This window comes from Catenibacterium sp. RTP21428st1_D7_RTP21428_210409 (assembly GCF_040227455.1).
Lineage (GTDB): Bacteria > Bacillota_I > Bacilli_A > Erysipelotrichales > Coprobacillaceae > Catenibacterium > Catenibacterium mitsuoka_A.
The window spans coordinates 1-57671 of sequence record NZ_JBEHVX010000003.1 but is presented as its reverse complement, the minus strand read 5'-3'; the positions used below and the strand labels follow the sequence as shown (position 1 = coordinate 57671).

Here is a 57671-nt window from a genome sequence, read left to right as displayed (position 1 = left end):
TATCCCAGCTTGATCCACCCCATGAAGGCTGACCATTATAATACATTTCATCGTCTGGTGCATAACCTACAGCACCCTTAGAAGCCCATCCAGTACCATACTTATCAGCGACTTCTTTATTGTACTCCCAGTTAGTCCATCCGGCTTTCACTGGAATCCATCCTGGCTCCCAATAGAAGCCACCTAAACCGTTATCCTGTTCAGTAAGAACCTTATACATATCAGTTAATTCATCTACCTGACCCTGAGGACCAATTTCATACTGATAAAGTCCATAATCAGAACCGATAGAGTTTGGTGTACCATCACCATCTTCATAACTGTTAACCCATGCAGTTTCCATAACCGCAAATAACTTTCCTCTTTCTTTTGCAAGAGTCTGTACATCCCTTAACATATCAGGTGTATTCCACCAGAATGGGTAATAAGAAGAACCTAAAACATCATAGTCTACATTTCCTTTTTCCCATGCATCCATGATCATAGAATAGATTTGACGATTAGGTGTTTCAATATGTAATGTAACTAAAGCATCTGGAAGAATTTCACGTACTGCTTTAGAACCTGCATTTAAATAACGGTCTAATACAGAATACTGAGATTCATTTTTCCAAACAGAATTATTACTGTCTTTATTATGAATACCAGCCATACCTTTGGTAATTTCATTACCAACCTGTACCATACCTACATCAACACCTGCATCTTTAAATTTCTGTAAAGTATCTTTAGTGAAGTCATGGATATTTTCACACATCTTATCTGGATCATTAGCATCCTTCTGCCATGCTTTTGGTAGAATCTGTTTTGCAGGATCTGCCCAGAAATCAGAATAATGGAAGTCAACAAGCACCTTCATACCATACTTAGTTGCTTCTTTACCAATCTTTAATCCATTATCTACAGTGCTATCTCCACCACCGTATGTTTCACCTTTTTCATTGTATGGATCATTCCAGATTCTTAAACGGATATAGTTAACACCATTATCCTTTAAGATTTTCATTAATGGCTGTTCTTTGCCATCATAATCATAATATTTAACACCTGCATTAGTAAGTGCTACATATGATCCAACATCTACACCTCTGATTGTAGATTCAGACATATTAGAAATCTTATTAATAGTGACATTCTTTTCCTTTAAGCCAGTATCATCACCATATTCATAAGGATCTCTGTATGAATCAATATCAATATTCCAACCCTGTGCAAAACCAAATACAGCAAGAGAAGTCTGTGCAAGTCCCTGTTCATTAAAGAAACCATTCCAGCTTCCTACATATTCAGCTTCATCATAAATTAAACCACCTGCATTACTATCACTAATAGAAGCACTTAATAAATTATAAATGCTGTCTGCCTGTGTTTCATTAGATGCTGTTTCATCAGCATTCTTACGTGGGAACTTGATGTTAGAAACAATTAACTGCTTATCTGCTGCCTTTTCTTTTACTGTAGTACGTAATGTTTTAACATAATCATTAATACCACTACGATCAGCATAAAGATTAACACCTAAATAGCTATAGTCTACGCCTGCATAACCTAGCTTTTCAATCACATACTGAATGCCTTCAGCATCATCAGGTGCTGCAAAACTTAAAGCTGTTTTAACACCTTTTTCATTAATAAGTTTAGAGATGGTAGCCATTGCGACAAAGCCATCCCATCCTCCGTCTTCAGTTAGACCAAGGAAATTATAATTCACTTCATTTCCAATAGTCATCATAGTAGGTAAAGCATCATTCTTACTTAAAGTATTCAGTACTTCCTTAGTATAGTCTGTTGCCTTTTCTACCGCATTATCCTGAGTCCATCCTGCAGGTAATTGCTGACTATTTGTATAAGTAACATCATCCGAATAGAATAATGTGATGTTTGTTTTTAAGCCTGCTTCTTTAGCTGCTTTAATTGTTTTGATAGCACTATCTAGTGTATAACATTTAGTTTTATCACTTGATGTGTCCGGATTTACTGCAACCTTGACAGAAATCGTATTAATTCCCTGTCCCTGTACAAACTTAAATAGGTTATCAATTTTGACGCTCTTGTAATTGTAATACGTTTTACCCCATTCCAAATCCTGCTGGTAATGAGTAAAATCTGCGCCTAATACAGTCTGATCGTTAATGCCTTCAATCTTCTTGTAATCAGCTACAGAACGACTCAATGATGTTGCAGTGACTTGATTGTTGTTATGCATAGTTGGTACTGGAGTTACTGCGCTTACACCAGACATACCCATCGAACAAACAAGCGCTGCACTTACAAAACTTGTAATCAACTTTTTGTTCATATATATCTCCCTTCCTCTTATATAGTATGAAAATATATTAACATAATTTCACACAAAGAACCATCCAATGTGACATAAAATGACATATATAAGTATAAAAAGCTATATTTAGACATTAAAAAACCTTCTCACGAAGGTTTATAATGATAAGAAGAAATCTTGCATCTTCTTAGCTTCTGTATTTATTTCTAGATTACGTTTTTCAAATGCTTCAATATTAAAATGCTTAGATTGATGAGATGCTTCTTCGATTGCTTCTACCCACTTGTCTACTGCTTCATCCGTAATAGGGAACATCTTTACATTATCATTCACAATAGAGGCTAGAGAAATAGTATCAGAGATCATGCATGGTAATCCATTGGCTTCTGCTTCTAATAATGCGACACTTAAGCCTTCAAAACGAGAAGGGAAGATGTATTGATCCATTGCCTGAATATAATCACTCACATTACTCTTAATACCTAAAAACTTTACATCTTCTTCAATACCATATTCTTTAACCTGATTTTTAAGTGTTTCTTTATCTTCACCATCTCCAATAAGTATCAACATATACTTACCAGGATATCTATGATCCAACTCATTAAATATCTTTAATAGATAGGGATGATTCTTCTGGAAATGGAATCTCCCTGTATGACCTAATACAATCTTATCACCTGCATGAAGTTCTTCTCTTATAGATTGTCTGATTTTTTCATTTGGTTTAAAGAAGTTCACATCTACCGCATTATTAATCAATTTATAGTTAGGTAATACGGCATTCTTCCCAAAGAACCATTCATTCGCATCTTCTGAACATGTCCAAAAGTCTGTCGCATATTTTCTAATCTGTGTTCTATTGAACTTATGTAAACATCCTCTTAAGAAGCTATCTCCATTAGCCGCATTATGACAATGAATAATACGTGTAGGGATACCATATTGTTTAGCCTTCTTTAAGTAATCAATATTCGCAAGCGAACATGTATTAAACCAGATAGCTTTATATTCAGAAGCATGAGTCTTAAAGAAGTTTTCTAAAGCTTCAGAGAAAGCTTTTCTATCCTTACTTCTTGCAGGAATACGATAAATAGTACCACCTAAGCTTAATATTTCTTGTTCATGTGCAACTACTTCAGTATTACATAAGAAATCAAATTGTACACGTGTACGATCTAGATGGCGATAGTAGTTCATAATAACAGCTTCCATACCACCTGGATTATCTGTAATTCCAAATACTAGTACTTTCATAATCTACTCCTTATTTACTCTTAGAAAACTGTTTCTGTCTTACTTGTCCTACAAGTAATGCGAATCTATTCATCTTATGTTTTAAGAACCATAATGGTACTTTACGTGTCATAGACATACCATTATAGTTAGAGTTCTTTATAGCACGTTTAAATAAATCATTCTTCATTAATGCCTTTAAAGAAGACATCGCTTGATCTTTATTTTGTGGATGTGCACAATAATTCACTAAAATAAGTAATACATGATAACTTACAAAGTTATAGAATAATGTTTCTATATTATTATCTTCTGCCATGACATCTTTTAAATCTTCTTCTACTGCTTTCATAGATAAGAGGAACTTATCTGCATAAGCTGTATCAAACTTACGTACTGCAGATTGATCATTGAATATATAATGAACCAAAGGATGTTCATCACCTACAATAACACTCCAGTTCTGTGAGGCACGTGCACAATATTCTGCATCTTCTGCAAGACTTAATTCTTCATTTAATAATACATTTTCAATAGTAGAAGCTTTAATGAGTTTACCCCAGCAGAATCCTACACCTGCCTGTACATTTAACAGATCCTTTAAATAATCCTTCCAGTCCTTATACATTGTATCTCTTATATAGTGAAGCATCTTTTCACTATGATCACTATAGTCTCTACTATAATTACAAATCACACAATCTGCCTCTGCTTCTACTGCATGATTTAATAGTATTTCACAGGCATTACTTTCAATCCAGTCATCTGCATCTAAGAACATGATATAGTCTCCCTTAGCTGTTTTTACACCTAAGTTTCTACCAGAACATACACCGCTCTTAGAATTCTTTACAACTGTCACATTCTCTTTTGTATTTAATTCACTTAAAGTATCCTGCAACGCATCATTACATCCATTATCAATAATAATCACTTCTACATAATCATAAGTCTGATTGAGACAGCTTTCGATTGTCTTATTGAAATAAACAGGATTTCCACGATATACAGGAATAATAATAGATATTAAACTCTTCATTATTCAAATACCTCTTTTACTTTAGCTAGTGCAGCTGCAATAACTGCATCCATATCATAATACTTATATTCTCCAAGTCTTCCACCAAAGATCACTTTAGTTTCTGCATCGCCTAGCTTCTTATATTCTGCATATAAGGCACCATTCTTTTCATCATTGACTGGATAGTATGGTTCATCTCCTAGATTCCATTCAGAGCTGTATTCTCTACTGATAACAGTCTTTGGCTGTGTTCCAAATTCAAACCATTTATGTTCAATGATTCTTGTCCAAGGTGTTTCTGCATCCGTATAGTTTACTGCCGCATTTCCCTGGAAATTTGGCTTATCTAATACTTCTGTTTCAAATCTGACTGATCTGTATTCTAGTGTTCCTAGCTTATAGTTAAAGTAGGCATCGATAGGTCCTGTATAAACAACCTTATCTGCCAAGCTATCTAGTTCTTCCTTGTTTTCTAGATAATCTGTATTCAATCTTACTTCAATACCTTTAAGCATGTTTTCTACCATCTTTGTATATCCACCCATTGGAATACCCTGATATAACGCATTGAAATAGTTATTATCAAAAGTAAGTCTTACTGGTAATCTCTTGATGATGAATGATGGAAGTTCATTACATGGTCTTCCCCATTGTTTTTCTGTATAGCCTTTAATGAGCTTTTCATAGATATCTCTACCAACTAATGAAATAGCCTGTTCTTCAAGGTTCTTTGGTTCTCCCTTGATTTCCTGTCTCTGTTCTTCAATCTTGGCAGCTGCTTCTTCTGGAGTCACTACTCCCCACATCTTGTTGAATGTATACATGTTGAATGGAAGAGAATATAGTTCTCCCTTATAGTTCGCAACAGGTGAGTTAGTGAATCTGTTGAACTCTGCAAACTGAGTAATATACTGCCATACTTCCTTATTATTTGTATGGAAGATATGTGCACCATACTTATGTACATTGATGCCTTCTACTTCTTCTGTATAGATGTTTCCGGCAATATTAGGTCTCTTATCAATGACAAGAACCTTCTTTCCTCTCTTATTGGCTTCATGCGCAAAGATTGCGCCATAAAGACCTGATCCTACTACTAGATAATCATATTTCATATTGATGTCCTTCTTTCGTCTCTTCAATAATACCATAATATCCAAAATAAAACGAGGGTCGATATCATACAACCCCCGTCACTAAATTAGTTTGTTTTCTTTTCTGCTTCTTTAGCTTCCTGTTCAGCTTTTTCTACATCAAAGATTTTCTTTTCAGTATCAATCTTCTTACCATCACACATAGCGTTGATGTATTTAGAATTTAATTCAATACTGTCTTCATCTGGGATACAATACCATAATTTAGTCTTAGGCATTGAGTAACCACCAGTCTGCATCACACCTTCACCCTTAAGGAATGATTTCTGGAAATCCCATTTAATGTTGTCATCTAACTGCTTATTAACTAAAGCTCTGATACTTGAAGATGGCATATTAGTTGTAAATGTATCTTTGATAGAATCTAAGATTTCACTATAGTTAGTTAAGATCTTTGGAGATACTGCTTTCTTGATAATAGCCTGTAATACTGCCTGCTGGTTTTCAGTTCTATGCTGGTCACCAGACTGGTATGTATAACGTTCTCTTGCGAATGCAAGGGCCATACGTCCATCCATATGTACATTTCCCTTAGGAATCTTAATACCATGGTCTGTATAAGGAATAAATGCCTTATCAGAATAAATATCAATACCACCTAATGCATCAACTAACTGGATAACTGACTGGAAATCAACTCTTGCATAGAAATCAATGTTGATGTCTAAGAAATCTTCAATAGTCTTTATACTGTTTTCTGTTCCACCATATAAAGCGGAATGAGTTAATTTATCTTTCTTGCCACAGTTTGCAAGTTTTACATAATAGTCTCTAGGAATACTTGTCATTAACATCTGACCATTGTTTGGATTAATAGTTACTAATAGGTTAACGTCTGAACGGCTGTTTTCATTTACACCTCCACGAGAGTCAACACCACTAATATAACATACGAATGGCTTCTTAGTTACATTAACATCAGAAGCAGTATTTTCTACTTCTTCTACAATCTTTTCCTGCCATAATACTTTAGTCTTTGATTCAAAGTTACTATAAGTTTCTTTGATCATTTCACGATAGCTTTCATTTAATAGGATTGCATCACAATCACCATTATATAAGTCTGATGCAAGCTTCGCATTATCATCTTCACCATTACCATGGAAACTGATCTGTTTCTGTAGTTTTTCTTTTACCTGCATCGCTTTCTTTTTATCGTTTGCGTAGTAATCGATTGTTTTTCCTTTTAATGAAGAAACATTCTTATAACCACTGCTTTTTAATACTACTAAAGAATAAGTAGTTGTTTCAGTACCTACATTAGTAAGAGATGAAAGGAATGAATCACCTTTGATAATCTTACTAGTACCAAATACCATTGCGATACTTAATAAAAGAGACACTATTTTACCAATTAAAGGTCTTGCAACTTTTTTCTTCTTTGATGGCTTTGATAATAAGAACATCAATAGCCATAATACTACTAATACTGCGAATGCTGCCATTAAATACTTTGTAGGTAAGATTCCAATCTTAACTACGAAGAATGCAAGCACTGCAGATACAACAGCCTGGATACCTAGGACCAAGGCACGTGATGTAATAAACTTCATAACTACCTCCTATAATTCGGGTTCATTCGTCATTATACTCGTAAATGAAAAAATGAAAACCTTTAAGGTGATAATTACACAAAAATTACATATCATCTTCATAAACGAGTAAAATATAACTATTTATTCAAGTCTTTTTTGATTCTTGTTGTACTGATTTCAGGAGTTCTAGGTAAGTATACTACTTCTGCACCTTCTTCTTCTAAGAAGTCAAACTGACCTTTCCAGTCATCTCCCATGACAAAAGTATCAACATGATATTCATGAACATCTTTACGTTTCTGATCCCATGCACATTCAGGAATAACTAAATCTACATATCTAACTGATTCTAGTAACTGTTTTCTCTGTTCATAAGTAAAGTAACACTTCTTCTGTTTTTCATTCCAGTTGAATTCATCTGTTGATAAACCAACGATTAAGTAATCACCTAATTCTTTAGCTCTTCTTAATAGGTTAATATGACCATAGTGTAATAAGTCAAAAGTCCCATAAGTAATAACTCTCTTCATTCCACTTTTCCTCGTCTTTCTTAATACTGACTCTTCAAATACATCATTAATAGATGGAAGAGGTGTTTCTGATTTTAAATCTCTCTGTAATAATGCATTGACTGCATCCTTTGGATTCAAGCCTTCATTAACGATTTTATTGACAGTCATTACAATAGGCATATCCACTTTATAAGTTTCTGCAAGCTGAACAGCTGCAGGTAATGCATTAATACCTTCTACAACCATTCCTACTTTCTTAACTGCCTCTGCTAGTGTCTTACCTTCACCAATCAAATGACCTGCCTGGTTGTTTCTACTGAATTCACTTGTACAAGTCACAATCAAGTCACCCATACCAGTTAAACCACTAAATGTATGTGGTGTACAGCCAATTCTACCACCAAGTCTCTCCATTTCTGCAAGACCTCTTGTAATTAAAGCTGCACGGGCATTATCACCATAACCTAAGCCACCAGAAATACCAGCAGCTAACGCAATAATATTCTTTAATGCACCACAGATTTCAATTCCTTTCACATCGTTATTTGTATACACACGCATAAAAGGACTACTAAAGAACTTCTGTACATATTTAGCCGCATCTAGATTCTTACATGCTGATACAATGGCAGTAGGTAATCCTCTTGCCACTTCTTCTGCATGAGTAGGACCAGATAATGCGACAAAATGTAATGTGTCATTATCAAGTACATCTTCAATAACTTCAGTTAAAGTCATGAATGTATCTGCTTCAATACCTTTCGCAACATCCACAATAATCTGATTGTCTTTAATGTAAGGTTTAGCCTTTTCAGCTGTGCTTCTTACAAATACAGAAGGTACCGCAAACATAATAATATTCTGATTAGTACATGCTTCTTCTATATCTGTTGTATAACGAATAGTTTCAGGAAAATCAACACCAGGAAGTTTTGGATGTGTATGTGTTGTGCTTAACTGTTCCACTTCCTGTGGAAGGGCAGACCACACTGTTACTTCCTTATCACAATTAGCCAGCATTCTTGCAAGAGCCATACCCCAAGTACCAGCTCCTAAAATACCGATTCTCTGTTTATCAGGCATATCTCTGATTTCCTCCTTCATATGAATATAATTATTTTACATCATTCATATTCATTAGTCATTACAATAAAAGTATACCCTTTATTGTTTTATAAGTCAAAAAGCGCAATTATGCGCTTTTATGTTTTAACTTACTAAAGATTTGTGTCAATATTTCAATGACAAGTTTTTCTTTCATGATAATGAGTACAAGACCATATACACCAAAGAACAAGATAGCTGAAATAACGAGTGTAATGAATACATGTAAATTTAATGCAGTCACCCAGAAAGATGCAAGTGATGCAATAATAATAGCAAGAATAATCTTTAAGTATTTAATATCACTAAAGGCTGTTTTGATTTCATTCTTTAACGCAATACACTGTACGACCATAACCGCAAATTCTGCAAGTAATGTACCAATTGCAGCACCACTTGATTGATACACTGGAATCAATAATGCATTAACCACTAAGTCAATGACTGCACCAACTATTTCAGATACAAGTACAGCTTTTTCATATCCTAATGGGACAAGAATTTGAATACCTAAGATATTTGTAATACCAATAAGGAGTAGGGTAGGCATGATAAGCTGCATAGGTACAACTGCTGGCGCAAAGGCATCACCTGATAAAAAGAAGATACCCTGTTTTGCGAAGAGAATGAAATAAATCATCATTGGGGATGCAATAATGAATACGAAATTTAATGCTTTTCTACTTAGTTTCTGAAATTCATCCATCTGCTGGTGTTCAATATAATAAGCCGCTCTAGGAAGTAATACAGTACCTAGTGAAGTAACGATAGATACTAAAATATTCTTAATCTTAACAGCTGCACCATAGTAACCAACATCTGCATTAGTAGCCATGAAACCTAACATAACTGAATCTAGATTAGTATAGATTGTAGTTGCACAGCTCATCGCAAAGAAGATAGCGACTGGCTTGAAATGTCTCTTGAAATTATAATGTCCAACTGGTTTTAAACCAATATACTTGTGGGCATTTAATAAGTTAAGAATAAATGAAGCACTTGCTGCAAATACTGTAATACCCGCATACATGACATAATCGTTCTTTGAACGAACTAGCAAGAACATCGCAATAAGTCCAATAAACTTAAAGATAATAGAACGAATAGTGATATATGTATACTGTTCTAAAGCTTTATAGAGCCATTCCATACCTATTGTAGTAAGTAGGATAGTACTACTAGTAATCACATACAACATCTTATCAGATGCAAGCTTTGGAACTGCGAATAACGCAACAATAAACGCAACATAAGAGATTACAGTCATGACAAGATTTATAATTAATAATTCTTGTGTTGTTCTTGTGAGTTTATCATGATCATCTCTTACCTGTGCACATACTTTGATACCATATGTCGGAATACCTAACTGCGCAAACATTGAGAAATAAGTAATCAATGATGTCGCAAAGTTAACCTGACCTGTTCCTGTAGGCCCTAATACTCTCGATACATATGGGAATGTAATAAGTGGGAATATGAATGAAGACATTGTAAGTAATGCATTCATAATGAAATTCAACTTAAGTGATTTCTGTTTTTTCATACAAAACCTCTCTTTCCTTGTTACAAACCGCAAATATTATAAATCAAAAATAATAAGAGTTAAAGAAGAAAAAGAGGCTTTAAGCCTCTTCAATTTCTTTGATTGCCTGAGTTAGGTAATATCCATTTTTAAGTCTATTAGAAACAACTGCGACATTTTTAACCATTTCGAAGTATTCTTCTTCACTTAGACTTGCAAATTTTGCTCCAAGTTCATCTAAAGAGTTGACTGTGATACCTAAGCCATGTTCTTCTACAAATTTAGCTTCTGCAGCTTCCTTCCAGATTACTACTGGAATACCAGATACTAGATATAAAGATAATTTATGAGGATTATTATATTTTAAGTACTCTCCTGTATTACCATCACATTTTTCAATAGAACTTCCATCCCATACTAAACCAAAACCACTATATAACTGGTTATTGATTTGATCAGGTGGGAAAGCACCATGATAAGTAATATTAGATGCAAGAATATCTTCATTTAAATGTACACCATATAAATCAAAATGAACTGCTTTAATATCCTTTAGCTTTGCAAGATAGTTACTCTTCTTTTCATCTAGGTTACCTGCAATACTTACTGAACGATCAAACTTGATTGTATTATTTGATTCACATAAATAGTCAAAGATATGAAGATTATGAATCTTTTCTCTGTTTACTCCTTGTGTGACTAAATAGTCAATCATACAATCGTTATGCGCAATAATATAGTCAGAGATGTCATACATCTTATGATCCATATATTCAAAATCATCCTGAGCATTTAAGAATAGCTTTCTTAATGAGTCTAAGTCATGAATAAGGAATGCTAGCTTGATATGCTTTTTCTGTTTTACCTTCTCTAGGATATCAATATATTTCTTATTCACATAAAGAGGATGGGGCACTACAAGTAAAGCACCTTCATCAATCTTATTTAAATGATTGAAGGCTAAAAAGTTATGTACCTTCTTGATATACTTGTTTCCTGATTTATAAAGATTAATTTCAAATGGTTCATAACCATTCTGATGAAGAATCTTATTACAATCTTGAACAGCTTTAGTACTGGCATCAAGATTAGAATCAATTGTGACCTGTAAATAATATTTTTTCATAACTGTTTTCCTTTCTTTAATCATCTAAGTAGGATTTTAATCTCTTAGCTTCTGTATCGATATCAAATCCTTTTTCTTTGATGATATCCGTATATTTATTTCTATCAATGTCTCTTGAAGTGAATTGACTATAAATCATATCTGCCCATTCTACAGGAGATTCATCTAATGAAATATATGTAAGTAAATCTGTAATCCCTACACTTTTTGGGACAACTGTCTTGGAAGTAAAGGATAACAGTCCAGAAGCCTGAGCTTCTAATAATGATATACCAAATCCTTCAAAGCGAGAAGGGAAAAGGAATATATCAGCCGCTGATAGTAATTCTGGGATATCGCTACGTAAACCTAATAGCTGTACACTATCAGTAAGATTCAATTCAGAAATCTTCTGTTCAAGTTCACCTCTTAATTCACCATCACCAACTAATACGAGTTCAAAACGATCATCCCTGTTCTTTAATTCCTCAAAGATATCAATCAGGAATAGCTGGTTCTTTTGATAAGTGAATCTTGCAGTATTCATTACGACAATCTTATCTTCAGCGTGGAGATCTTTACGATAAGCTGCTCTGACCTCTCTATCATATTTAAAACGATCTGTATCTATCGCATTATTAATGACATGATAACGAGAACTTTGTCTTACATCATCTTCAAAGAAGAATTCTCCCGCAAGTTCTGAGCAAGCCCAGTAATCAGTGGCATACTGTTTTACTTTCTTTTTATTCTTATAATGCATGAACTTATAGAAGAGTGCTTTCTTACCTTTCATCATGAAATCATTATTGTGTGCATGTACAATCACTTTTTCAGGAGAACATAACTGTGCATATTTCAATAAACCAAAATTACCTAAATCACAGGCATTAAACCAGATGATATCATAATGATGATGTTGAAAGAAATAAGTTAATTCCTGTTTAAATTCTTTAGCCTGTTTAAACTGACTTGATTTAATTGTATAAATTCTAGAATTATTATCTAGAATCTCCTGACTGTAAGCACATGTCTCAAATGTAGTAAGGAAATCTATTTTAAAGGTGTCTTTTAATTTTCTAAAGTATGTCATTAAAAAGCTTTCTATGCCACCAGGATTAGGTGTCATTCCAATAATCAATACACTCTTCATAATAAGCCTCCATTTGTATTAAGGCAAAGATCTTAAATCTTTGCCTTAATGATTAATTAAATTCCTTTTTAACTCTGTCTAATGCAGCTGCGATAACTGCATCCATATCATAATACTTATATTCTCCTAGTCTTCCACCAAAGATCACTTTAGTTTCTGCTTCTCCTAGCTTCTTATATTCTGCATATAAGGCACCATTCTTTTCATCATTGACTGGATAGTATGGTTCATCTCCTAGCTTCCATTCAGAGCTGTATTCTCTACTGATAACAGTCTTTGGCTGTGTTCCAAATTCAAACCATTTATGTTCAATGATTCTTGTCCAAGGTGTTTCTGCATCCGTATAGTTTACTGCCGCATTTCCCTGGAAATTTGGCTTATCTAATACTTCTGTTTCAAATCTGACTGATCTGTATTCTAGTGTTCCTAGCTTATAGTTAAAGTAGGCATCGATAGGTCCTGTATAAACAACCTTATCTGCTAAGCTATCTAGTTCTTCCTTGTTTTCTAGATAATCTGTATTCAATCTTACTTCAATACCTTTAAGCATGTTTTCTACCATCTTTGTATATCCACCCATTGGAATACCCTGATATAACGCATTGAAATAGTTATTATCAAAAGTAAGTCTTACTGGTAATCTCTTGATGATGAATGATGGAAGTTCATTACATGGTCTTCCCCATTGTTTTTCTGTATAGCCTTTAATGAGCTTTTCATAGATGTCTCTACCAACTAATGAGATAGCCTGTTCTTCAAGATTCTTTGGTTCTCCCTTGATTTCCTGTCTCTGTTCTTCAATCTTGGCAGCTGCTTCTTCTGGAGTCACTACTCCCCACATCTTATTGAATGTATACATGTTGAATGGAAGAGAATAAAGTTCTCCCTTATAGTTTGCAACAGGTGAGTTAGTGAATCTATTGAATTCTGCAAACTGAGTAATATACTGCCATACTTCCTTATTATTTGTATGGAAGATATGTGCACCATACTTATGTACATTGATGCCTTCTACTTCTTCTGTATAGATGTTTCCGGCAATATTAGGTCTCTTATCAATGACAAGAACCTTCTTTCCTCTCTTATTGGCTTCATGCGCAAAGATTGCGCCATAAAGACCTGATCCTACTACTAGATAATCATATTTACTCATTTAAGTGTCCTCCTTGGTTAAATAGTAAATCATTTAATACTGGTATAATCATAAAACAGAATATTGATAGTGTGATAGAAATAATTCTAGGGTTCAATAAACTGAATGTTGTAATAACGAAAGAGATAAATAGTAATCCATCTTTTTTATTCTTATAAAGATACCAGATCACTATTGCTGCGATTGTGAAGAAGGCAATAAAGAAGATCCATCCATTTTCAAATAAGATTCTCATATACTCATTATCAATAAAGTTACTTCTAATAATAGCATCTTCATTTCCTTTAGTAAGCGAATACCCAACTAAATCTATATTCGAACCAAATAAACTAAATCCATAACGTTTAAAGTCATAGAATGTCTGATAAAGTCTATTAGAGAATACATGATTTAATTTATGTGCAATCTTAAACACAATACTATTCACATTCATTGTATTAAAAATCAATCCATACAACATCACTAATACAAAGCTTCCAATTGGATAGAGAGGGAAGCATATTGCAAAAGCCTTTTTAAGGAATTCTATAATCTTCTTGAACTTTCCAAGAATATCCACAGAGTTCATAAAGATACAAATAAGAATCAATTCAGATACAAGTAATTCTGTTCTTGAGTCTGTTAAGAAATATACAAATACAATAAGCAACTGGTATAAACCTAGCTTTTCAGGACTGATCTTAAAGTTCTTCTTATATGAATAATAGAGAATCAAGAACATTACAAATTGAGATAAATAAGTAGGATAACCAAATCCTAAAGAATGTCTCATAGTACCATCAGCTCTATTATTGACATAATCATGCATAAGTCCTAATGAACTTAAAGTCACAATAAGAATTAATGAGATGAACTGAGTAGAAAATAATGTATTCACTACATCCTCGAACTCAAAACAACTTGCATAGATTAGTGTAAATAATAAGAAAACCAATGCTTTATTTTTAGTAAGAAGTAAATTCATCACAATACTAATTAATGCAACAATCACAATTGCCGCAATAAAGTACTGTTTCTTATCAAAGTTCTTAATTTTATTGATATAGTTCTTCAAGTCTAAAGTCTTGACTTTTTTGCATATTATAAACAAGAAATATACATAACAAACATATCTCAACAGCTTGCATAAAGTAGATGCCTTCGCAAAACTATAGCTTAATGTTGTCATATCCACCATCAATGTGAAATAGTAGATAGCTAAAACAACCATCCCCATCTGGGGTGTTCCTATTTTTTGAATAAATGTCTTTATTTTGTTGATCATTGAATACCCCCTCATTAACGCATGCTCATATATCTAAAACTATATGGTGCACCACAGAAATTACTAATTAGATCAGTGACACTCATATTAATAAGATATCTCTGTCCCTGATGAATCACAGGAATGAATGCATAGTCACGCATTGCGACTCTTTCCGCATTTAAAAATGCATAATAACGTTCATCCTGACTTTGTGCATTGACTGCAGCTGTAAAGAAGTTATTAAATTCATTACTACAATAATGATTAATACCTTGATTATTAACTGCAAGAGGGGCTAAATAATCATAAGCATCATTACATGTACCTTTAATACGTAATAAAGATAATTCTGCCTGTTCATAATCCACTGTATTCACTTCTTTTAAATACACCTTAAATTGTTTAGTTGATTCAAGGTCTTTTTTAATCTCACTTGCAATAAGCTTTGATTGTGGATATTCTTTTGTATAAGTTAAAGTAAAAGTAAAATTCTTTAACTTATATTCTTTAAGAAGCTTAGATAAAGATTTCTTCGCTTCTTTTTTATTATGTTTCAACTTATATTTAGAGGCATCTCTCATAAACTGCTTCTGTGAGTTGAAACAGATACCCATAGGAAGTAAGCCTTCAGCTTTCTTAGTTCCGTCATTTAATACATTTTCATCATATTTATCTCTTCTTAGTAGTAAAGACATTGCTTCACGTACTCTTAAGTCTGACAAATACTGATCTTTGAAGTTAGGTACTAAATCCCACATCACACTATCATTATCTGCAGTGCTTGAATCTTTTCCATCATATTTCTTCGCTTTCTCACCAGTCACTGATGCAAAATCAATCTTACCTTCATCAAATAACCTGATTTTCTCATCATTACTGATTCCAAAAAGCATATTCACTTGATCAATATTTGATTTACTCGCAAAGTAACATGTCTTATTCTTCTTTAAAGTAATCTTATCTTTAGAAATAGAAGACACCTTATATGTCCCACATGATAATAGTGTCTTAGGAGAAGTAGCGTACTGATCTCCCTGTGCTTCTACAAACTTCTGATTTAATGGGAAGAAGACTGGCTGAGTCACTAAATCCATAAAACGTGTTGTCTTATATTGAAGATGTACAACCAATTTCTTATTTTTTACATAAACACCTAAAGTATCCGCAGGTTTTAAACCTTTATAAATATCATCAGCACCTGCAATGGCTGCACCATAAGATGTTAATAGCTTAGATGCTTCAGAACGCATAGATAAGGCTCTCTTCCATGCATAAACAAAGTCTTCTGCAGTCACTGAATCTCCATTGGACCACTTCACGTTCTTTTTGATTTCAAAGGTATACGTTTTGCCATCCTCACTCACTTTTTTACTCTCCGCAATAGCTGGCTTAAGCTTACTCTTTACATCATAAGCATATAAACCATCACCAAATGCCTGAATCACATTTGTAGATGTTTCATCAATAGCCTTTGATGCATCTAAAGATGTCACATAACCAGAATCCGCAAAATTAAATACCTTCTGTGAATCCGCATTATTAGTCAAAGAACATCCAGTCATCAAACTCATTGCGAGAACAAGTGTTACTATTTTCTTAAATAAACTCATTAAAAACTCTCCCCATACTTCTTATGTAAGAACTTAGCCTTTAAGAATCCCATTCCCTTTTTAAACATATCGATCTTTTCCATATATACAAATGGAACTTCTTTGTAGGCATAACCGTTCTCATTCATCCAGACATCTAATAGTACTTCACTAATTCTACCTGGATAACGTGCATGGAAGCTATTATATTCAGTACCTTCAAATCTTTTAGTAAGTTCAAATAGAATATCAAATAACCATTCACAATAAGCATCAAAATATTCTTTCTTCATCACAAACATATTAAAGGCATGCATTGTTTTACCTTTCATATGCTTATCAAAAGCAGGTAAATATTCTGGACACTTCTCTTCAATAATCTTTCTTGTTTCATCTAATGGTTCAGGATAAAGTGTATGAACATAATGATCATAAATTGTTTCAATATAATAATTACGTCTCTTAGTCACTAAGATATCATTATCCTTTAATAGTTCTTCTGCTTCCTTAGAAGTAAGTACACAATCAAAAGGATCTTTTGTCTTGTTCTTTACTCTAAAATGTCTACGATAATGGGCTAAACCTACATAATCTGCATCTAGGTTCTTCCAAGCCCAATATAATCCTGTTAATTCACAATACTGTGAATTTAAATTAGAAATATTATCACCTGTATTATCACGTGTATATCCAAGATCATCCTTACCTTCTGCACCAACCTGTACAGGAATATACATCTCATCATCAGGCATACGATACTTCTTATGTGTCGCAATAATAATCTTTACTGATGGCATATTCATAACTCCTTTACATTGATCCTTCTTTTTTGAAAACAACCTGTACTGTCTTCAATAAGATCTGAATATCATGACTGAATCTCCAGTTCTTGATATATTCTTTATCTAATCTTGCGATTTCTTCAAAGTCAGTGATATTACTTCTACCACTTACCTGCCATAAACCTGTAATACCTGGCTTAAATGCAAGACGTGCTCTATGACGTAATTCATACTTATTCCATTCATCAAGAGTAGGGGGTCTAGTACCTACTAAACTCATATCACCCTTTAATACATTAAAGAACTGAGGGAATTCATCTAAAGACCAGTCTCTAATGAAATTACCAACACCCTTCTTAATAGTACCATCGGCTTTCTTTTTACAACCAATAATACGAGGGTCATATTCAAGTTTGAACATCATACCATCTTTAACTCTATTTTGAGCCATAAGCTCTTTCTTACGCTCTTCAGCATCCATATACATACTTCTAAACTTATACATATTGAACACTTTACCATTTCTACCAACTCTCTTCTGTTTAAAGAAGATTGGTCCTGGAGAAGCAATAAAGATAGCTGGGCCTAAGAAGATAGTTAAAATAAGAGTAATCACACAGCCAACTAAACCACCAAGAATATCTAGTATTCTCTTGGCAATCCAGTCATATTCATTAATAGAGTTCATACTGACAGTTAATACCTGATTTTCACCCATTCTTTCAAACTGTTTGCGATATCCCTTTAATGAGTTATATTCACTGATTTCTACATGAACAGCGAGTCCCATTTCAGCTAAATCTTTAACTAAAGAAGTAGAGAAAACATCTTCCCTAGGAAGAATCACTAAAGCTTCATCCATCCATTGTCTTAATACATAATCTATAACTGTATCCTGAGACGCCACAATAGACCAGCCGTTTGATTTCTGACCTTCCATATTCTTATCTAGAACCGCAAAACCAACACTCTGGTATTCATCCAAACCAAATATTTTCTTATTCTCTGTAATAGAATCAATAAATTCAGACTCTGTAATCACGATAAGAGATTTTTTATTATTCTTTCTTCTACGTCTTACAATTGGTTTCATCACACAATGTATAATATAAGTAAACATTGCATCAAATACACATGTAAAACCTAAAGTTAAACGTGATACATCATCTTTTTGCGCATAGAAAATATAAGCAGTAGATACAACCATTAATAATAATGATTTTTCTATTACTTTAATCATTTCTGTAATATTATTACGCTTCAAAATATTCTTTAAAATATTAAAGAATATAATAATTAACATATCTAATAGTGTCATGACTATCGCAATATTGACATACAATGATCTTGTATATATATCAAGTATTCCATGACGCATGTAGTAAGCTAGAAATAGAGCTAACTGTAGACAGATAAGGTCCGCAATTAAGAAGTCTAAATGCTTCGCCCATCCTCTTAATTTCCTTTTATACATCTTTTTTCACATCCTTATTTTTAAGTTTATACATAAATTACTATACCACAAAATAGTCTATAATTCACTTCATTGCCGTTATTATACCTTATTACAAGCGCTATCTATGTGTAATTTCTGTGAAATTATGTAATTTAAGGCAATACTTTCTTTCCTAATCTTAATTTACGAATGAGTGCTACAATAATAATAGTGATAGGAATAACGATAAAAGGCATACCTAGACGATAGATAATTGAAGCTTTATAGTTTATTAAACCAAAATATTCGTTAAATACTGAAATAACATAAAAGTGCAATAAATAAATAGAAAAAGTGTATTTCTTCACAAAATTCACAATACCACCTAGTTTAGTACTCATCACTCTAGAAGAGATCTGTTTAATAAACAAGAAGATTGCACCCGAATACATCAAGACAGGCGCTTGAGTTAATTCCTTATAAATCATACTAACACCGTTTAATGCATATGATTCATAATAAGTACCACCAAAATGCATTAATAAACCAGCTAAACCAACAAAATAAATAATACATCTTTGATTAGGTGTAAAATCTATTTTATGAATTAAATAGCCCATGATTGTGAAAATACTATAGCCACTCACAACATAGATTGAAACTGGCCAAACCAAATCCAGATGAAATGCGTTAATTACAAATGGAATTGTACCATTGAAAATAAATCCAACTATAAATAGATATTCGAATATTTTAATTCTTTTTGATTCTTCAATAGATGCAAACAAAGGAACACATGAATAAATAATAAATAGTGGCGTAAAAAACCAATAATAACCACAAAATCTATTATTAACAAAACCATTATACAGTAACTCTAATGATAAATCAGATATAGAAATAGTTTTTAAAACAACTATATCAAATACTAACGCGAATAATGTCCAAAACAAGAATGGAATCACTGCTTTCGCAAATCTTTTTCTAAAATATGTTTTAGTATCATATCTTTTTTGATAATCAATAAGCGTAACACTTGAGATCATGAAGAACAAAGGAACCGCAAAAATAAAAACACTTTCAATCACATCTGCAGTAATCCAATATCTTTCTTTACTAAAATCCCAGAAACAGCTATTAGCATGCAAAAACACAACAGCAAATGTGGCTATCACATTCGCAAGATCGATATATTCTATCTTTTTAGACTTCATATTATTTCCCCTTGAATACAAATAACTTACTAATTAAGTAGTTACCAATAAGTACAAGAATCTGTGCTGCACCCTTCACACCAATACTATTCATACTTAACAAATTAATACCCACATATAAAATAAGTTCTTCCATTAATAGAGTGGCAACACGTCCTCCAAAGAAAGATACCATTTCCTGGATAATACCTTTCATACCTTCCGCATTACTATCAAATACCCAGATACGATTTGTCACATAGGCAAATAATACTGCAAGTATCCAAGAAAAGATATTCGCAATCATTGGATCCATATGCATACTGATATCAAAGAAGGCATAAGAACCAATACTAATGAACGTAGTTAAACCTCCAAAGAATAAATATAATAATACTTCTTTATATTTCTTATAAAACGGATTAAAGATACTAAGGATCTTCCACTCCATGATTCTATCAAATATATCTTTATCTTTTTTCATAAAACTCTCCTTATTTTTTTGGTCACATACGTAACTATTATATTCTATTTAACTGTACACATCAAAAAAAATAGAGAATTTCAGAAAATAATTTGATACATATACCTTCAAATAATGTAGTATCATGACTATCACATCGAATTATATAGTAGGGTATGTTATAATTATTGTGTTTGAATTCAAGGGGGGGTTCTTATGAATAAAAAAGAAAAAAGTAAAATTATATTTCTATCCGGACTTATTACTTTACTCATTATTTTATGTATTTATGCATTAAATGGATTTGCACCATTTGGCACTAAAACATTAGCTGTAATGGATGCAAATATTCAGTATATTGATTTTTTCTCTTATCTAAAAGATGTTATTGCAGGAAAGAACTCAATTACTTATAGCTTTGGGAAAACTCTGGGTGGATCAAATGTAGCTGTATTTAGCTATTATTTATCTTCACCATTTAATCTATTATTGTTGTTTTTCTCTAATGCGAATCTCTATACATTCTTTAATATCGTAGTCGCATTAAAGCTTACATTAGCATCTATCGCCTTTGCGTACTTTGTCACAAATAGATTTGAAACATCTTATAAAGACAATAGTATTCTCTTTATTCTACTTTCCTGCGGTTATGGTTTATGTCAATATAGCTTCTTCCAGGCAAGTAATATCATGTGGTTAGATGGCATGTACATGTTACCATTCATGTTATTACAGGTTTATTATATTGTACAGGGAAAGAAGAACTGGAATCTATCTATTGCGGTAGGTTTAGCTATTATCTTTAACTGGTATATGGCTGGAATCAGCTGTGTCTTCACTGGTATCTGGTTCTTATTAGAATGTTGCTTATTTGCAGTAGAAAATAAGATGACATTTATACAGTTTATTAAGACTGGCATTAGATATGTGTTTGCCATGATTCTAGGTGTTATGGTAAGTGCTGTCTTATTCTTACCAACTATCGGTGCTTTAACGAATGGGCCTAGAGGAAGTCTTTCATTTAAAGATTTATTAGACTTCTCTTTTGTCGGTAATATGTTAAGCGTTATTCCTAAGTATAGCTATGGGGCTCATAGTGAATTAGGATTTGCAGCATTATTTTGTGGAGGACTTGCGATAGTACTTGCTTTATCAGTATTCTTCAACAAACAAATCAAAGTAAAAGTAAAGATTGTACTTGGTGTATTCTTATTTGGAATACTTCTATGTCTTTATTGGCATCCTCTTTATTTAGTATTCTCACTCTTTAAATTTGTAGGAAGCTATAACTATAGATATTCATTCCTAGTTGAATTCTTTATTCTATTCTTAGCTGCATACAATTGTGTATATGCAAAAGAGAAGAATAATATTGTGAAGACTGGTGTAGTCGCAATTGTATTCTCAATATTAAACATTGTATTAACACGTCATTATGCACACCAGGAAAAGATTTATGCTTGTTTAACTGTAGCTATGATCATTGTTTTAACTGCTTTATATATCTCTAGTCAGTTAATCACTAAACAAAAGACAAAACAGTTACTTCTTGTAGTATTACTTATTGTTGGTTCTATTGATTTAGGTATCAATTCTAGTCTTCTTGCGAATTCTTTATGTATGAATGATTTGGAATATACATCATATAGAAAGAATCAAGAAAAGATCATCCGCAATATACAGAATGATGATCAGTCTAACTATAGAATCACACAGACATCTAACAGAGTTATGTATGAAGGTAATCTAACTGCCAACTATGATGAACCATTATCATATAGATATATGTCTACAAGTGGATATACTTCTTCACCAGATGGTACACAGTTAGAGTTCTTAAATAAGTGTGGCTATCCTACTTATGCAGATTGTTTAACTGTCACAAATACATCTATGTTAGGTATTGATTCATTACTTGGTGTGAAATATGTATTAACTTCAGAAAACTACACTGGTCTAGTAAAGAAAAACAATACTAAGTTAAATGGTAAGTATACATATACAAATCCATATTATATCCCTCTCGCATTTACATGTAATAACTTTGACGCAATTAAGAATGAAGAAGGCTATTTGAACCCATTTGATTATCAGAACTTATTATTTAAACAGTTATTCAATACTTCAAAAGATATTTATAAACCGGTTAAATATTCAGTAGTGAAGAAGGATGATTCAAATACAGAGATTAAATTGAATACTTCTAACCATAAGAACATGGTTTATTATGGTTTTATCCCTTGGAATTCAGATTCTGAATCTTATGTTTATAATGGTAAAGATGTGATTACTAAGTATGCATGCTGGTTATCACCAACTGTATTCCATATTGAAACAGATAGTTCAAAAACAAAGCTCAGAGTTGAATCTGCAGATTCTAATTTCAATTATGATAATGCCTATTTCTACGCATTAGATTTAAATGTATTGGATGAATGTGCTAAAACAGCACGTGAAAATGAAGTCAATATCTCAATGAAGAATGGTTCTATTGATACAACAGTTAACGCAGAAGATGAAGATAGTTATCTCTATTTATCTGTTCCTGTAGATGATTGTTGGGATGTATTAGTGAATAACGAAAAAGCAGAAGTAAAGTCATTTGGAAACTGCTTATATGCAATTAAACTTCATTCTGGTACTAATAAAATTACTATGAGATATCATACAAAGCACCAAAAACTTGGTATTGGCTTAACAGCAGGCGCAATATTGTTTATAATCATAAGTGCAGTTTATAGAAAAAAATATTGTAAGGAGAACTAAAATGGAAGGTTTATTAAGTATTATAATACCATCTTATAATGAAGGACTATTAATTGATAATACCGCAAATGTAGTAGTAGATATCATGACAGAACACACGATTCCTTATGAAATCTTATTTGTGGATGATGGTTCTAAGGATGATACTTGGAATAGAATCCAAGCAGCATCAAAGAAACATGAACATGTAAGAGGTGTTCATTTCTCTAGAAACTTTGGTAAAGAATCTGCAATTACTGCAGGTTTAACATATGCAAAGGGTGATTGTTGTGTTGTCATGGACTGTGACTTACAGCATCCACCAATTAAAATTGTAGAAATGTATAAATTATGGCAGGAAGGATATGAAGTTGTAGAAGCTGTCAAAGAGGATAGAGGAGAAGAATCAGGTATCCATAGATTTATGGCTAATACTTTCTATAAGATTATCTCTAAGCTGACTAATATCGATATGATGAATGCATCAGACTTCAAACTTCTTGATAGAAAAGTAATGTTAGTACTACTTAATATGAAGGAAAAGAATTCTTTCTTTAGAGCTTTATCTTCATGGGTAGGATTTAAGACAACACAGATTCCATTTAGAGTTGCCGAAAGAGAAGCAGGGGAATCAAAGTGGTCTACTAAATCACTCATTAAGTATGCAATACTTAATATTACTTCTTTCTCTTCTGCACCTATGCAGATTGTCACTATTTGTGGTTTTATCATGTTACTTATCTCTGTAGTATTTGGTATTAACTCAATTGTACAGTATGTGAATGGTACAGCTTTAGGAGGTTTTACTACAGTTATTCTACTTCAGTTATTCTCTAGTAGTATTATCATGATCTGTCTTGGTATTATTGGTTACTATATTGCACAGATTTATGATGAAATCAAAGGAAGACCTAAGTTCATCGTTTCAGAAGAATGTTAGAATGGATGTGATTAATCACATCCTTTTTTGTGCATAAAAAAAGGGACATACACTGTCCCTAACAAACAATACCATTACGTATTGTGTAATTTATTCCATTGTAATTGTAAGGCCCATTATATGACCAATTCAATTGACCATTTTCTACATAGTACCAAGTACCTGATCCATTAACCTGTGATAAAGTAGTCTTATGCCAGTCAATCTGACCATGATCCACATAATACCAATTACCATTATAATAAACAAGATTAGAATAGTTCCAGTCTATACTACCATTCTTCACATAATACCAAGTTTTATTGAAATAAAACAACCCATTATATGACCAATTTAATTGACCATTTTCTACATAGTACCAAGTACCTGACCCATTAACCTGCGATAAGGTGGTCTTATGCCAGTTTATCTGACCATGATCCACATAATACCATGTACCATTAAATAAAACGAGATTAGAGTAATTCCAGTCAATCAGACCATTCTTTACATAATACCAAATACCATTATAATAAACCAATCCATTATAAGACCAGTTCAATTGACCCTTCTCAATATAATACCAAGTACCTTTATATAGTGTTAAACCTGTATAATGCCAGTTTATCTGACTATTTTCTACATAATACCATGTACCTGTTCCATTAACCTGAGAAAGAGTATTAACACCCCAATTTAGTTTTCCATTTTCTACGTAAAACCAAGTATTTCCATATTGTACAAGATTTGTATAATTCCAATCAATCTGACCATTCTTTACATAATACCAGTCACCATTATACAAAACTAAACTTGAATATGAAGATTGATAAATACCCTTCTCAATATAATACCAGTTATTATTACAATAAGCTAATCCTTGATAGTTCCAGTTGATCACACCATTTGAAACATAGTACAAAGTACCACTTCCGTTAACCTGACATAATGTATTTTTATTCCAATTTATCTGGCCATTCTCTACATAATACCAAGTACTATAATACTTCACTAGATTTGTATACTTCCAGTTGATCTTACCATGATCCACATAATACCATGTTCCATTATAGAAAATAAGACTATTATAGTTCGTATCCAGAACACCATTCACTAAATAACACCATTCTCCATTAATATAAGTAAGACCATTACTAGATGTATTTACAACACCATTCACCACATAGTAAGTCTTTCCACCGAAGTCGACTAACCCTGTATACGTATCATCAATCTTACCATTATGAATACAATGCCATTGTCCATTGTAATAAATAAGTGTATCACCTGTTAAGACAATACCATTATTCACAAAGTACCAGTCATTTCCATACTTCACTATCCCCGTCATATTTTTATTTGTATGACCATTCACAAGATAGTAGGTAGTTTTACCACAAGTCCAAGGACCATTATAAGATGTGTCTATCTTACCTGAGTCTACCTTATAATATTCCCCTTCATATTCAATAGCACCTGTAATAGATTGATCCACAATACCATCAACCATATAGTAATTATGATAAACACCTGTGACATCAATAAAATGACCATACTGAGTCGCATATGTACCTGCACCGATAGTAATAGTAGATGCATAAGTATTAACTTTTACATCCTCACATTTCATTAAATAGCCACCGATGGTTTCACCAATTGAGTAATGTCCATATTTATTAGGATGAAAACCATCTGAAGAAAAGTAATCCTTATTTCCATTTAAAGCATATTCACTATTAGTGATATATGTGCCTCCTGCCTGCTTTGTACCATCCTTATAAGCCTCTATAACCTGAGTAAAACGACTACGATTCTCTATAGAATCACCAGTCATAGCAACTAATACTTGTGCTTGAGGATAAAGGGTTTGTGCTTTTTTTACTGTATCATAAACCTTGTTTTTAATTGTGTCATAAGAATAATACATATCATTATAGCCACCTGCTATAACTACATATTTCGCATTTTTTCCTGTACCTTTCTCTAATAAATCATCAAATGTCTGACCATAAGACTTTGCAACAAATCCTACACCACCCTGAGATGCCTGTGTATAATCAACACCTGCCTTTTGACTTGCATGAACATACCATAAATCATCTCCAGTTATTGGTCCATCCTTAGAATAACCTTGGGTATATGAATCTCCAATATATTGTACAAGATCTTTATTATCTGCATAAACAGGTGAACTAACACAAATAAGCAGAAAGATAAAAATACCAATCAACCTTTTCATGCGATACCTCCGTAATTAATGAATAAGTCTACTAAAATATATTCTTGTTTAGAATTCTTGTCAACATCGTTTACTTAAACCAATAAATTTCATTAAAAAAGTTCCTCCAACTAGGAGGAACCTCAAAGTGAATTAATAAATAATTACTTTAGTATTTCTAGGAATGTTGTCATAGATCCATTTAGCATGATCGATATCTAATCTAACACATCCATGAGATACTGCCTTATCCATTGAATTATCAATGATTCTTTTTGGTGTATTCTGTCTATCGTAGATAACTGAATGGAATAAGTAGTTACCAGTAATCTGTGTATAATACCAGCATCTACCTCTTGAACCTGTATTGAAGTATTTACCTTTAGAACCTACATAGAAAGTACCACTTACTGTTGGTGTTGATGGTTTACCAACACAACACTGATAATACTGAACATCTTGCCAATTACCCTTACTTCCTCTAAAGATACCAACACGACGTGCAGCTCTATCTACAAGAATAATATACTGTGTAGGACTTGATTCATTACGTACAAGATTACGCATTTTGTCTAGTGGACTATTAATCATAACACCATTAACTACTTCATAGTATCTACCTTGACCATTAACCTGTGCAAGACCTGTATAATTCCAATCTAATGCACCATGATTAATGTAATACCATCCACCTGCATGATAAGCTAAACCTATATAATTCCAGTCTAACACACCATTTCTAATATAATACCATGTACTATAATATTGGAAAAGATCATTAAAGTTCCAATTTAATACACCGTTTTCTACATAATACCAAGTGTCATAATATTTAGTAAGATTAGTATAATGCCAATCTAACTGACCGTTCACTACCATATACCATGTACTATAATACTTAGTTAATCCTGTATAGTTCCAATCAAGTTTACCATGATCTACATAATACCATCCACCACAGTGGAAAGCTAAACCAGTATAGTTATAATCTAATACACCATTTCTGATACAATACCATGTACCATCCTTTAGAATTAAATCATTAAAATTCCAATCCAAATAACCATTTACTACATAATACCAAGTACTATAATACTTAGTTAACCCTGTATAATTCCAGTTAAGAACACCATTTTCAACATAGTACCATCTACCATCATGTATAGCTAAACCAGTATAATCATAATTAACTACACCTTTTTCAAGCAAGTACCATGTTCCGTTGATGTATGTTAACTCACTCTTACTTGTATCAAGAGATCCTTTATGCATGTAGTATAAAACACCATCTGTTTCACAACCACCTGTATAATTCCAGTTAATCTGACCATGATCTACATAGAAATAGCCACCACAGTGTTCTACAACTCCTGTATAAGTCCAGTCAATTGTACCGTTTTCTACAAAGTACCATCCACCACAGTGGAAAATAACATCTCTTGTTTCTTCATTTAAGCGACCTTGATCAATGTAATACCAAGTGCCATCAATGTAGACTACATCAGTCAATGTTGTATCAACAGTCCCATTCTGTACATAATACTTTTTACCTTCGTATTCAGCTAACCCTTTAAATTCTTTATCTACTTCTCCATTTGAATAATAGACAAACTGATTATCTTCATAGACAAGTCCTGACTTTGGTGTAACAACATCTTCTGTAGTTGTATCATCTACTGCATATACAGCATTACTCAAAGCAAGAGGTACCTGAATAACCATAAAAGATAAAATTAAGCCTAATAATAACTTACTTAGTTTCTTCATGAAATGTCGCCTCCTTTCTCCCAAAATAGTTGGATTTTTCATCCTAATCATTATTTTACTCTTAAAGATACCTTTAATCAAATATTTGTATTAGATAGTGTTTTTATTGTATTTAATGTCTATTATTGATCTTCTACTAATAATATTTTATTTAAACTTCATAAAAAAAAGAAGAGTGATAAACACTCTTCTTAAACACGCTGTCCATTAACCACTTTATATTGAGGTCCTTTATTATTCACCTGGGCATAACCATTATAACCCCAGTTGATTTTACCATTCTCTACATAGTAATATCCACCACAATGATAAACAAGACCCTTATAAGAATAATCAATGGTCGCTTTCTTTACATAGTACCATGTACCTTCATAAAGAACTAAATCTGTAAAGTTCCAATCAATCTGACCATTCTTCACATAATACCAAGTACCATTATAAAGAACTAAGTTTGAATAATCCCAATAAATCTTACCATGATTCACATAATACCATGTTTTATTATAGTAAGTGAGATTACAGTAATCCCAGTTAATACGTCCACGATCGATATAGAACCATTCTTTATTGTAGTAAATAAGACCTGAATGATTCCAGTCTACCTTTCCTTTAGAAACATAGTACCATTCACCAGCATGATAAACTAAACCTGTATACTTAAAATCAATAATACCATTAACTACATAATACCAAGTACCATTATAAATAATTAAGTCTGTAAAATTCCAATTAATATATCCATGATCAATATAGAACCAGGCATTATTATAGTAGATTGGATTACTGTAATTCCAGTTAATATAACCATGATCAATATAATACCATTGATTGTTGTAGTAGATGAGACCCGAATGATTCCAGTCTACCTTTCCTTTAGAAACGTAGAACCATCCACCAGCATGATACACTAACCCTGTATAATCGAAATCAATAATACCATTGACTACATAATACCAAGTCCCATTATAAAGAACTAAGTCTGTAAACTTCCAATTAATATACCCATGATCTACATAATACCAAGCATTGTTGTAGTAGATTGGGTTACTGTAATCCCAGTTAACTGAACCTTTTTCAAAATAATACCAAGTATTCTTATAATAAGTTAATTGTGTATAGCCTTCATCTACAACACCTTTTTTAACATAGAGAAGATCTTTTCCGCTTTCTACAACACCTGTATATTGTGGATCTACAACACCATTTGTAACATAATAATACTTATTATTGTATTCATAAAGACCCTTGTATTGATAATCAACCATACTATTTGAAACATAATAAAGTGTACCATCTTTTTCTACAAGACCCTTATAATCCCATCTCACCATACTACGGTCTACGTAATACATAGCACCATTGTATTTAACTAGATTTGTATATTTCCAGGTAATTGTTCCATTTTCAATATAATACCAAGTGTTATTGTAGTAATAGAGGTCATTATAACTTGTATCTACTTTACCATCTTTAATGTAATACCAAGTATTTCCAGTATAGAATAAATCATTAAATCCATAATCTACCTGGCTCTTATAGAAATAATACTTTGTACCTTTATATTCAGCAACATTATTATATGTCCATGAAATAGTACTGCCTTCTACATAATAAAGGTTATTATTGTAAGTTACTACACCATTAAATGTCCAATCTAATACACCATTCACAATATAGTACCAATTATTATTGTAATAATATAAATCAGTAAAGTCCTTATTAAGCTTACCATTAGTTAACATGTACCAATTAGAACCAGATTGTACAAGTCCTGACTGAGTCTTATTGACCATACCTCTTGTAACAAGATATGTATCTCCCTTATAAGTAGCTAAACCATTATATGATGTATTAATTCGATTGTTTTCGAAGTAGTATAGTTCTCCTTGAATTTCATTCAAACCATCAGAATACTCAGTAGTAGTTCCACCATTTGAATTTTCAAATGGACTATAAGAGTAATTTAAATCTACATTAGTTGAGATACCAGGTATTTTCCCAGTACAAGAGCACTGCCACATATCATATTTACCCTGGTAATTACAAACTGTATTATATTGTGCAACCCACTTAGTCCAGTTATTAAAACAACTATCAGTTAAATAATTAGTAAACCAATCTTTGTTCGCATAAATACCAACAGTATATCCCTTTGCAGATAACTTATTACAGAATGTCTTCGCAATATTCGCAATTTCAGTTTTACTTAATTTCTTACGTATTGCCTCTTCTTCTAAATCATAATAAACAGGATACTTAAACTTCTTTCCCTGTAATAAACGAATCGCATGATCTGCTTCACTAGAAGCTTTTTCTACAGTATCCGCATAAGAATATAAGTAGACACCATAAGGAATATTGTTGTCTATACATCCCTTTACATTTTCTTCCCATTTCTTATCATCCTGATTCTTATCATTTGTACCATAACCACATCTGATAATCGCATATTCTACTTCTGACTGTTTGACTTTCTTCCAGTCAATAGTGCCATTATGATAGCTTACATCAATTCCCTTACAAATTGCTTTTGGATCATCAGGCCATCCTGAATTCACAGAAGCACGTGCAACATAATTTGCACTACCTCTTTCCTTCACTTGTCCATTTGAATACCTAAAGCTATTTGCTATATCATTCTTTTCATTATAGTTAATATCTTCACCAAATGCTGGAAGAGTAGTACTACTTACAACCATCAGGAAAGATAAAACTGTAACGCATAATCTCTTAAATAGTTTTTTCATCAGTGTGTCCTCCTTCGCATTAAATCATTTTAACATTTGTATTATGAATCATCAATTTGTATCAATAATTTCACATAATTCATTCTGATGTAAAAATAATAAAATCAATAAGCACAAAATAAATGCGCTTCCATGCATTTAATAATATAACATCTAAATTACAGATTATCAAACATTATCGTATGATTTGATATTCAAATAATTATGAAGTTTACAATTATACAGTGTATGTAAGCAAAAATACCTATACACTACACATTTGTTTTTTCTTTACAGATGTTGTATATTATAAACTCAAGAAAGGGGAGAAACATTATGACTAAAAAGAAGAAATTACGTATACTACTTACTCTATTAATCATAATCTGGATGGGGGTTATATTCTGTTTTTCTAATCAAACAGGTCCTAAAAGTTCCTCTTCTTCTCAATCAGTCATCTATCTCATAGGACATATATCTAAGACATTGACTGGACACAATATAGTGGATACATTATCTACAGATGCTTTTAGCTTTATAGAATTCGTTATTCGTAAATGTGCACATATGTTTGTATATTTCGTTTTAAGTATTCTTACAATGTTGCTGATGTTTACTTATGAAACTTATCCATTACGCTTTAAATGCTTTATATCACTACTAGTGAGTTTCCTCTATGCATGTTCAGATGAACTTCATCAGTTCTTTGTAGGAGGACGTAGTGCAAGCTTTAGAGATGTACTGATAGACTCTACAGGAGCATGTATTGGGATATTACTTACACTTATTATTTATACTCTAATTAAAAAGGCACAGCGTCATTATTAGCTGTGTCTTTCATTTGGCTTGAATTCTACATAGTCATAAGAATCTTCATCTGTATAATGCCACCATTCCCCTCATATCCTATAAAGCCATACTTCTCCATTGTTTCTTCTAGTAATAGAACATGTTTAAGAGGATCACCTGATAACCATGAATAATCTCTACTTGCTTGACTCGTAAAATCATCAAACTCTGTAGGCATATCTATTTCACTTCCATCACTCTTTACAAGAGTCACATCTACAACATTTCCAAAATTATGTGTCTTAGGACCATTTGTAGGATCAGCAACAAACTCATCATCATGGATCAGTTCCCAGAAATATTGTTGTGCAGTAAATGGTCTATAAGCATCCCAGATTTTTAAACTAAAACCTATTTCTTTTAACTCTTCCTGTACCTTCTTGAGTTTAAGTGTAGTTCCTCTTCTTAAATACGCTTCATCAAAATCATATACTTTAGTATGTGTAAAATTACGTTCTGTTGCATAACGTAGTTCCACATATATATCAGGTATATAATCTTTTACTCTCACATATTCTCTCTTCATAACTTCTCCAAAAGAAAATCCAGGGAATAACCCTGGATCCTAGTAATTGTTTTTGACTTGAATACGTGTAATAGCCTTCTTTAATGCAATTTCAGCACGCTGTAAATCGACATCTGGATTCTTTGATCTTAATCTCTCTTCAGCTCTTGCCTTTGCTTCTTCAGCTCTACGTAGGTCGATTTCTTCTGGTGATTCAATATCATTCACAATAAGTGTAACAGTATTATCACCATCTACATAAACAAATCCACCACCAACAGCGAACTCATATCTGTCTTTATCAATCCTATAATTCATTTCGGCGATTTCCACACCACTCGCCAATGGCATATGGTGAGCAAGTATACCCATCTGACCATCAGTTGTTCTAATGTTCAGAATATCTACGTCTACATCCCTGTAGGTACCTTTAGGAGTGACGATATGTAAATGAAATTTACTCACTTAAAGATTCAGCTTTCTTTACTGCTTCTTCAATAGTACCTACATTATGGAAAGCCTGCTCTGGTAAATCGTCATATTTGCCTTCTAGAATTTCTTTAAATCCTTTTACTGTATCTTCTACATGTACATACTTACCATCTAAACCAGTAAACTGTTCTGCAACAGTAAATGGCTGTGATAAGAAGTTTCTAATTCTTCTTGCACGTGCAACGATTAGTTTATCTTCTTCACTCAATTCATCCATACCAAGAATTGCGATGATATCCTGTAATTCCTGATATTTCTGTAACATCTGAGTTACTCCATGAGCCACTTCATAATGTTCTTTACCAACAACGTTTGGATCAAGACCTCTAGAAGAAGAGTTTAGTGGATCTACTGCAGGGTAAATACCTAATGCTGCAATACTACGATCAAGTACAACTCTTGCATCAAGATGTGTGAATGTAGTTGCTGGAGCAGGGTCAGTCATATCATCGGCAGGTACATATACAGCCTGTACAGATGTAATAGAACCCTGTTTAGTTGAAGTAATACGTTCCTGTAACTGACCCATTTCAGTTGCAAGAGTTGGCTGATAACCTGCCTGAGATGGAACACGTCCAAGTAGGGCAGATACTTCTGAACCAGCCTGAGTGAAACGGAAGATATTATCGATGAATAGTAAGACATCCTGTCCCTGTTCATCACGGAAATATTCCGCCATAGTAAGTGCTGATAATGCAACTCTAAGTCTTGATCCAGGTGGTTCATTCATCTGACCAAACACTAGTGTTGTCTTATCTAATACACCACTTTCTTTCATTTCATAGTACAAATCATTACCTTCACGAGAACGTTCACCAACACCGGCGAATACTGATAAACCGTTGTGTTCAGTTGCGATGTTGTTGATGAATTCCTGGATAAGAACTGTCTTACCTACACCGGCACCACCGAACAATCCGATCTTACCACCCTTGATGAATGGACAGATCAAGTCTACGACTTTAATACCTGTTTCAAGAATTTCAGTTTCTGTTCTCTGATCAGCAAATGTAGGTGCTGATCTATGAATTGGCATATGTTTTTCTTCAGTCAATTCATCTTTACCATCAATAGAATGTCCTAATACGTTGAACATTCTACCAAGTGTTTTATTACCTACTGGAACACTAATAGGTGCATTAGTATCCACAGCATCCATACCTCTTGTTAGACCATCAGTAGGACCCATTGCGATACATCTTACAATATCATCACCAATATGCTGAGCAACTTCTACAGTTAACTCTTCACCATGGTTATCAATTGTGATGGCTGTATTTAGATCTGGAAGATCTTTATCAGCAGCAAACTGTACATCGACAACTGGACCCTGAGCCTTGATAATCTTACCAACATTCAAAGACATATGGCACCTCCTTCTTATTGTGCATTGGCACCAGCAACGATTTCACTTACTTCACTTGTAATCGCGCTCTGACGTGCCTGGTTGTATTTTAATAACAACTCATCTGTTAATTCATTAGCATTGTCTGTTGCGTTCTTCATAGATGTTCTTCTAGACGCATTTTCTGCAGTCACTGATTCAATCAAGTAACCATAGATAACGGCCTGTAAATACATCGGAATTAAGCTTCCAAGTACTGATTCAGGACTTGGTTCAAACAATGTATCTTTATGGAATTTCTTATCAGAGACAAGATCTTCAGCCTTAAGTGGAAGAAGAGTCACATCTCTAGGTACGAAAGTTAAATCATTCACATATTCTGTATATACAATATGAATAGACTTAATTTCTTTTTTCTTATAGCCTTCTAGGAGTGAAGCAACTAATCTCACAACACTTCTAAAATCAAGGGTCGTATTAAGGTCTACATAAGTACCATCTACTTCACCTTTAAAATGTTTCTTAAACTGATTTAAGCCTTTATTACCAATCGCAATAATCTTCTTGGCATCATTGACTGATGCTTCAACCTGCTTAAAGATATTTGAGTTATATCCACCACATAATCCTAAAGTAGAAGTGATAACGATATAAACATCTTTACCCTTATTATTTAATACTAAATAAGGAGAATCAATATCATTTCCTGCAGAAGATAAGATCTGTGCACAAGTATCTTTTACCTGTGTATAATAAGGTTTCATGTCATTCAACTGATTTCTAGTCTTAGAAAGCTTAGAGCTAGCAACAAGTTCCATAGCTCTTGTGATTTTCTTAGTAGATTCAATTGATTTGATACGACGCTTGATGGCTTGCATCTGCCCAGCCATAATTAAGCCTCAGCTTTCTGTAAGTTTTCGAACTGAGTTGTATAAGCCTTAACAGCTTCCTTCAACTTAGCAGTTAATTCATCAGATAATACTTTCTTTTCTCTGATTTCATCAAGAAGATCACTATGTGCAACAGCAAACTTCTCTACTAAACCATCCATGTATTCCTGTACCTTTTCCACTTTAACATTCTTAACGAATCCATTTTCAAGTGCAAATAGAGTAATAATCTGATCAATAACATCTCTTGGTGCATACTGTGCCTGCTTTAATACTTCACGTACACGTTCACCATGTTCAATCGCATTCTTAGTTGCTGCATCTAAGTCAGAACCAAACTGTGCGAATGACTGCATTTCTTCATACTGCGCTAATTCATACTTCAAGTTTCTAGAAACCTGCTTCATAGCCTTGATCTGTGCTGTAGAACCTACACGTGATACAGATAAACCTGTATCAATGGCAGGTCTGAAACCAGCATTGAATAATTCCTGCTGTAAGAAGATCTGACCATCAGTAATAGAAATAACGTTAGTAGGGATATATGCTGAGATATCACCTGCCTGTGTTTCAATGATAGGAAGGGCAGTAATAGAACCTCCGCCATTTTCTTCATTTAAACGACAAGATCTTTCTAATAGTCTTGAATGTAAGTAGAATACATCACCTGGATAAGCTTCACGTCCTGGTGGTCTCTTTAATAATAGAGACACTGTACGATAAGCTACGGCATGCTTACTTAAATCATCATAAACGATTAATACATCCTTACCCTGGTCAAGCCATTCTTCAGCAATAGCACAACCTGCATAAGGAGCAATATACTGAACTGGAGCAAGTTCAGAAGCTGATGCAGAAACAACAACAGTATAATCCATTGCGCCTGCCTTCTTTAATTTTTCAACAACCTGTGCAACTGTAGAGTTCTTCTGACCAATTGCTACATAGATACAGTACATATCCTGACCTTTTTGGTTGATGATTGTATCAACAGCGATAGCTGTTTTACCAGTCTGTCTGTCACCGATGATTAACTCACGCTGACCTCTACCAACTGGAATAATTGCATCAATAGTAGTGATACCAGTCTGTACTGGCTGATCTACTGATTTTCTTGTCATAACACCAGGAGCCACTCTTTCGATTGGTCTAGTCTTTGTAGTGATAATTTCACCCTGACCATCAATAGGCTGTCCTAAAGGGTTAACGACACGACCAAGCATTGCATCACCTACAGGTACTTCAATGATCTTACCTGTACGTCTTACTTCGTCGCCTTCTTTAATTTCGTCCGCATTACCTAATAAAGTAACACCAACACTATCTTCATCTAGGTTCATGACCATACCATAAACATCACCTGGGAAAAGGATCAATTCACCTAGCATTGCATTGTCTAAACCATGAACAACACTGACACCGTCACCAACAGTCATAACTGTTCCGACGTCTTTCTGTTCCATGACATCATCATAATGCTTAATCTGCTCTTTGATTAAAGCACTGATTTCATCGGGTCTTAATGCCACTTGCGTCACCTACTTTCTCAACAGCTCAGTCTTGAGCTTGCTGACTTTGTTCTTTAATGAGCCATCATAGACACGGTTCTCAATCTGAACCTTAACACCACCAATAAGTGTCTTATCTTCAACAGTTCTTAAAGTAATTGTTTTGTTTTCTTTCTGAGAAATCGCTTCTTCAATTGTCTTAACCTGTTCATCGCTTAATGCGAAAGGTGTGAAGATAACGCCTTCCTCGATACCAAGATGCTTATTACTCATCTTAATAAAGCTTTTTGTAATAGGCGCAATGTATCTTGTTCTTCTTTTCTTTACAAGCAGTTTAAGAAAATTCAATACATAATGATTTACTGAAGTGCCAAAACCTTTATCAAGTAATGCACACTTTGCTTCATCATCTACAAGCACATGAGAGAAGAATTTTTCAAATTCTGGATTACTTTCTAAAACTGTATCAACTAGTTTCATGTCTGCTAGATAATCTTCTAGCGCATGATCTTCTAACGCTAACTGATATAAGCTTTCAGCATAACGTTCTGCAACATTTGCATCCATTAGTTAACAACCTGTTTTACGAAATCATCTACTAAAGCTTTATTGGCTTCAGTATTCATATTCTGATCCATGACTTTAGTAGCCACTTCAACAGCAACATCCACAATTTCTTTCTTCATTTCATCCTGTGCTGCAAGCTTTTCAGATTCAATTTCATGGCGAGCCTGTTCAATCTTTTCTTGAGCCTGCTTGTTAGCTTCATCCATGATTTTACTCTTAGCCTTTACGGCATCTTCCTTAGCCTGATCTATGATTTCTTTATACTGTTTTGCAGCTTCTTTAGCCTGCTTTTCACTTTCTAGAAGATATTCAGATGCTTTTTCATTCTTAGCCTTCGCATCATTGATATTACCTTCTATAAAATCAGCTCTCTTCTGGAAGAATTCTAATACATAATTCCATAAATATTTCTTGAACAGAAGAAGCATGATTGCAGTGGAACATAACTGAACAATCATAGTGGTAGGGTTTGGAAATAACTTTGCGGCTATATCTGGCATAGTTTTTTCCTCCTTAAACTATTTTTTATTTGAATACGAATAATAAGATGAAAGAAATAAGTAAACCATAGAGGGCTACTGTTTCTGTTAAGGCGATACCTAAGATCATAGTAGTACGGATCTTGCTTTCAGCCTCAGGATTTCTTCCAATTGCAGATACTGCATGAGCGGCAACTAAACCTTCACCAATACCTGTACCTAAACCTGCAAGTACTGCAATACCAGCAGCGATTGCAATTAAACCTCTTGTCATAATCAATTTCCTCCTATTGACATTTTTTTCATTTATTCTTCATCTGGATTTTCATTAGAAATCAGAATTGAAGATAGTGTAACGAATACCAGTGCTTGTACACATCCAGAGAATACATCGAAATAACAATGTAATAGTGGTGCTACCACTGGTCCTAAAAAGTTGAATGGAATCAACTTGTAACTTAAGAATGATGTTGCCTGATATACTAAGGCCATAATAAATGTACCACTCAATAAGTTACAGAAAATACGCATTGATATAGAAATCAATGGTGAAATCAAACCAAATAGGTTTGTTGGGGGAATCAAAGTTCCCTTAATATAACTGCCAACACCCTGATACTTAATCGCATTAATCTGAATTAATACCCATGTAATTAATGTTAAGGATAACGTGATTGAGTAGTTAGTAGTTGGCGCATCAAAACCTGTTAATCCAAATAAGTTAGAAACCAACAGCCATGCAAATAACATAGAGAAATAAGGATAGTAGTTCTTCGCATATTTCTTAGGCATGATTGTGCCCATATAATCGTAAACCATCTTAATGGCGGTTTCAACAAGAAGAACCACACCTTTTGGTCTCTTAGTTGGATCTGCTTCTCTTATTTTTTTACCTGCATAAACAAAGAAAATAGAAAGTATCACAGTCACAATCAATGATGATATCAGTTCTGGCTGAATAGTGATTTTCATTATCTCATACGCCTCCTTTCTCCATATGCATGTATATAAATAGAAATCTTTACTACTAGATAGCCCAGAAATACAGTATACATATTTACTATTTCTGGAAAGAATCCAGCTATCGCAAAACCTACTGCAAAAATAAACAATTTAGCCATAAATAACATAACCGCAATTGTCTTACCTGCAGTCTGGATGGAAAGTATTGTATCAGTCATTTTCATATTGATCTGTAAAATTAATAAATCAATAAGATAACCTAATACAAACCCTAAGCAGTAGCTGATTGAATGAAGAATGATGGAAAGTATAACCGCAAGAATCAATCCTGCAAGAAATACTTTAACAGAAGTTCTTCTTACTTCATATTCATCAAATCCCATTAATTAGTACCAAACAAGCGGTCTCCCGCATCTCCTAAACCTGGTACAATATATCCCTTGTCATTTAGCTTTTCATCTAATGCAGCTAAAGTAAGCTTTACATCTGGATGATGTTCTTCAATGTATTTCACACCTTCAGGTGCACCTACAAGGCAGACAAGTTCAATATCCTTCGCACCACGATTTTTAATATTCTGGATAGCCATATCAGCTGAACCACCAGTAGCAAGCATAGGATCAAGAACAATAACCTTTGCGCTCTCTAATCCCTTAGGAAATTTAGCATAATATTCATGAGGAATCAATGTTTCTTCATCTCTATACATACCAATATGACCTACTTTCGCAGTTGGCATGATTCTTCTGAAGCCATCTACAAGACCCACACCAGCACGTAAGATAGGTACAAGAATAATATCTCTATCTAGTTCATAACCAGTTGTCTTACAAATAGGTGTTTCAATTTCCTTTTCTTTTAAAGGATAATCTTTTGTGACTTCATAAGCCATCAACATTGCGATTTCATCAAGGTTCTGCTTGAAAATATAGTTTGATGTCTTTTCTTCTCTCATAATAGAGAGTTTGTGTTTAATTAATGCATGATTGAGTACTTTAACCATCTTATGACCTCCTAGTATTTAATATCGTCATACATAGTCACTTTATCAGTTAACTTCTTTACTCTTGCAAGACATTCATTCTTTACTTCATCAGTTTCTTCATTCTTTAAACGATAAGCAATAATCTTTCCAACTTCTCTGAAGTCATCTTCCTTGAATCCTTTTGTTGTCATTGCTGGGGTATCAACACGGATTCCAGAAGCCTTGAAAGGTTTTTCTGTATCGAAAGGAATCGCATTCTTATTAGCTGTAATATTGATTTCATCAAGTAATCTCTGAGCTTTCTTACCTGTAATACCACAGCTGCTCTTTACATCAATAAGTAATAGGTGATTATCAGTACCACCAGTTACAAGACGGAATCCTTCTTCCTTTAAAGATTCTTCTAAAGCTTTTGCATTCTTAATGATTTGATGACTATATTCCTTGAATTCAGGCTGTAATGCTTCATAGAAGCAAGCTGCTTTAGCCGCAATAATATGCATAAGAGGTCCACCCTGCATACCAGGGAAAACAGCTCTATCAATATCTTTTGCATACTTTTCCTTACACATGATGACACCACCTCTAGGACCTCTTAAAGTCTTATGAGTTGTAGTCGTCACGATATCTGCATAAGGGAATGGAGATGGATGATCTCCTGCAGCAACTAAACCAGCAATATGTGCCATATCTACCATAAAGATAGCTCCAACACTATGTGCTACTTCAGCCATGAATTTGAAATCAATCGTTCTTGCATAAGCACTTGCCCCTGCAACAACTAACTTAGGTTTGATTTCTTCACACAATCTCTTATATTCATCATAATCGATTCTTTCTGTTTCCTTATCAACACCATAAGCATGGAATTCATAAGTCTTACCAGAGTAGTTTAATGGATGTCCATGAGTTAAATGCCCACCATCATTTAAAGACATACCTAGTACTTTATCACCTGGCTGTAATAAAGCAAAATAAACAGCTGTATTCGCTTGTGCACCAGAATGAGGCTGAACATTTGCATACTCACAGCCAAATAGCTTCTTAAGTCTTTCCTGTGCTAATGTTTCTACTTCATCCACAAACTGACATCCACCATAATATCTCTTACCTGGATATCCTTCAGCATATTTATTTGTTAGAACTGAGCCCGCAAGCTCCATAATTTCTTTAGATACAAAGTTTTCGGAAGCAATTAATTCAATATTGTTTCTTTGTCTATTCAATTCTCGCTCAACACTCGCAAATACTTCTGTATCTCTCATAATGCTTACTCCTTTTCTAAAGCCATCATTTTTTCAATTCTCTTAACATGTCTTCCACCTTCAAAATCAGTATGAAGCCATGCATTAAGAATTTCAACAGCGAGTCCTTCTCCAATAACTCTCTGTCCCATTGCAATCATGTTAGTATCATTATGAGCTCTTGTCGCTTTTGCACTAAATACATCATGACATAATGCGCAGCGGATACCATCTACCTTATTACATGTAATTGATACACCGATTCCTGTTCCACAAACAACGACACCTTTCTCACATTCTCCTGATGCAACAGCTTTAGCTGCCTTAGATGCATAATCAGGATAATCACAAGAGTCTTCAGTATAAGTACCATAGTCTACAACTTCATAACCCTGTTTCTTCATTTCATCAATAAGAACATTCTTTAAACGTAATCCACCATGATCACAAGCGACTGCAACTTTCATAATATACCTCCTCGATTTCTTCTTTGGTAATTAAACCTTCTCTTAGTATTCTCACATCACCTTGACTTAAATCCACGACTGTAGATGCAGTTGCCGAAGCAGTCTGTCCTCTGACAACCATATCAATCTGTCCATCAAGCTGTGCAAGTACTTCTTTTTCGTTTGTCGTATTCCCTTGACCAGATAAATTAGCACTTGTTACTGATAAAGGCCCTGTCTGATCAATGAGTGACAAAACGAAAGAACTGTCTGGGATTCTAATACCTATTGTATCTTTTCCACTAACATGTCTCGAATCCACACTATCCAGTCTTTTTAATACGATTGTCATTCTACCTGGCATAAACTTATCAATCACTCTCTGGGTACCCTCGTCTACTAAGCCATACTTCTTTACATCATCTTTTTTTGACAACATAAGAGTCACTGCTTTATTCGGGTTACGTTTCTTGATTTCCATAATTCTATCAAGACCCTTCAAATCATCGAATAAGCAGGCAACGCCATAAACAGTTTCCGTAGGAAATGCAACAATCTTCCCATCTCTTACTGCACTCACTAATAAATCCATCTGTTCTGGTCCTATAACCTGTGTCATTAAAATCACCTCATATCGGTATTATTCTAACACAAAAACTTTCTTAAAAACATATATTTATCGCTTTCCACCATACCCTTTTCTACTTACAAATTCATATATCTGTCAATTATTTATTCAAACTTAATTGTTTGTACATAAATTCTTCATAGAATATTTTATATAATGAATAAAAGGAGGTATTTTGTCATGAAAAAGAAGAATGTAGTTATTGGTACAATAGGCGCAGCCGCTGCGGCATCTGCCACTTATCTTGCAGCAGGGCGCATTGCGATAGAAAAAGTATGTACAAGATGCAAAAAAGAAAAAGTAGGATTAAAACATCCAATGAGTAAAGATGATAAACAATGGCTAGATCATCAGACATTTATTGATATGGAAATCACTTCTTATGATGGATTAAAGCTAGAAGGGCAGTTCCTTCCTTATCCTGATTCTAATAAATTAGTGATCTGTGTTCATGGATTCCATTCTTACCATTATCGTGAGTTTGCATATTATATTCGTTTCTACCATGAACTTGGTTATAATATCCTTCTTCCAGATAATAGAGCACATGGACAGTCAGAAGGACATTATATTGGTTTTGGATGGCTGGACCGTTTAGATATATTAGAATGGATTAAAAAAATGGAAGAATACTTCCATAATGAACCAATGAGCATTGTCTTACATGGTATATCCATGGGTGGGGCAACAGTACTCATGGTAAGTGGTGAAGAATTATCTGACAATGTGAAAGCTATTGTCGCTGATTGCAGCTATACAAGTGCTTATGATGAATTCAAATACTACTTAAAGAATAAAGGATGTCCACCATTCTTATTACTTCCTAGTGCTACATTATTATCTAAAAAGACAGTAGGGTATAACTTCAAACAAGCCAGTGCAATCAATCAAGTCAAGAAATCTAAAACACCTACATTATTTATACATGGTAACCAGGATCACTTTGTGCCTACTTACATGGCATTAGAACTCTATAATGCCTGTCAGGCAGAAAAGAAATTACTTATTGTGAATGATGCTGCACATGGTGAATCTTATCATAAAGAGAAGAAACTTGTTCAAAGCAATATTACTCATTTCTTAGAGAAATATGTAGACTAATAGACCGAGCAAGTTGCTCGGTCTATTCTTATTTCTTCGCATTTCTTATTTTTCTTTCAAAAATAAGTACAACTTCATCACTTGTACTATTGCTTCCTACACCAACACCTACAATAGCACCACCTACCATATTACTGCCTATTTCATTTGTGAAAGCTGTCTTTAGTCTCCAACCCTGTACACTATATCTTATTAATGTCTTCTTCAAACTATTTGTATCTGTCCTACCATGAGAATCATGAACAGTAACTACATCATATTCATAAAGATCATTACATTCTAAAATGGAATCTAAATTATAATCATTATTTCTTTCTTCCAATAATTCTGTGAACTTATCTTCCGTCATCGAATCATTAGAAGTATTATTTTCTATGATTTGATCTAGTTTTGAGTTGATTTCTTTTTGTTCATCCATACTTTGACGTTGTTTACAATACTTATCAAAATATGTATGAATTCCTTCTTTGACTTCTTGAGAAAAATGACCTTTATCTAACTGTTGATCAATTGCCTGAATAGCTTCATCTAGCTGTTTTGTAGAAAGATGAGTACTTTTCAGTTTAGTTGATGTAATTGTGAGATTAGGTACTTGTTGTAAGCAGGTATTACATAGACATACTTCTCCAAAACTATTTCTATCTGGAATAGTAGTAAAAACCTGTCCACAATGACTACATTTCATTTGTTTTTACACATGATTTTCCTCTTATAAATAAATTCACTTTTTCAAAGAACCTATATTAAGCTTTTCCGTTTTTATTCAAAAGATAGGATTTATGATACATCCTCTAACTTAAAATGAATATCATTATTTTCAGTTTGGACTATTAAACGCTTTTTTTCTGTATCATTATTTAAGTTAAATGTAAATTCTATTTCATTGTCTGTAATCTTTATAATTTTTGAATTTTTATTTAATGTTGTACCGATTTCAGGGGCTATCCCTATCCTATAGTATTGCTTACCAATAATAACCCCTATACCATGTCTTTCTATTAACTCTTTATCTTGATATAAATAAGCCATAGAAATCAGACCATCACTTTCTTTAATATCCATATATTCTGTAGCTGTTCCAGTTTCAAGTAATTCACTATACTTTTCTAATTCTTTAGTTTTTTTATTTAACTGCACTATGGTTGTAGCTTTATTTTTATTTTCAATAAACAAATATCCATTAAAAACAATTGAAAACCCCAATAAAAGTATAATGATTAGATTCTTTATTTTATTTTTCATATATACTTTCTCCTGTTTTATAAATCTTTATTTGCATTTATGATAATAATATTGCATGTATTACATTTGTATGCATCAATTTTGTCACCTTTGAAGTAGCTAAAATGTCCTAACTTGATATCATCCTCCCCAAAATGCCATTTATTCGTCATAAAGGGTAGTTTTTCAGGATTTGGTGACCATGCAAGAGCCTCACCCCTTGTTTTAATATAACCATGAATTAACTTACCCGAACAATAAGGACATCTATTGATTATCATTTTGTTTCCTCCAAATATATCTTGACTTTTCTAATTTCTTACCTAAATGACTATTTTTATTCATTCTTTTTATATCATTTATGATTTCGTCATCATAATAATAGTTATATCCTATTATTATAAAATAATTCTTTACATTTATAACAGGAAATCTATTGAGGTGTTCATCACTAAAATTATCAATAGAATTAACTAACTGTTTATACTTTTGGGCATTATTTTTATCGTCTACATCAATAACTTCTATATTGACTAAATCTCCAAATTCATCCTTTAGTTTTATTGGAAGCGATTTTTTTACTTGAATACATAATGGGCAACACTCTATTGAATATATTTCGACATTTAATTGTTGTTCATTGTTTTTATGATTTTCAAAGTATAAAAAGCAACATAATAAGAATACCAAACAACTTATCAAATAAATAATTGTCCTTTTTTTTAATAATTCATACATGCTGGATTACCTGTGTAATCTGGACGTTGAATGTGAAAATAACTATAAGTTACCTTTGCGGCGCCACTTTTTGTTTTTATCTGTTCATACCACTTTTTTGAAATCTCACTATATGCTCCGAAATAATATTTTTGTTCTCTAATATAAGATAAACAATCTGATGCTCCGTATTGATAAAACTTAATATGAATAGTAGGTTTAACGCTTGAACCAACTGATACAGCAACAGAATAAAGAAATACCACTTTTCCCAAAGGACCTGAAACGAACAAAGAAACGGCACTTCCAACCATACCTATTATTTCAAGAACTTTAAAAGTCATTTTTGACGTTTTATGAAATGGACCTCCTAATTTTTTCCAAGTTGTATATGTGGTTGGGGTTTCCCCATCTACATTTAACACTTCTTCACCCTCAGCAGGCATTAAAGGATCAGGATAATCTTCATCAAGAATTTCTTCATAAAACATTAATTCAGATCCATTTTCAGTGACTAATGATAAATTAGAATTGTTTTCATTTATTAAATATGTTTCTTCGTCAATAGTCATTGTTGATGTATTATTTACTAAATCTTCTTCCAATAAGATATATGTGGAATCAGTTTTATCGTATGCTATTACATCACTTACATTTTCGTCTTTATAGGTATATAAATATTCAAAGTCATAATTTCCATCAGCAATTTGAGTAAGTTTAGAAAAATCGGAAGTGTCTGATGCGTATAATTCTGAATTTTTTAATTCCATATTATCAAATATAGCTTTCCCTCTTTGATTTTTCTTCTTTAAATATGTATTTAACTTTTTCTTGCATTAATGTTTTGATTTCAAATGGATTATCACTGTAAGAATAGTTATTATCTTTAGCATAAACAGGAATTAAAACAGATGATAAAACTAAAGCAAAAGCACATAAATTAATCATTATTTTTTTTCATTTATTTTTATTCTCCTTTCTATTTGATTTTTGAATACCTACAAACCACAGGTTAGTGAAAAATAAATATCATAAGAAGCATTTAAACGGCGTTCATGAAGCTGAACCAGACACATAGATTTTCCATCTGTTCTATAATTAGTTTAGAAATCAGATAGAAGTATAATCACATGTCAAACAAAGTATTAAAGCCAAAGAAAGCTTCTCTATATGAGTTCACTCAGAACTATTCTAATAACATCAATAACTGTATTGAATTTTTCAAATCCATGAAATGGCCTGTTGGCTTCTCATGTGATTGCTGCGGATGCCATAAGTATTACTTAGTCAAGCGTGTAAGAAAGACCAAGACTTCATATGTTCTTGAAAGCAAATCATGCCATAAGCAGTATTCACTGCTTTCAGGCACTATTTTTCAGAGCTGCAAGCTTGATCTATACAAGCTCCTTTTAAGTATTTTCCTTTTCTTTAATGAAAATAAAGGAATCAGTGCAATAGATTTATGTTCAATACTAGACGTTAACTAGAAGACTGCACTTCTTCTAGAAAGCAAGTGTAGAATTCTTATGTCAATAAGCAATTCAGGCAAGCTGCCCAACGTCCTTTTCTATGAGGCAGATGTCTTCAATATTGGTGTAACCTCCAAGAATAATGCGAGTCGTTCAAGTGAGCAACAGTCTATTCTTGGTATTCTATCTACAGATAAAGAGAAAAACTATCCCCCGGTACCTCAAGTTAAGATCATTAATGATTATACAGTTTTGTCACTTAAGAAAAACATAGAACAGTGCTGTGTATTATCATATGATGCATTACTCAATACTGATGCTAAGAAATGCTTTAATACACTAAATGAAGAAATACAAGTAAACAACAAGAAAATCGACCATGAAGAAAATAATCATAGACTACTATGGTTAAACATAATAATCGGGAATATTAAGAATAATATTACTGGGATTATCATGGAATAACCAAAAGAGAGATGCCTTTATTCCTGAATGAACAGGAGTATAGATTTACCCATAGAAGTATGGGAAAGACTGTGATGGATAAGGTAAAGAAATATCTGCAAAGATCATTTCCTATCAGTCATAGACAGATAGTCTGTATTCTGAATATTTCTGTTCTACACTTCTCTTAAATCGTTGCCTTGCAGATTATGGGTATTCAAAATGAATATTCATTTCTAGCAATATGTTTTTATCATTCGTCAACAGTCTGAAACCACAAAATGTGGCCTGTTTGAGGCTAGGATTAATAAAAAGGGTTGAATAATAAATAAGATAATTATAAGTTTTTTTCTTTGGCAGACTTATTCTTTTTACTTGTTTAAAGTCACTCTTATAATCGTAGATATTAACACTGTATTTATCATGCTCATTACGAGATAGAATATAAGCATGAGAACCATTAAAATCAATCATATCAAGATGATGCTTCAAGGTATATGTTTTTTCTAATTGATGCGTATCTTGATCAAAAACACAAATCTTATTGCCTTCATTTGAAACAAGATTATAGAAAGAAACATAGATTTTTCCATCATTTACATAAATATTATCAGCATAGCTATAAGGCATATCAATGATTTTTAATTCGTCTGTATTCATGTTTAATTGACCAATATATTTATTTTGGTTATTAAATGAAAAAATATAATGTATCTTTATCTGTATAGTACTTACAAATATTATCTCCATATTGGGTAAGACTAATACTTTTAAGTCGTTTTAAATTTTGATCATAGATATCACATGCAATATCATTTTCAATATCTACAAAATTATATACTTTAGAATGACTTGGAACAACCATATAAGAGAAACGATATTTTTCTTTTATTTCATTTACTTTTTTCTCTTTAAAATTCATCTGAGTTAGATAACCATAATCATTAAGATTAGATACACCATAATAATAGTGATCATCTGCACTGACTGCATCAATGGCTGTTCCAGGTAAATGAAGCTTATTCACTTTTGTAGAATTTCCTTTTATCTGAATAATATTTTGAGGATTCTTATGTCCTTGAAGACCGATATTATTAATATAAGCATAACCATCATGATAGCTTGTGGTATTGAATGATGTGCCTACTTGAGCCTCATCCAATTTTGTAGAAGCAACTTTTTTACCATCATCATTATAATATTTAATAACAGTATATTTTCTTGCAGAAGAAGTTTCAATCACACCAAATGTATAATGGATATTGCTTTGTGATTGTGAGAATGAGCATCCTGTGAATAGTAAGACTGTGGTAATTATTAGAATTGTTTTTTTCATTGTAATCACTTCTTATAAAGAATCATTGTCTTATCACTTGAGACCAATTCAAGAGGATGCACTGCTGCGCCATATTGACTAGTGTTTAAATCTACATTGTATTTATCTTTAAATCCAGCCCATACGAGTTGAGAACAGTAAAATTTTGATCTTGTATTTACATCATAATACTTAATGTTATATGGTTTGCCTCTTTGTGAATAACACCAATCTGCGACTTTTTTTTGCTTGATTTTCTGTTCCGGCTGTCACATAAAGTCCCCAGCATGTATTTTTGCTTTTATTCCAATCATTTTTACCAGTTACAACTCCATTGGATAAAGCTTCAACAACTCTATTTTGTGAATAGACTATAGCTGCATGACCAGTTGGAATCAGATTTTTATAAGCGTCTCCTGTGACTAGTATTCTGTCTTTTGTAGTAGGGTATCCCCATGTATAAACAGCTTGGCCATCAAGAGAACATGCATTAATTGATTTTTCTTTCTTCGCTATCTGATTGTAGATAATTTTTAATTCATCAGTGTTTTCGAATGCGTTTTCATTATAATTGTACGCATTTACACTTGTGATAGTAGAGAGGCTCACTCCTATAATCATAGTCAGTGAAGACAATAATTTAATTGATAGGATTTCCTTTCTTTTGTATTTTTAATTATTAGATTCATTATGTTTGTATTATTAGTTAATGTAACCAATGGAATCTCCTCCTTTCATTAAGTAAACTTTAACTTCATAAATATGATAACAAACAATATTAAAGTACTCAATAATACTGATAATAATTATTAAAAATCTAACGTAAAAAAGGAGGTAGTTTAAGATAATATTGCTTTAGGTTATCTTATTCATCAATAACAACATAACGATACTCATAATATGCTTTCTTAAGTCTATTATAATGTATACCTACAAAATAAAAGACTAGAAGTTAAATATAAGCAACCTCTAGTCTGTATGTTTATTTAATGAAGAGAAGAACAACACATTAATAGTCATAACTATTAATCGTTATTCACGAGCTTACCTTATGAATGTCTCAAGTCATAATGAATAACTTCTCTTCAGTGATGTGATATCACTTTTTAGTTCTATAATACAAAAGGAACAAGATAAAATGGTCTAAACAATAAACTATTCTCTTTGCCTATATCTTTTTGCGAAATCAAATATGGTTTATTCACAATATTGGAATATTTCTTGCAGAATTCATTGATTGATTCATGTTTTCCAATACCTGAAGATTTCACCTCAAATACATTAATCTTACTTCCCTCAGATACTAGAAAATCAACCTCATAATAATGCGTACTTCCTTTTTTGTTCCAAGTATGATAGTACAATTCTCTTCCTGATGCAGCAATCATCTGAGCCATTAGATTTTCATACAAATAACCAAGATTAATAGGCAACTTATCAGATAATAGTTTTGCATATATTTCGTTTTCTGTTGCTGGGCAATCAATAAACATAAGTGTGACAAACAAACCAGTATCCGCAATATAGAGCTTATAACTATCAAAATCTTTTGTATCTGCCAAACTCACTTTAGGGTCAGTTGTATTAAAACATGGTAGCACTGTCTTTGAATCAATCAACTCATATAATAATTCTTCACTTCTTACATTATTCTTCTTACCTATCGCAGTTGTTATGCGATATTTTTTTGTATCTTTTGCGAGCTGAGCAGGAATTGAATGATACATAGCTGATAATCTACCAGAAGCATCAATCTTCTTAAAATCTTCTTCATACAGATTAATAATCTGTCTTTTGACCATATCTATTTCTGAAAAGTTTTTACCATTTACATAGGCTTCTACAGCCTGTGGCATTCCTCCAACAGCCATATATATTCTCAAATCTCTCATTAACTTACGATTTGTAGCCTGACCAATGGCTTTACCCATATTATATATATCTTTCAACAATCCATAATTACTACCTGTGGCAGTACAGAACTCTTCATAGTCCATTGGGTAAATCTGAATCTTCATTTCCTCAGAAGGAATAAGAATATCCTTTACATTCTTCTTAATTGATATCAAAGATCCTGTTTCTAGATAACTATATCTACCATCTGCAACAAGATGTTTAATTGCTTGTCTTGCTTTAGGAAATAACTGTACTTCATCAAAAATAATAAGAGACTCATGTTCATATAATGTTATTCCTGTTTCAGCCTGCAATCTTAGAAAAAATATATTTAGATTACCTATATCATCAAAACATTCAAGAATATTATTTGTTATCTTTGAAAAGTCTATCAAAATATATGACTTATACTCATTCTTCGCAAAATTTTCCGCAATAGTTGACTTACCAACACGTCTTGCTCCCTCTAATAGAACTGCATATCGATCTGAATAGTTATGCTTCCATTCAAGTAGCTTATCATACGCTTTTCTCTTAAAAAACATAGAATATCTCCTCACTTTTTAAATATATATAACTTTCTTCAATCTTATTATCTGCCAAAATATAACTTTCTTCAATCTTATATTTGTCAAAAATGTGACTTTCTTCAATCTTTTTTTAGCCTAAAATAGTACTTTCTTCGAAGTAACGGTAATTATATTATATTTATTTACGTATAAAAAAAGGGGATAGCATCCGCTATCTCCTCATGACTATTCTTCATCAAATAAAACTAAATCATCAAATGTCTGTCTTCTTACTACGACTCTTGATTCACCTTCATAAGTGAATACTACAGCTGGTTTAGGCAACTGGTTGTAGTTAGAAGACATAGAGTAGTTATATGCACCTGTAGAGAATACTGCAAAAATATCTCCTGGCATAATATTAGCTGTAACTGGTAGATCCTTAGTAATCATATCAGCACTTTCACAGATCTTACCTACAACTGTTACAGTCTTAGTCTTTGTTTCTCCTGCTTTATTTGCAACAATACCATCATATTTCGCATCATATAAAGGTGTACGGATATTATCAGACATACCACCATCAATAGAGACATAAGTACGTACATCAGGGATTTCTTTAATACATCCTACTGTATAAAGAGTAATACCTGCATTACCTACAACATAACGCCCTGGTTCAATCATAACAGCTGGACGTTCCCATCCATGACTATCATATTCATTATAAATAACTTTCATGATTTCTGATGTAATAGATTCAAAATCAAGTGGTTCATCCTGTTTAGTATAAGCAATACCATAACCACCACCGGCATTAATCTTACTTGTTACAACACCAAATGTATTATAGATTTCATTTACGAACTTCATGAACTGAAGCATTGCATTCACATAAGCGAATAAATCAAATACCTGAGAACCGATATGACAATGAATTCCTTCATATTCGATATTATCAGACTCTAAGATTTTCTGAATAGCTTTTAAATAGATACCATAATGAGAACTAAAGCCAAACTTAGTATCCTTATGACCAGTCATAATATAGTTATGACCACCAGCTTTAATACCAGGGACAATTCTTAAAGTTGCCTTTACTTTCTTACCTAGTTTACCTGCAATCTTTTCACAGTTTTCAATTTCATAGAAGTTATCTACTACGAAATGAGTCACATCATGACTTAATGCATATTCAATTTCTGAAGGAAGCTTATTGTTTCCATGGAAGTAGATCTTATCTGGATCAAATCCAGCACGTAATGCGATACTGATTTCTCCTGCAGATACGCAGTCAATTCCAATACCATATTCATTTGCAAGCTTATAGATTGCAAGACAGCTAAAAGACTTAGATGCAAATAATGGAAGCGCCTTTTCATACTTATCCATGAACTTTGTCTTTAATTCATTCATCTGATGTCTGATATGACCTTCACTCATAACATAAAGTGGTGTGCCATACTGTTTTGCGAGATCAGATGCTTTAATACCATCTATATATAAATCATTGCCTTTTATATCAGCAAACTGTGTCTGTAATACCATACCATTCCCCTTAATATAATGTTTTTAAATCAAATAAACCTTTGTCTTTATTCATTAATGCCTTTAATGCAGCAACAGCACCATTCGCAAATACTTCTTTAGAAAGAGCTGTATGCTTTACTTCTACGATTTCATCCTGTCCTGCAAACATTACTGTATGTTCACCAAAGATTGTCCCGCCTCTTATAGATGAAATACCTACTTCATTTCTTTCTCTCTTACGATGAATAGAATGACGATCATAAGTAGGTTCTAATGAATCATCTAAAGCATTATTAATACCATCATATAACATCACTGCAGTACCTGATGGTGAATCAATCTTCTGATTATGATGTTTTTCCATGATTTCAATATCAAAATGATGTTCAAAGAATTCTTTCGCAAATTCACTCACCATCTTATTCATCATAGCCACACCATAAGAAGTGTTATAAGACTGGAAGAGGGCAATCTCATGAGATGCTTCTTCAATCTTCTTTAAGTCTTCTGCACTAAAGCCAGTAGTTGCGAATACAACTTTACACTTATTCTTTAATGCATAAGATAGAATACTATCTAGATTGGCAGGATGTGAGAAATCAATAATGGCATCAATATCATCCTGTACTTCATCTAATGACTTATATGCAGGTACTTCTGGCTGTACATCAAACACAGGAGATACAACACCAGCTAATTCTAAATCTGCATCATTCATCACTGCATGGGCTACTTTCTTACCCATTAAACCATAACCATATACTAATACTTTCATCTTAATAACCCTTGCTTTCGAATTCTTTCATTGCATCAAATAATAACTTTTTATTTTCTTCTGTAGTTGGAATAAGAGGCTGACGAAGCATATCACTTTCAATAACACCCATATGCTTTAAAGCAGCCTTAGGCATGATTGGGTTAACATCAATAAATAAATATTTAGAAACATCATTTAAATCATAAGCCATCTTTCTAGCAAGTTCTAAATCACCCTTTAATGCAGCCTGGGCAAACATCTCTGTTTCTCTTGGATAAAGGTTAGATAATACTGAAATAACACCTTTACCTCCTGCTGCGATAAATGGAAGAATATTATCGTCACATCCAGAATATAAATCAAAATCCATATCCTTAGTACGTGTTAATACTTCCATTGCATACGCAATATCATCTGTTGCATCTTTCATAGCAACAATATTAGGAACCTTTGCAAGTTCTACTACTGTATCTACACTGATCTTCATACCAGTTCTACCTGGTACATTATACATAATAAGTGGTAAATCACTAGCAGCAGCAACAGCCTTATAATGTTCAATTAAACCTCTCTGAGAAGTCTTATTATAGTAAGGTGTTACAACTAAGTTTGCGTCAGCACCTGCTTCAGCATTAAACTTAGCCTTTCTAATAGCCTGTGCAGTATAGTTAGAACCCGCACCTACAATAACCTTTACACCTGTACCCTTAGCCATTTCTACTGTAATCTTAGTAAGTTCAAATTCATCTTCAATATCAATAGTTGCAGGTTCACCAGTAGTTCCGTTGACAAGTAATGCTTTTACACCACCATCAATCATTCTCTGAACCTGTCTTTTATAACCTTCGTAATCAATACTTCCATCTTCAAACATTGGTAATACCAATGCAACACCTGTACCTTCAAAAATTGGTTCCATTTTATGCTAATTCCTCCTGAATTTTTTCTAATGCTTTCTTTAAATATTTCTTTTCTATAACATATGAAATAGATACTTCACTTGTTGTCACCTGAGCAAATGGGATTTGGTTATCACCTAGAACTTTGAATAACTTACTTGCAAAACCGACTTCATTTTCCATATGACCTTCTACAACAAGCTTACCTACATTCTTAGATGCAAATACACCAATACGGGGGTGATTCTTCTTAACTTCTTCAATTGCCTTGTTTAAAGCACTCTGTGCTTTTGCATCACATGTGAAATCAATACGCATTTCATCTTCTAGCATGACTGATGAGATCATATCGATGTTCACACCTTCACGGCTAATTGTTTCAAACACATCAGCCACAAAGAGAGGATTCTTTTCAACATTCATTAACTTCACTTGAATAATGTCTTCTTCAATCTCTAATCTTGTAATCACACTGTTCATCTTCATCATCTCCATTTTTTTATAAAAAAATATTGCAATGGGGCCATTGCAATATAATTAGTCTTCATTATATTCAATAGCGCACCACAAATATTTTGTGACAGTGAATAAGATCTTCTCTTATCCCCCAGATAACAGTTCATATACAGTTCCCTGTCTCTTCGGCATTTGCTCCCCCTTCATTATCTGGCTGTATCCATTAATAACGAATTCTTAACGCATGCACCTCTATTTGCCAACATAATAACATATTATCAATCATAAAAAAAGTGATTTTCTTCTAAATAGTGCATATATTCTTTGATCCAGGGACTATCTACCGCATATCGCTGAAGCATGAATTCTATTTTATTTCCATTATACATAAAACTCATCTTTAGCTTTGCACCTTTCTTCTTTGTTTTAAAGTCTGTCACAGATTGATAATCAAAGAAATAAACTTCTTCTATAAACTTTAAATTCTCATAACACATGAAAGTAATACCATCGTAATCAAAACTCATCATATAAAAATGCACTGGTTTACCATGTACATGACCTAACCACATTGTGAAAGCTGTCTTTTTCCAATCAACTTCATATTTCGTATACGCAAAGGCTACATTATTATGAAATGAGATTCTTGATAAACGAATGTAATCTTGTAATAACTCTTCTCTCTTATTCATGGATTTCTAAAGGCAATTGATCAGGATCTTTAAAAAATGTCATTTTCTTGCCTGTAAATGTGTCAAAACGGATTGGTTCTGTTTCAATACCTAATGCATTTAATTCTTTGACTGTTTCTTCTACATCTTCTACCTTAAAAGCCAGATGTCTTAGTCCTGCAGTTTCAGGGAAAGGATGTAGTGGGGCATCTGGTTTAATAAATATTTCTAACTCCATATCTCCAAGTTGAAGATCTAACTTGATATCCTGCTTATCCTCTCTCTTATTTTCTCTAATAATCTTAAAACCTAATTTATTGACATAGAAGTCAATTGTTTGATCATAATCTTTTGTAATGATTGCAATATGATGTACTGTGTCTAATCTCATAACAACACCTCCTGTTACTATTATATCATTGACATCGTGAATGATATATAGTTATTATAGTATAAACCAACTAATGAGGTAGGTAATGCATGAATAAGAAAACAATTATTTTTTCTATTAAATCTGCACTCCCTGTTATGACTGGTTATCTTGTATTAAGTATTGGTTTTGGCTTATTACTTCAAGATAAAGGTTATGGATGGTGCTGGGCAGTTTTAATGAGTACAGGTATATATGCTGGTTCTATGCAGTTTGTGACAATTAATCTACTATCAACAGGTGCTTCTATCATTACAACTGCTATTATGACTCTTATGGTCAATATAAGACATCTCTTTTATGGGATTACTATGTTAGAGAAATATAGTGAAGCAGGGTGGAGAAAGCCTTATTTGATCTTCTCATTAACAGATGAAACCTATTCCTTAATCTGCTCTCCTGATCTTCCTGATGATATAAATCGTAAAGACTATTTCTTTATCGTTTCTCTTGTCAATCAGTTATCCTGGATAGCAGGGAGTATTATAGGTTCAGTACTCGGGAATATTATTCCTTTTGATACAACAGGCATAGATTTTGCGATGACTGCATTATTTGTCATCATCCTATTAGAACAACTAGAGAAATCAAAACAGCATCTTCTTGCCTTTACAGGATTTATTATTTCGATATTCTGTTTATTACTCTTTGGACCAAATCAGTTCCTGATTCCTTCTATGATTCTTATTACAATTGCATTATTCATAGAAAAAAAGAGCTTAGAAAGGAGTGATTTCTAATGCATGCCATACTTATTATTCTTACTGCCGCAATAGTCACACTTCTTATCCGTGCTCTTCCATTTATTGTATTTAGTAAACATACACCTGATAGTATTCTCTATTTAGGTAAAGTACTACCTTATGCGATCATACCAATGTTAGTGGTGTATTGTTTAAAGAGTGTATCAGTTCTAAAAGCCCCTTATGGTATTCCAGAGCTCATAGCACTTATAGTAGTTGTATGTATCCATAAATGGAAACATAGTACATTACTTTCTATTCTTCTAGGTACAATGACTTATATGTTTCTAATCCAGACTGTGTTCTAGTCTTTTCATGACCTCTAAGGGGAGATTATTCACGAGTACAGTATTACCATCATAGTAGTTGATGTAATCTGGACCTAGTGTAAATATACGTTCAAAAGGAATCGTACCCAATGATCTTTCTTCTGTTGTAGAATAAAGAGCTATTTCATAATAATTACATTCTAGCTTCTCACCTGTTTCAGGATTCTGATACCCTACAGGGACCCATGGTTTATTAGGGAGTAAAGTAGGGCAGTCTTCAGTTAATGCATAGATGCCTTTAATACCCTGATCTGTCTTAAAGAATTGAGGTTTTGCATAATAATAGTCATGACTTTGAAGTTCATGCATCCACGAAGAGAATAGATGTGGATTAAGAATAAACTGTTCTGCTTCATCCTTACCAATCACTAATGGCCACATTGTACTCATTAAAGTAAGAGAATCTGTTTCACCATTCACAATCTTTTCTGATACTTCTTTAATAACGCGATGATTGAAGGCAATAAGATCATCTTCCTGTGATAAGTAGTCATCTATATCTTCTTCTATACCATCAATAGTGACACTGCATTTCCAGTAACTAGTAATTCTTCTTAGACAGTTAAAGAAAGAACGCATTTCATCTGTAGTAGTAGGATTGAGTAAACGTAAGTTTAATTCATTCTTTTCTTCTTCATCCCATGAAATATTAAAACCTCTACCAATAGAATTTGGATTATAGAAGATCATATTACCTTCCTGGTCATCACCCACCATTCTCATACCATCATTGATTCCAAAAGCCAATTCATCACCGACTATGACATCTAATGGAATAGTCTTTTTAAATAAACCCTTCTGTTTAATACATACATCAATAGACATCTTTCTATCCTCCTATGCATCTCATAAAGTCATCTTCTGAGATAATCAAAATCTTTTCATCCTTCTCTCTTAAGTCTAAACCTTTTCTAATCTTAGTACCATACTGACCATACTTCCATGTTTTACTTTTTTCTCCACCAACAATTAAATAATCAGTAGCACGTGTAGGGGCACTTAATACAGTACCTCCATGACTATAGATATAGTGAACTACATCACTTCTTCTCATAGAAGTAAATAAACCAGTGACCACAAACTTACCTGTCAAATCTATATCAAATATTTCATCAAAAGCGAAAGGGTAAATATTCATAACTATTCCTCAAAAAAAGATATACAATATATGTAGGAGGTTTTTCATAATGGTTAAAATCCTAAACATCGCATTATATATCATATTCATTCTTATACCAGCATTGTATTTTATATGGCTATTAAAACATGAACACCTAATTTTTAAAACATTTGTGGTTGTCATGGCTATTCTTTCTACAATCGGTATATTACTTAAATTTAACTTTAAATTATATATGTCTTTTTAACTATCTTTTTATATCTTCTCAAATGTCCGCAAAGCCTTATTTTATCGGCTCTAC

General features: G+C 33.0%; 60 protein-coding genes, 1 pseudogene and 1 riboswitch (1 of these 62 running past the window's edge). Of the genes and pseudogenes, 8 read left to right on the top strand and 53 right to left on the bottom strand.

Going from position 1 to position 57671, the window contains the following annotated elements:
* From ABUA27_RS01095 to ABUA27_RS01015, 17 genes and pseudogenes are all read right to left on the bottom strand, one after another.
* Positions 1-2299 carry part of the coding region annotated (locus ABUA27_RS01095; RefSeq protein ID WP_349820062.1) for a glycosyl hydrolase 53 family protein on the bottom strand (this coding region is incomplete at its 3' end). 847 nt of the annotated region lie to the left of the window's left edge, so 2299 of the 3146 annotated nt are shown.
* A 138-nt stretch (positions 2300-2437) separates the two neighbouring features.
* Complete coding sequence (locus ABUA27_RS01090; protein WP_349820061.1) at positions 2438-3538, bottom strand: glycosyltransferase family 1 protein; 1101 nt, start codon at positions 3536-3538, stop codon at positions 2438-2440.
* A 10-nt stretch (positions 3539-3548) separates the two neighbouring features.
* A complete protein-coding gene (locus tag ABUA27_RS01085; protein WP_317375102.1) occupies positions 3549-4556 on the bottom strand; it encodes a glycosyltransferase family 2 protein in 1008 nt (335 codons plus the stop codon).
* Positions 4556-5653, bottom strand: coding sequence for a UDP-galactopyranose mutase (gene glf / locus ABUA27_RS01080; protein ID WP_349820060.1), 1098 nt, complete (start codon positions 5651-5653; stop codon positions 4556-4558). Before glf (ABUA27_RS01080) ends, ABUA27_RS01085 begins: the two co-directional genes overlap by 1 nt.
* Positions 5654-5739: 86 nt before the next feature.
* The gene (locus tag ABUA27_RS01075) at positions 5740-7245 is read right to left on the bottom strand and encodes an LCP family glycopolymer transferase (RefSeq protein ID WP_317375107.1); all 1506 of its coding nucleotides are present in this window, start codon (positions 7243-7245) and stop codon (positions 5740-5742) included.
* Positions 7246-7364: 119 nt separating this feature from the next.
* A complete protein-coding gene (tagD, locus tag ABUA27_RS01070) occupies positions 7365-7757 on the bottom strand; it encodes a glycerol-3-phosphate cytidylyltransferase (protein ID WP_226793721.1) in 393 nt (130 codons plus the stop codon).
* 78 nt (positions 7758-7835) lie between these two features.
* Positions 7836-8822: pseudogene (locus ABUA27_RS01065) on the bottom strand (NAD(P)H-dependent glycerol-3-phosphate dehydrogenase); the annotation flags it as partial.
* 109 nt (positions 8823-8931) lie between these two features.
* Positions 8932-10389, bottom strand: coding sequence for a flippase (locus tag ABUA27_RS01060; protein WP_129981552.1), 1458 nt, complete (start codon positions 10387-10389; stop codon positions 8932-8934).
* 79 nt (positions 10390-10468) lie between these two features.
* Positions 10469-11494 carry a glycosyltransferase gene (locus ABUA27_RS01055; protein ID WP_287968870.1) on the bottom strand — a complete coding sequence of 342 codons (1026 nt, stop codon included), beginning with the start codon at positions 11492-11494 and terminating at the stop codon, positions 10469-10471.
* A gap of 16 nt (positions 11495-11510) precedes the next feature.
* A complete protein-coding gene (locus tag ABUA27_RS01050) occupies positions 11511-12626 on the bottom strand; it encodes a glycosyltransferase (RefSeq protein WP_288834759.1) in 1116 nt (371 codons plus the stop codon).
* 52 nt (positions 12627-12678) lie between these two features.
* On the bottom strand, positions 12679-13779 hold the full coding sequence (gene glf, locus ABUA27_RS01045; protein ID WP_287845936.1) for a UDP-galactopyranose mutase: 1101 nt from the start codon (positions 13777-13779) through the stop codon (positions 12679-12681).
* Positions 13772-15043: a hypothetical protein gene (locus ABUA27_RS01040; RefSeq protein ID WP_287845938.1), complete on the bottom strand. Its 1272-nt coding sequence runs from the start codon at positions 15041-15043 to the stop codon at positions 13772-13774. The genes glf (ABUA27_RS01045) and ABUA27_RS01040 overlap by 8 nt, the downstream gene beginning before the upstream one ends.
* Positions 15044-15057: 14 nt before the next feature.
* Entirely contained in the window at positions 15058-16635 is a 1578-nt protein-coding gene (locus tag ABUA27_RS01035) for a peptide ABC transporter substrate-binding protein (protein WP_349820059.1), read from the bottom strand.
* Complete coding sequence (locus ABUA27_RS01030) at positions 16635-17411, bottom strand: DUF4422 domain-containing protein (RefSeq protein WP_192924022.1); 777 nt, start codon at positions 17409-17411, stop codon at positions 16635-16637. The genes ABUA27_RS01035 and ABUA27_RS01030 overlap by 1 nt, the downstream gene beginning before the upstream one ends.
* 13 nt (positions 17412-17424) lie before the next feature.
* Complete coding sequence (locus tag ABUA27_RS01025; RefSeq protein ID WP_303353141.1) at positions 17425-18870, bottom strand: sugar transferase; 1446 nt, start codon at positions 18868-18870, stop codon at positions 17425-17427.
* A gap of 134 nt (positions 18871-19004) precedes the next feature.
* Positions 19005-20045: an acyltransferase gene (locus ABUA27_RS01020; protein WP_349820058.1), complete on the bottom strand. Its 1041-nt coding sequence runs from the start codon at positions 20043-20045 to the stop codon at positions 19005-19007.
* 1 nt (position 20046) lies between these two features.
* Positions 20047-20508: a GtrA family protein gene (locus ABUA27_RS01015; RefSeq protein ID WP_349820057.1), complete on the bottom strand. Its 462-nt coding sequence runs from the start codon at positions 20506-20508 to the stop codon at positions 20047-20049.
* A 195-nt stretch (positions 20509-20703) separates the two neighbouring features.
* Between ABUA27_RS01015 and ABUA27_RS01010 the strand changes: the two genes are divergently transcribed.
* Both ABUA27_RS01010 and ABUA27_RS01005 read left to right on the top strand, forming a co-directional pair.
* Positions 20704-23253 carry a YfhO family protein gene (locus ABUA27_RS01010; protein ID WP_349820056.1) on the top strand — a complete coding sequence of 850 codons (2550 nt, stop codon included), beginning with the start codon at positions 20704-20706 and terminating at the stop codon, positions 23251-23253.
* 1 nt (position 23254) lies between these two features.
* On the top strand, positions 23255-24172 hold the full coding sequence (locus ABUA27_RS01005) for a glycosyltransferase family 2 protein (protein ID WP_287846650.1): 918 nt from the start codon (positions 23255-23257) through the stop codon (positions 24170-24172).
* 58 nt (positions 24173-24230) lie between these two features.
* Here ABUA27_RS01005 and ABUA27_RS01000 read toward each other — a convergent pair whose 3' ends face one another.
* From ABUA27_RS01000 to ABUA27_RS00990, 3 genes are all read right to left on the bottom strand, one after another.
* Positions 24231-26390 carry an SGNH/GDSL hydrolase family protein gene (locus ABUA27_RS01000; protein ID WP_349820055.1) on the bottom strand — a complete coding sequence of 720 codons (2160 nt, stop codon included), beginning with the start codon at positions 26388-26390 and terminating at the stop codon, positions 24231-24233.
* A 132-nt stretch (positions 26391-26522) separates the two neighbouring features.
* The gene (locus ABUA27_RS00995) at positions 26523-28136 is read right to left on the bottom strand and encodes a L,D-transpeptidase family protein (protein WP_349820054.1); all 1614 of its coding nucleotides are present in this window, start codon (positions 28134-28136) and stop codon (positions 26523-26525) included.
* Between the two features lie 191 nt (positions 28137-28327).
* A complete protein-coding gene (locus ABUA27_RS00990) occupies positions 28328-30883 on the bottom strand; it encodes a GH25 family lysozyme (RefSeq protein WP_349820053.1) in 2556 nt (851 codons plus the stop codon).
* A 315-nt stretch (positions 30884-31198) separates the two neighbouring features.
* Here ABUA27_RS00990 and ABUA27_RS00985 point away from each other — a divergent pair, with 315 nt between their 5' ends.
* Positions 31199-31690 (top strand): VanZ family protein, encoded by a 492-nt coding sequence (locus tag ABUA27_RS00985; RefSeq protein WP_287845280.1) that lies wholly within the window; start codon positions 31199-31201, stop codon positions 31688-31690.
* Positions 31691-31715: 25 nt separating this feature from the next.
* Here ABUA27_RS00985 and ABUA27_RS00980 read toward each other — a convergent pair whose 3' ends face one another.
* The 14 genes from ABUA27_RS00980 to ABUA27_RS00915 are packed head-to-tail and all read right to left on the bottom strand — an operon-like array spanning position 31716 to position 41754.
* Positions 31716-32237, bottom strand: a complete 522-nt coding sequence (locus ABUA27_RS00980) for a M15 family metallopeptidase (protein ID WP_349820052.1) — start codon at positions 32235-32237, stop codon at positions 31716-31718.
* A gap of 39 nt (positions 32238-32276) precedes the next feature.
* A complete protein-coding gene (atpC, locus tag ABUA27_RS00975; RefSeq protein ID WP_022425540.1) occupies positions 32277-32681 on the bottom strand; it encodes an ATP synthase F1 subunit epsilon in 405 nt (134 codons plus the stop codon).
* Positions 32674-34074: a F0F1 ATP synthase subunit beta gene (gene atpD, locus ABUA27_RS00970; RefSeq protein WP_022425539.1), complete on the bottom strand. Its 1401-nt coding sequence runs from the start codon at positions 34072-34074 to the stop codon at positions 32674-32676. Before atpD ends, atpC begins: the two co-directional genes overlap by 8 nt.
* A gap of 14 nt (positions 34075-34088) precedes the next feature.
* Positions 34089-34943 carry an ATP synthase F1 subunit gamma gene (atpG, locus tag ABUA27_RS00965; RefSeq protein ID WP_287845276.1) on the bottom strand — a complete coding sequence of 285 codons (855 nt, stop codon included), beginning with the start codon at positions 34941-34943 and terminating at the stop codon, positions 34089-34091.
* A gap of 2 nt (positions 34944-34945) precedes the next feature.
* A complete protein-coding gene (gene atpA / locus ABUA27_RS00960; protein ID WP_022425537.1) occupies positions 34946-36472 on the bottom strand; it encodes a F0F1 ATP synthase subunit alpha in 1527 nt (508 codons plus the stop codon).
* 9 nt (positions 36473-36481) lie between these two features.
* The gene (locus ABUA27_RS00955; RefSeq protein ID WP_006506962.1) at positions 36482-37018 is read right to left on the bottom strand and encodes a F0F1 ATP synthase subunit delta; all 537 of its coding nucleotides are present in this window, start codon (positions 37016-37018) and stop codon (positions 36482-36484) included.
* Complete coding sequence (gene atpF, locus ABUA27_RS00950; RefSeq protein ID WP_006506961.1) at positions 37018-37518, bottom strand: F0F1 ATP synthase subunit B; 501 nt, start codon at positions 37516-37518, stop codon at positions 37018-37020. Before atpF ends, ABUA27_RS00955 begins: the two co-directional genes overlap by 1 nt.
* A gap of 25 nt (positions 37519-37543) precedes the next feature.
* Entirely contained in the window at positions 37544-37771 is a 228-nt protein-coding gene (gene atpE / locus ABUA27_RS00945) for an ATP synthase F0 subunit C (protein WP_006506960.1), read from the bottom strand.
* Positions 37772-37803: 32 nt separating this feature from the next.
* Positions 37804-38469 (bottom strand): F0F1 ATP synthase subunit A, encoded by a 666-nt coding sequence (locus ABUA27_RS00940; protein ID WP_022425536.1) that lies wholly within the window; start codon positions 38467-38469, stop codon positions 37804-37806.
* Positions 38469-38843 carry a hypothetical protein gene (locus tag ABUA27_RS00935; RefSeq protein ID WP_129981820.1) on the bottom strand — a complete coding sequence of 125 codons (375 nt, stop codon included), beginning with the start codon at positions 38841-38843 and terminating at the stop codon, positions 38469-38471. The genes ABUA27_RS00940 and ABUA27_RS00935 overlap by 1 nt, the downstream gene beginning before the upstream one ends.
* Positions 38843-39463 (bottom strand): uracil phosphoribosyltransferase, encoded by a 621-nt coding sequence (gene upp, locus ABUA27_RS00930; protein WP_349820051.1) that lies wholly within the window; start codon positions 39461-39463, stop codon positions 38843-38845. The genes ABUA27_RS00935 and upp overlap by 1 nt, the downstream gene beginning before the upstream one ends.
* Positions 39464-39474: 11 nt before the next feature.
* Positions 39475-40710 carry a serine hydroxymethyltransferase gene (gene glyA / locus ABUA27_RS00925; RefSeq protein WP_349820050.1) on the bottom strand — a complete coding sequence of 412 codons (1236 nt, stop codon included), beginning with the start codon at positions 40708-40710 and terminating at the stop codon, positions 39475-39477.
* A 5-nt stretch (positions 40711-40715) separates the two neighbouring features.
* Positions 40716-41156, bottom strand: a complete 441-nt coding sequence (gene rpiB, locus ABUA27_RS00920; RefSeq protein ID WP_287845270.1) for a ribose 5-phosphate isomerase B — start codon at positions 41154-41156, stop codon at positions 40716-40718.
* Positions 41134-41754, bottom strand: a complete 621-nt coding sequence (locus tag ABUA27_RS00915) for an L-threonylcarbamoyladenylate synthase (protein ID WP_287845268.1) — start codon at positions 41752-41754, stop codon at positions 41134-41136. The genes rpiB and ABUA27_RS00915 overlap by 23 nt, the downstream gene beginning before the upstream one ends.
* Positions 41755-41943: 189 nt before the next feature.
* Between ABUA27_RS00915 and ABUA27_RS00910 the strand changes: the two genes are divergently transcribed.
* Positions 41944-42864 (top strand): alpha/beta hydrolase, encoded by a 921-nt coding sequence (locus tag ABUA27_RS00910; protein ID WP_287845266.1) that lies wholly within the window; start codon positions 41944-41946, stop codon positions 42862-42864.
* Between the two features lie 28 nt (positions 42865-42892).
* On the opposite strand, the gene ABUA27_RS00905 is transcribed toward ABUA27_RS00910, so the two are convergent.
* The 6 genes from ABUA27_RS00905 to ABUA27_RS00880 form a co-directional block, all read right to left on the bottom strand.
* Positions 42893-43549 (bottom strand): DUF4177 domain-containing protein, encoded by a 657-nt coding sequence (locus ABUA27_RS00905; protein WP_349820049.1) that lies wholly within the window; start codon positions 43547-43549, stop codon positions 42893-42895.
* 92 nt (positions 43550-43641) lie between these two features.
* Positions 43642-44106: a hypothetical protein gene (locus ABUA27_RS00900; RefSeq protein ID WP_278861102.1), complete on the bottom strand. Its 465-nt coding sequence runs from the start codon at positions 44104-44106 to the stop codon at positions 43642-43644.
* Between the two features lie 17 nt (positions 44107-44123).
* Entirely contained in the window at positions 44124-44366 is a 243-nt protein-coding gene (locus ABUA27_RS00895; protein ID WP_281082720.1) for a PF20097 family protein, read from the bottom strand.
* Complete coding sequence (locus tag ABUA27_RS00890) at positions 44353-44823, bottom strand: hypothetical protein (protein ID WP_330040529.1); 471 nt, start codon at positions 44821-44823, stop codon at positions 44353-44355. Before ABUA27_RS00890 ends, ABUA27_RS00895 begins: the two co-directional genes overlap by 14 nt.
* Positions 44808-45572 (bottom strand): hypothetical protein, encoded by a 765-nt coding sequence (locus ABUA27_RS00885; protein ID WP_349820048.1) that lies wholly within the window; start codon positions 45570-45572, stop codon positions 44808-44810. Before ABUA27_RS00885 ends, ABUA27_RS00890 begins: the two co-directional genes overlap by 16 nt.
* A gap of 4 nt (positions 45573-45576) precedes the next feature.
* Complete coding sequence (locus tag ABUA27_RS00880) at positions 45577-45750, bottom strand: hypothetical protein (protein WP_287845256.1); 174 nt, start codon at positions 45748-45750, stop codon at positions 45577-45579.
* A 182-nt stretch (positions 45751-45932) separates the two neighbouring features.
* On the opposite strand from ABUA27_RS00880, the gene ABUA27_RS00875 reads away from it, so the two are divergent.
* Positions 45933-46289: a transposase gene (locus ABUA27_RS00875; RefSeq protein ID WP_349820047.1), complete on the top strand. Its 357-nt coding sequence runs from the start codon at positions 45933-45935 to the stop codon at positions 46287-46289.
* 39 nt (positions 46290-46328) lie between these two features.
* Entirely contained in the window at positions 46329-46736 is a 408-nt protein-coding gene (locus ABUA27_RS00870; protein ID WP_349820046.1) for a hypothetical protein, read from the top strand.
* A 186-nt stretch (positions 46737-46922) separates the two neighbouring features.
* On the opposite strand, the gene ABUA27_RS00865 is transcribed toward ABUA27_RS00870, so the two are convergent.
* The 11 genes from ABUA27_RS00865 to gloA2 form a co-directional block, all read right to left on the bottom strand.
* Positions 46923-47375, bottom strand: coding sequence for a hypothetical protein (locus ABUA27_RS00865; protein WP_349820045.1), 453 nt, complete (start codon positions 47373-47375; stop codon positions 46923-46925).
* A gap of 31 nt (positions 47376-47406) precedes the next feature.
* On the bottom strand, positions 47407-48051 hold the full coding sequence (locus ABUA27_RS00860) for a hypothetical protein (RefSeq protein ID WP_349820044.1): 645 nt from the start codon (positions 48049-48051) through the stop codon (positions 47407-47409).
* 5 nt (positions 48052-48056) lie between these two features.
* Positions 48057-48227, bottom strand: coding sequence for a hypothetical protein (locus ABUA27_RS00855; protein WP_349820066.1), 171 nt, complete (start codon positions 48225-48227; stop codon positions 48057-48059).
* 1 nt (position 48228) lies between these two features.
* Complete coding sequence (locus ABUA27_RS00850; RefSeq protein WP_349820043.1) at positions 48229-48651, bottom strand: hypothetical protein; 423 nt, start codon at positions 48649-48651, stop codon at positions 48229-48231.
* A gap of 491 nt (positions 48652-49142) precedes the next feature.
* Entirely contained in the window at positions 49143-50471 is a 1329-nt protein-coding gene (locus ABUA27_RS00845; protein ID WP_349820042.1) for an ATP-binding protein, read from the bottom strand.
* Between the two features lie 210 nt (positions 50472-50681).
* Positions 50682-51983, bottom strand: a complete 1302-nt coding sequence (lysA, locus tag ABUA27_RS00840; RefSeq protein ID WP_022424592.1) for a diaminopimelate decarboxylase — start codon at positions 51981-51983, stop codon at positions 50682-50684.
* Positions 51984-51993: 10 nt separating this feature from the next.
* Entirely contained in the window at positions 51994-52740 is a 747-nt protein-coding gene (dapB, locus tag ABUA27_RS00835; RefSeq protein WP_022424591.1) for a 4-hydroxy-tetrahydrodipicolinate reductase, read from the bottom strand.
* 1 nt (position 52741) lies between these two features.
* Positions 52742-53641, bottom strand: a complete 900-nt coding sequence (dapA, locus tag ABUA27_RS00830; protein WP_006504655.1) for a 4-hydroxy-tetrahydrodipicolinate synthase — start codon at positions 53639-53641, stop codon at positions 52742-52744.
* A 1-nt stretch (position 53642) separates the two neighbouring features.
* Complete coding sequence (locus ABUA27_RS00825) at positions 53643-54101, bottom strand: ACT domain-containing protein (RefSeq protein WP_022424590.1); 459 nt, start codon at positions 54099-54101, stop codon at positions 53643-53645.
* A 69-nt stretch (positions 54102-54170) separates the two neighbouring features.
* Positions 54171-54340, bottom strand: a riboswitch (Lysine riboswitch).
* 15 nt (positions 54341-54355) lie between these two features.
* The gene (locus ABUA27_RS00820) at positions 54356-54769 is read right to left on the bottom strand and encodes a hypothetical protein (protein WP_349820041.1); all 414 of its coding nucleotides are present in this window, start codon (positions 54767-54769) and stop codon (positions 54356-54358) included.
* Positions 54762-55139 carry an SMU1112c/YaeR family gloxylase I-like metalloprotein gene (gene gloA2, locus ABUA27_RS00815; protein WP_129981307.1) on the bottom strand — a complete coding sequence of 126 codons (378 nt, stop codon included), beginning with the start codon at positions 55137-55139 and terminating at the stop codon, positions 54762-54764. Before gloA2 ends, ABUA27_RS00820 begins: the two co-directional genes overlap by 8 nt.
* An 89-nt stretch (positions 55140-55228) precedes the next feature.
* On the opposite strand from gloA2, the gene ABUA27_RS00810 reads away from it, so the two are divergent.
* Both ABUA27_RS00810 and ABUA27_RS00805 read left to right on the top strand, forming a co-directional pair.
* Positions 55229-55918: an AzlC family ABC transporter permease gene (locus ABUA27_RS00810; protein WP_129981308.1), complete on the top strand. Its 690-nt coding sequence runs from the start codon at positions 55229-55231 to the stop codon at positions 55916-55918.
* Positions 55918-56229: a branched-chain amino acid transporter permease gene (locus ABUA27_RS00805; RefSeq protein ID WP_006504650.1), complete on the top strand. Its 312-nt coding sequence runs from the start codon at positions 55918-55920 to the stop codon at positions 56227-56229. The genes ABUA27_RS00810 and ABUA27_RS00805 overlap by 1 nt, the downstream gene beginning before the upstream one ends.
* On the opposite strand, the gene ABUA27_RS00800 is transcribed toward ABUA27_RS00805, so the two are convergent.
* Positions 56209-57075, bottom strand: a complete 867-nt coding sequence (locus tag ABUA27_RS00800; RefSeq protein WP_129981309.1) for a DUF4299 family protein — start codon at positions 57073-57075, stop codon at positions 56209-56211. The genes ABUA27_RS00805 and ABUA27_RS00800 overlap by 21 nt on opposite strands.
* A 4-nt stretch (positions 57076-57079) precedes the next feature.
* Positions 57080-57388: a BRCT domain-containing protein gene (locus ABUA27_RS00795; RefSeq protein WP_287968455.1), complete on the bottom strand. Its 309-nt coding sequence runs from the start codon at positions 57386-57388 to the stop codon at positions 57080-57082.
* Positions 57389-57671 lie beyond the last annotated feature (283 nt).

Excerpts from the sequence above, each read along its gene's own strand:
- ABUA27_RS01090 (WP_349820061.1), bottom strand. The coding sequence starts at position 3,538 with ATGAAAGTACTAGTATTTGGAATTACAGATAATCCAGGTGGTATGGAA.
- ABUA27_RS01085 (WP_317375102.1), bottom strand. The coding sequence starts at position 4,556 with ATGAAGAGTTTAATATCTATTATTATTCCTGTATATCGTGGAAATCCT.
- glf (WP_349820060.1), bottom strand. The coding sequence starts at position 5,653 with ATGAAATATGATTATCTAGTAGTAGGATCAGGTCTTTATGGCGCAATC.
- ABUA27_RS01075 (WP_317375107.1), bottom strand. The coding sequence starts at position 7,245 with ATGAAGTTTATTACATCACGTGCCTTGGTCCTAGGTATCCAGGCTGTT.
- tagD (WP_226793721.1), bottom strand. The coding sequence starts at position 7,757 with ATGAAGAGAGTTATTACTTATGGGACTTTTGACTTATTACACTATGGT.
- ABUA27_RS01060 (WP_129981552.1), bottom strand. The coding sequence starts at position 10,389 with ATGAAAAAACAGAAATCACTTAAGTTGAATTTCATTATGAATGCATTA.
- ABUA27_RS01055 (WP_287968870.1), bottom strand. The coding sequence starts at position 11,494 with ATGAAAAAATATTATTTACAGGTCACAATTGATTCTAATCTTGATGCC.
- ABUA27_RS01050 (WP_288834759.1), bottom strand. The coding sequence starts at position 12,626 with ATGAAGAGTGTATTGATTATTGGAATGACACCTAATCCTGGTGGCATA.
- glf (WP_287845936.1), bottom strand. The coding sequence starts at position 13,779 with ATGAGTAAATATGATTATCTAGTAGTAGGATCAGGTCTTTATGGCGCA.
- ABUA27_RS01040 (WP_287845938.1), bottom strand. The coding sequence starts at position 15,043 with ATGATCAACAAAATAAAGACATTTATTCAAAAAATAGGAACACCCCAG.
- ABUA27_RS01035 (WP_349820059.1), bottom strand. The coding sequence starts at position 16,635 with ATGAGTTTATTTAAGAAAATAGTAACACTTGTTCTCGCAATGAGTTTG.
- ABUA27_RS01030 (WP_192924022.1), bottom strand. The coding sequence starts at position 17,411 with ATGCCATCAGTAAAGATTATTATTGCGACACATAAGAAGTATCGTATG.
- ABUA27_RS01025 (WP_303353141.1), bottom strand. The coding sequence starts at position 18,870 with ATGTATAAAAGGAAATTAAGAGGATGGGCGAAGCATTTAGACTTCTTA.
- ABUA27_RS01020 (WP_349820058.1), bottom strand. The coding sequence starts at position 20,045 with ATGAAGTCTAAAAAGATAGAATATATCGATCTTGCGAATGTGATAGCC.
- ABUA27_RS01015 (WP_349820057.1), bottom strand. The coding sequence starts at position 20,508 with ATGAAAAAAGATAAAGATATATTTGATAGAATCATGGAGTGGAAGATC.
- ABUA27_RS01010 (WP_349820056.1), top strand. The coding sequence starts at position 20,704 with ATGAATAAAAAAGAAAAAAGTAAAATTATATTTCTATCCGGACTTATT.
- ABUA27_RS01005 (WP_287846650.1), top strand. The coding sequence starts at position 23,255 with ATGGAAGGTTTATTAAGTATTATAATACCATCTTATAATGAAGGACTA.
- ABUA27_RS01000 (WP_349820055.1), bottom strand. The coding sequence starts at position 26,390 with ATGAAAAGGTTGATTGGTATTTTTATCTTTCTGCTTATTTGTGTTAGT.
- ABUA27_RS00995 (WP_349820054.1), bottom strand. The coding sequence starts at position 28,136 with ATGAAGAAACTAAGTAAGTTATTATTAGGCTTAATTTTATCTTTTATG.
- ABUA27_RS00990 (WP_349820053.1), bottom strand. The coding sequence starts at position 30,883 with ATGAAAAAACTATTTAAGAGATTATGCGTTACAGTTTTATCTTTCCTG.
- ABUA27_RS00985 (WP_287845280.1), top strand. The coding sequence starts at position 31,199 with ATGACTAAAAAGAAGAAATTACGTATACTACTTACTCTATTAATCATA.
- ABUA27_RS00980 (WP_349820052.1), bottom strand. The coding sequence starts at position 32,237 with ATGAAGAGAGAATATGTGAGAGTAAAAGATTATATACCTGATATATAT.
- atpD (WP_022425539.1), bottom strand. The coding sequence starts at position 34,074 with ATGTCTTTGAATGTTGGTAAGATTATCAAGGCTCAGGGTCCAGTTGTC.
- atpG (WP_287845276.1), bottom strand. The coding sequence starts at position 34,943 with ATGGCTGGGCAGATGCAAGCCATCAAGCGTCGTATCAAATCAATTGAA.
- ABUA27_RS00955 (WP_006506962.1), bottom strand. The coding sequence starts at position 37,018 with ATGGATGCAAATGTTGCAGAACGTTATGCTGAAAGCTTATATCAGTTA.
- atpF (WP_006506961.1), bottom strand. The coding sequence starts at position 37,518 with ATGCCAGATATAGCCGCAAAGTTATTTCCAAACCCTACCACTATGATT.
- atpE (WP_006506960.1), bottom strand. The coding sequence starts at position 37,771 with ATGACAAGAGGTTTAATTGCAATCGCTGCTGGTATTGCAGTACTTGCA.
- ABUA27_RS00940 (WP_022425536.1), bottom strand. The coding sequence starts at position 38,469 with ATGAAAATCACTATTCAGCCAGAACTGATATCATCATTGATTGTGACT.
- ABUA27_RS00935 (WP_129981820.1), bottom strand. The coding sequence starts at position 38,843 with ATGGGATTTGATGAATATGAAGTAAGAAGAACTTCTGTTAAAGTATTT.
- upp (WP_349820051.1), bottom strand. The coding sequence starts at position 39,463 with ATGGTTAAAGTACTCAATCATGCATTAATTAAACACAAACTCTCTATT.
- glyA (WP_349820050.1), bottom strand. The coding sequence starts at position 40,710 with ATGAGAGATACAGAAGTATTTGCGAGTGTTGAGCGAGAATTGAATAGA.
- rpiB (WP_287845270.1), bottom strand. The coding sequence starts at position 41,156 with ATGAAAGTTGCAGTCGCTTGTGATCATGGTGGATTACGTTTAAAGAAT.
- ABUA27_RS00915 (WP_287845268.1), bottom strand. The coding sequence starts at position 41,754 with ATGACACAGGTTATAGGACCAGAACAGATGGATTTATTAGTGAGTGCA.
- ABUA27_RS00910 (WP_287845266.1), top strand. The coding sequence starts at position 41,944 with ATGAAAAAGAAGAATGTAGTTATTGGTACAATAGGCGCAGCCGCTGCG.
- ABUA27_RS00905 (WP_349820049.1), bottom strand. The coding sequence starts at position 43,549 with ATGAAATGTAGTCATTGTGGACAGGTTTTTACTACTATTCCAGATAGA.
- ABUA27_RS00900 (WP_278861102.1), bottom strand. The coding sequence starts at position 44,106 with ATGAAAAATAAAATAAAGAATCTAATCATTATACTTTTATTGGGGTTT.
- ABUA27_RS00895 (WP_281082720.1), bottom strand. The coding sequence starts at position 44,366 with ATGATAATCAATAGATGTCCTTATTGTTCGGGTAAGTTAATTCATGGT.
- ABUA27_RS00890 (WP_330040529.1), bottom strand. The coding sequence starts at position 44,823 with ATGTATGAATTATTAAAAAAAAGGACAATTATTTATTTGATAAGTTGT.
- ABUA27_RS00885 (WP_349820048.1), bottom strand. The coding sequence starts at position 45,572 with ATGGAATTAAAAAATTCAGAATTATACGCATCAGACACTTCCGATTTT.
- ABUA27_RS00880 (WP_287845256.1), bottom strand. The coding sequence starts at position 45,750 with ATGATTAATTTATGTGCTTTTGCTTTAGTTTTATCATCTGTTTTAATT.
- ABUA27_RS00875 (WP_349820047.1), top strand. The coding sequence starts at position 45,933 with ATGTCAAACAAAGTATTAAAGCCAAAGAAAGCTTCTCTATATGAGTTC.
- ABUA27_RS00870 (WP_349820046.1), top strand. The coding sequence starts at position 46,329 with ATGTCAATAAGCAATTCAGGCAAGCTGCCCAACGTCCTTTTCTATGAG.
- ABUA27_RS00865 (WP_349820045.1), bottom strand. The coding sequence starts at position 47,375 with ATGAATACAGACGAATTAAAAATCATTGATATGCCTTATAGCTATGCT.
- ABUA27_RS00860 (WP_349820044.1), bottom strand. The coding sequence starts at position 48,051 with ATGAAAAAAACAATTCTAATAATTACCACAGTCTTACTATTCACAGGA.
- ABUA27_RS00850 (WP_349820043.1), bottom strand. The coding sequence starts at position 48,651 with ATGATTATAGGAGTGAGCCTCTCTACTATCACAAGTGTAAATGCGTAC.
- ABUA27_RS00845 (WP_349820042.1), bottom strand. The coding sequence starts at position 50,471 with ATGTTTTTTAAGAGAAAAGCGTATGATAAGCTACTTGAATGGAAGCAT.
- lysA (WP_022424592.1), bottom strand. The coding sequence starts at position 51,983 with ATGGTATTACAGACACAGTTTGCTGATATAAAAGGCAATGATTTATAT.
- dapB (WP_022424591.1), bottom strand. The coding sequence starts at position 52,740 with ATGAAAGTATTAGTATATGGTTATGGTTTAATGGGTAAGAAAGTAGCC.
- dapA (WP_006504655.1), bottom strand. The coding sequence starts at position 53,641 with ATGGAACCAATTTTTGAAGGTACAGGTGTTGCATTGGTATTACCAATG.
- ABUA27_RS00825 (WP_022424590.1), bottom strand. The coding sequence starts at position 54,101 with ATGAACAGTGTGATTACAAGATTAGAGATTGAAGAAGACATTATTCAA.
- ABUA27_RS00820 (WP_349820041.1), bottom strand. The coding sequence starts at position 54,769 with ATGAATAAGAGAGAAGAGTTATTACAAGATTACATTCGTTTATCAAGA.
- gloA2 (WP_129981307.1), bottom strand. The coding sequence starts at position 55,139 with ATGAGATTAGACACAGTACATCATATTGCAATCATTACAAAAGATTAT.
- ABUA27_RS00810 (WP_129981308.1), top strand. The coding sequence starts at position 55,229 with ATGAATAAGAAAACAATTATTTTTTCTATTAAATCTGCACTCCCTGTT.
- ABUA27_RS00805 (WP_006504650.1), top strand. The coding sequence starts at position 55,918 with ATGCATGCCATACTTATTATTCTTACTGCCGCAATAGTCACACTTCTT.
- ABUA27_RS00800 (WP_129981309.1), bottom strand. The coding sequence starts at position 57,075 with ATGTCTATTGATGTATGTATTAAACAGAAGGGTTTATTTAAAAAGACT.
- ABUA27_RS00795 (WP_287968455.1), bottom strand. The coding sequence starts at position 57,388 with ATGAATATTTACCCTTTCGCTTTTGATGAAATATTTGATATAGATTTG.